General features: G+C 47.2%; 60 protein-coding genes and 2 pseudogenes (1 of these 62 only partly in view). 53 read left to right on the top strand and 9 right to left on the bottom strand.

What is annotated here, in order from left to right:
* Together NSQ39_RS12260 and NSQ39_RS23100 are read left to right on the top strand one after the other, a co-directional pair.
* A pseudogene (locus NSQ39_RS12260) lies at positions 1 to 504 on the top strand (hypothetical protein) (it extends 203 nt beyond the left edge of the window).
* A gap of 114 nt (positions 505 to 618) precedes the next feature.
* Positions 619 to 738: pseudogene (locus NSQ39_RS23100) on the top strand (oxidoreductase); the annotation flags it as partial.
* A 76-nt stretch (positions 739 to 814) separates the two neighbouring features.
* Here the strand turns inward: NSQ39_RS23100 and sigK are convergent.
* Complete coding sequence (gene sigK, locus NSQ39_RS12255) at positions 815 to 1,540, bottom strand: RNA polymerase sporulation sigma factor SigK (protein ID WP_048355457.1); 726 nt, start codon at positions 1,538 to 1,540, stop codon at positions 815 to 817.
* A gap of 276 nt (positions 1,541 to 1,816) precedes the next feature.
* On the opposite strand from sigK, the gene NSQ39_RS12250 reads away from it, so the two are divergent.
* Entirely contained in the window at positions 1,817 to 1,975 is a 159-nt protein-coding gene (locus NSQ39_RS12250) for a hypothetical protein (protein WP_164918163.1), read from the top strand.
* Positions 1,976 to 2,011: 36 nt separating this feature from the next.
* On the opposite strand, the gene NSQ39_RS12245 is transcribed toward NSQ39_RS12250, so the two are convergent.
* Positions 2,012 to 2,491, bottom strand: a complete 480-nt coding sequence (locus tag NSQ39_RS12245) for a DUF1641 domain-containing protein (protein ID WP_175076589.1) — start codon at positions 2,489 to 2,491, stop codon at positions 2,012 to 2,014.
* A gap of 19 nt (positions 2,492 to 2,510) precedes the next feature.
* Positions 2,511 to 5,453: a formate dehydrogenase subunit alpha gene (fdhF, locus tag NSQ39_RS12240; RefSeq protein WP_335497993.1), complete on the bottom strand. Its 2,943-nt coding sequence runs from the start codon at positions 5,451 to 5,453 to the stop codon at positions 2,511 to 2,513.
* Positions 5,454 to 5,760: 307 nt separating this feature from the next.
* Here fdhF and NSQ39_RS12235 point away from each other — a divergent pair, with 307 nt between their 5' ends.
* From NSQ39_RS12235 to NSQ39_RS12220, 4 genes are all read left to right on the top strand, one after another.
* Positions 5,761 to 6,129, top strand: coding sequence for a DUF2294 domain-containing protein (locus NSQ39_RS12235; RefSeq protein WP_175076591.1), 369 nt, complete (start codon positions 5,761 to 5,763; stop codon positions 6,127 to 6,129).
* Between the two features lie 63 nt (positions 6,130 to 6,192).
* The gene (locus tag NSQ39_RS12230; RefSeq protein WP_175076592.1) at positions 6,193 to 6,960 is read left to right on the top strand and encodes a GNAT family N-acetyltransferase; all 768 of its coding nucleotides are present in this window, start codon (positions 6,193 to 6,195) and stop codon (positions 6,958 to 6,960) included.
* Positions 6,961 to 7,086: 126 nt separating this feature from the next.
* Positions 7,087 to 7,818, top strand: a complete 732-nt coding sequence (locus NSQ39_RS12225; protein ID WP_335497996.1) for an SGNH/GDSL hydrolase family protein — start codon at positions 7,087 to 7,089, stop codon at positions 7,816 to 7,818.
* An 82-nt stretch (positions 7,819 to 7,900) separates the two neighbouring features.
* Positions 7,901 to 8,062: a hypothetical protein gene (locus NSQ39_RS12220; RefSeq protein WP_164918162.1), complete on the top strand. Its 162-nt coding sequence runs from the start codon at positions 7,901 to 7,903 to the stop codon at positions 8,060 to 8,062.
* Positions 8,063 to 8,172: 110 nt separating this feature from the next.
* On the opposite strand, the gene NSQ39_RS12215 is transcribed toward NSQ39_RS12220, so the two are convergent.
* Positions 8,173 to 8,313 (bottom strand): sporulation histidine kinase inhibitor Sda, encoded by a 141-nt coding sequence (locus tag NSQ39_RS12215; protein WP_046131754.1) that lies wholly within the window; start codon positions 8,311 to 8,313, stop codon positions 8,173 to 8,175.
* A gap of 366 nt (positions 8,314 to 8,679) precedes the next feature.
* On the opposite strand from NSQ39_RS12215, the gene NSQ39_RS12210 reads away from it, so the two are divergent.
* Genes NSQ39_RS12210 through NSQ39_RS12175 form a run of 8 tightly spaced genes read left to right on the top strand, consistent with a single transcriptional unit; the run spans position 8,680 to position 13,699 of the window.
* A complete protein-coding gene (locus NSQ39_RS12210) occupies positions 8,680 to 9,198 on the top strand; it encodes a YqeG family HAD IIIA-type phosphatase (protein WP_046131755.1) in 519 nt (172 codons plus the stop codon).
* A 3-nt stretch (positions 9,199 to 9,201) separates the two neighbouring features.
* On the top strand, positions 9,202 to 10,302 hold the full coding sequence (gene yqeH / locus NSQ39_RS12205; RefSeq protein ID WP_046131756.1) for a ribosome biogenesis GTPase YqeH: 1,101 nt from the start codon (positions 9,202 to 9,204) through the stop codon (positions 10,300 to 10,302).
* Between the two features lie 16 nt (positions 10,303 to 10,318).
* Complete coding sequence (gene aroE, locus NSQ39_RS12200; protein WP_335498001.1) at positions 10,319 to 11,152, top strand: shikimate dehydrogenase; 834 nt, start codon at positions 10,319 to 10,321, stop codon at positions 11,150 to 11,152.
* A complete protein-coding gene (yhbY, locus tag NSQ39_RS12195) occupies positions 11,146 to 11,436 on the top strand; it encodes a ribosome assembly RNA-binding protein YhbY (RefSeq protein WP_335498003.1) in 291 nt (96 codons plus the stop codon). Before aroE ends, yhbY begins: the two co-directional genes overlap by 7 nt.
* 18 nt (positions 11,437 to 11,454) lie before the next feature.
* Complete coding sequence (locus NSQ39_RS12190; RefSeq protein WP_046131759.1) at positions 11,455 to 12,024, top strand: nicotinate-nucleotide adenylyltransferase; 570 nt, start codon at positions 11,455 to 11,457, stop codon at positions 12,022 to 12,024.
* The gene (yqeK, locus tag NSQ39_RS12185) at positions 12,014 to 12,577 is read left to right on the top strand and encodes a bis(5'-nucleosyl)-tetraphosphatase (symmetrical) YqeK (protein WP_175076594.1); all 564 of its coding nucleotides are present in this window, start codon (positions 12,014 to 12,016) and stop codon (positions 12,575 to 12,577) included. The genes NSQ39_RS12190 and yqeK overlap by 11 nt, the downstream gene beginning before the upstream one ends.
* Positions 12,578 to 12,590: 13 nt before the next feature.
* Positions 12,591 to 12,944: a ribosome silencing factor gene (gene rsfS, locus NSQ39_RS12180; protein WP_335498007.1), complete on the top strand. Its 354-nt coding sequence runs from the start codon at positions 12,591 to 12,593 to the stop codon at positions 12,942 to 12,944.
* Complete coding sequence (locus NSQ39_RS12175; RefSeq protein ID WP_046131762.1) at positions 12,944 to 13,699, top strand: class I SAM-dependent DNA methyltransferase; 756 nt, start codon at positions 12,944 to 12,946, stop codon at positions 13,697 to 13,699. The genes rsfS and NSQ39_RS12175 overlap by 1 nt, the downstream gene beginning before the upstream one ends.
* Before the next feature lie 67 nt (positions 13,700 to 13,766).
* On the opposite strand, the gene comER is transcribed toward NSQ39_RS12175, so the two are convergent.
* Complete coding sequence (gene comER / locus NSQ39_RS12170; protein ID WP_175076596.1) at positions 13,767 to 14,588, bottom strand: late competence protein ComER; 822 nt, start codon at positions 14,586 to 14,588, stop codon at positions 13,767 to 13,769.
* Between the two features lie 84 nt (positions 14,589 to 14,672).
* On the opposite strand from comER, the gene NSQ39_RS12165 reads away from it, so the two are divergent.
* The 3 genes from NSQ39_RS12165 (at position 14,673) to NSQ39_RS12155 (ending at position 18,265) form a co-directional block, all read left to right on the top strand.
* Positions 14,673 to 15,293, top strand: coding sequence for a helix-hairpin-helix domain-containing protein (locus tag NSQ39_RS12165; protein WP_438823808.1), 621 nt, complete (start codon positions 14,673 to 14,675; stop codon positions 15,291 to 15,293).
* A 68-nt stretch (positions 15,294 to 15,361) separates the two neighbouring features.
* The gene (locus tag NSQ39_RS12160; protein WP_175076598.1) at positions 15,362 to 15,931 is read left to right on the top strand and encodes a ComE operon protein 2; all 570 of its coding nucleotides are present in this window, start codon (positions 15,362 to 15,364) and stop codon (positions 15,929 to 15,931) included.
* A gap of 6 nt (positions 15,932 to 15,937) precedes the next feature.
* A complete protein-coding gene (locus NSQ39_RS12155; RefSeq protein ID WP_335498015.1) occupies positions 15,938 to 18,265 on the top strand; it encodes a DNA internalization-related competence protein ComEC/Rec2 in 2,328 nt (775 codons plus the stop codon).
* A gap of 101 nt (positions 18,266 to 18,366) precedes the next feature.
* On the opposite strand, the gene NSQ39_RS12150 is transcribed toward NSQ39_RS12155, so the two are convergent.
* Positions 18,367 to 18,498 (bottom strand): YqzM family protein, encoded by a 132-nt coding sequence (locus tag NSQ39_RS12150; protein ID WP_048355472.1) that lies wholly within the window; start codon positions 18,496 to 18,498, stop codon positions 18,367 to 18,369.
* 229 nt (positions 18,499 to 18,727) lie between these two features.
* Between NSQ39_RS12150 and holA the strand changes: the two genes are divergently transcribed.
* Positions 18,728 to 19,756, top strand: a complete 1,029-nt coding sequence (gene holA / locus NSQ39_RS12145) for a DNA polymerase III subunit delta (protein ID WP_175076604.1) — start codon at positions 18,728 to 18,730, stop codon at positions 19,754 to 19,756.
* A gap of 69 nt (positions 19,757 to 19,825) precedes the next feature.
* Here the strand turns inward: holA and rpsT are convergent, their stop codons facing one another.
* On the bottom strand, positions 19,826 to 20,092 hold the full coding sequence (gene rpsT, locus NSQ39_RS12140; protein ID WP_046131769.1) for a 30S ribosomal protein S20: 267 nt from the start codon (positions 20,090 to 20,092) through the stop codon (positions 19,826 to 19,828).
* Between the two features lie 204 nt (positions 20,093 to 20,296).
* Here rpsT and gpr point away from each other — a divergent pair, with 204 nt between their 5' ends.
* The 13 genes from gpr (at position 20,297) to NSQ39_RS12075 (ending at position 35,927) form a co-directional block, all read left to right on the top strand.
* A complete protein-coding gene (gene gpr, locus NSQ39_RS12135) occupies positions 20,297 to 21,403 on the top strand; it encodes a GPR endopeptidase (RefSeq protein ID WP_175076600.1) in 1,107 nt (368 codons plus the stop codon).
* A 101-nt stretch (positions 21,404 to 21,504) separates the two neighbouring features.
* Entirely contained in the window at positions 21,505 to 22,707 is a 1,203-nt protein-coding gene (gene spoIIP / locus NSQ39_RS12130; RefSeq protein ID WP_175076601.1) for a stage II sporulation protein P, read from the top strand.
* A 15-nt stretch (positions 22,708 to 22,722) separates the two neighbouring features.
* The gene (locus NSQ39_RS12125; RefSeq protein ID WP_046131772.1) at positions 22,723 to 23,046 is read left to right on the top strand and encodes a YqxA family protein; all 324 of its coding nucleotides are present in this window, start codon (positions 22,723 to 22,725) and stop codon (positions 23,044 to 23,046) included.
* A 142-nt stretch (positions 23,047 to 23,188) separates the two neighbouring features.
* Positions 23,189 to 25,027 (top strand): translation elongation factor 4, encoded by a 1,839-nt coding sequence (gene lepA / locus NSQ39_RS12120; RefSeq protein ID WP_046131773.1) that lies wholly within the window; start codon positions 23,189 to 23,191, stop codon positions 25,025 to 25,027.
* 60 nt (positions 25,028 to 25,087) lie between these two features.
* Complete coding sequence (gene hemW, locus NSQ39_RS12115; protein WP_048355477.1) at positions 25,088 to 26,227, top strand: radical SAM family heme chaperone HemW; 1,140 nt, start codon at positions 25,088 to 25,090, stop codon at positions 26,225 to 26,227.
* Positions 26,228 to 26,307: 80 nt separating this feature from the next.
* A complete protein-coding gene (gene hrcA / locus NSQ39_RS12110) occupies positions 26,308 to 27,339 on the top strand; it encodes a heat-inducible transcriptional repressor HrcA (RefSeq protein ID WP_046131775.1) in 1,032 nt (343 codons plus the stop codon).
* 77 nt (positions 27,340 to 27,416) lie between these two features.
* Positions 27,417 to 28,007, top strand: coding sequence for a nucleotide exchange factor GrpE (gene grpE, locus NSQ39_RS12105; protein ID WP_046131776.1), 591 nt, complete (start codon positions 27,417 to 27,419; stop codon positions 28,005 to 28,007).
* Between the two features lie 23 nt (positions 28,008 to 28,030).
* A complete protein-coding gene (dnaK, locus tag NSQ39_RS12100) occupies positions 28,031 to 29,863 on the top strand; it encodes a molecular chaperone DnaK (protein ID WP_046131777.1) in 1,833 nt (610 codons plus the stop codon).
* 174 nt (positions 29,864 to 30,037) lie between these two features.
* Positions 30,038 to 31,165, top strand: a complete 1,128-nt coding sequence (dnaJ, locus tag NSQ39_RS12095) for a molecular chaperone DnaJ (protein WP_046131778.1) — start codon at positions 30,038 to 30,040, stop codon at positions 31,163 to 31,165.
* Between the two features lie 23 nt (positions 31,166 to 31,188).
* Complete coding sequence (gene prmA, locus NSQ39_RS12090; protein WP_046131779.1) at positions 31,189 to 32,124, top strand: 50S ribosomal protein L11 methyltransferase; 936 nt, start codon at positions 31,189 to 31,191, stop codon at positions 32,122 to 32,124.
* 24 nt (positions 32,125 to 32,148) lie between these two features.
* On the top strand, positions 32,149 to 32,916 hold the full coding sequence (locus tag NSQ39_RS12085) for a 16S rRNA (uracil(1498)-N(3))-methyltransferase (RefSeq protein WP_046131780.1): 768 nt from the start codon (positions 32,149 to 32,151) through the stop codon (positions 32,914 to 32,916).
* A gap of 2 nt (positions 32,917 to 32,918) precedes the next feature.
* Complete coding sequence (mtaB, locus tag NSQ39_RS12080) at positions 32,919 to 34,274, top strand: tRNA (N(6)-L-threonylcarbamoyladenosine(37)-C(2))-methylthiotransferase MtaB (protein WP_046131781.1); 1,356 nt, start codon at positions 32,919 to 32,921, stop codon at positions 34,272 to 34,274.
* Between the two features lie 97 nt (positions 34,275 to 34,371).
* Positions 34,372 to 35,927 (top strand): IS3 family transposase gene (locus tag NSQ39_RS12075; protein WP_231947364.1). Its coding sequence is split into 2 segments (ribosomal slippage): positions 34,372 to 35,029 and positions 35,029 to 35,927, totalling 1,557 coding nucleotides; the frame shifts between segments, so codons are not numbered across the junction.
* A 68-nt stretch (positions 35,928 to 35,995) separates the two neighbouring features.
* On the opposite strand, the gene NSQ39_RS12070 is transcribed toward NSQ39_RS12075, so the two are convergent.
* Together NSQ39_RS12070 and NSQ39_RS12065 are read right to left on the bottom strand one after the other, a co-directional pair.
* Positions 35,996 to 36,517, bottom strand: coding sequence for a GNAT family N-acetyltransferase (locus NSQ39_RS12070; protein WP_175076999.1), 522 nt, complete (start codon positions 36,515 to 36,517; stop codon positions 35,996 to 35,998).
* A 36-nt stretch (positions 36,518 to 36,553) separates the two neighbouring features.
* On the bottom strand, positions 36,554 to 37,483 hold the full coding sequence (locus NSQ39_RS12065; protein WP_175077000.1) for a Na/Pi symporter: 930 nt from the start codon (positions 37,481 to 37,483) through the stop codon (positions 36,554 to 36,556).
* A 184-nt stretch (positions 37,484 to 37,667) separates the two neighbouring features.
* On the opposite strand from NSQ39_RS12065, the gene rpsU reads away from it, so the two are divergent.
* The 21 genes from rpsU (at position 37,668) to dnaG (ending at position 56,925) form a co-directional block, all read left to right on the top strand.
* The gene (rpsU, locus tag NSQ39_RS12060) at positions 37,668 to 37,841 is read left to right on the top strand and encodes a 30S ribosomal protein S21 (RefSeq protein WP_003183654.1); all 174 of its coding nucleotides are present in this window, start codon (positions 37,668 to 37,670) and stop codon (positions 37,839 to 37,841) included.
* 14 nt (positions 37,842 to 37,855) lie between these two features.
* The gene (locus tag NSQ39_RS12055) at positions 37,856 to 38,302 is read left to right on the top strand and encodes a GatB/YqeY domain-containing protein (protein ID WP_046130039.1); all 447 of its coding nucleotides are present in this window, start codon (positions 37,856 to 37,858) and stop codon (positions 38,300 to 38,302) included.
* A 139-nt stretch (positions 38,303 to 38,441) separates the two neighbouring features.
* On the top strand, positions 38,442 to 39,761 hold the full coding sequence (locus tag NSQ39_RS12050) for an NfeD family protein (protein WP_216899490.1): 1,320 nt from the start codon (positions 38,442 to 38,444) through the stop codon (positions 39,759 to 39,761).
* A 25-nt stretch (positions 39,762 to 39,786) separates the two neighbouring features.
* The gene (floA, locus tag NSQ39_RS12045) at positions 39,787 to 40,779 is read left to right on the top strand and encodes a flotillin-like protein FloA (RefSeq protein ID WP_046130037.1); all 993 of its coding nucleotides are present in this window, start codon (positions 39,787 to 39,789) and stop codon (positions 40,777 to 40,779) included.
* 41 nt (positions 40,780 to 40,820) lie between these two features.
* Complete coding sequence (locus NSQ39_RS12040; protein WP_046130047.1) at positions 40,821 to 41,258, top strand: hypothetical protein; 438 nt, start codon at positions 40,821 to 40,823, stop codon at positions 41,256 to 41,258.
* 63 nt (positions 41,259 to 41,321) lie between these two features.
* Complete coding sequence (gene yqfC, locus NSQ39_RS12035; protein WP_046130036.1) at positions 41,322 to 41,603, top strand: sporulation protein YqfC; 282 nt, start codon at positions 41,322 to 41,324, stop codon at positions 41,601 to 41,603.
* 16 nt (positions 41,604 to 41,619) lie between these two features.
* Entirely contained in the window at positions 41,620 to 42,816 is a 1,197-nt protein-coding gene (yqfD, locus tag NSQ39_RS12030) for a sporulation protein YqfD (protein WP_175077002.1), read from the top strand.
* Positions 42,813 to 43,772, top strand: coding sequence for a PhoH family protein (locus NSQ39_RS12025; protein WP_046130034.1), 960 nt, complete (start codon positions 42,813 to 42,815; stop codon positions 43,770 to 43,772). Before yqfD ends, NSQ39_RS12025 begins: the two co-directional genes overlap by 4 nt.
* Positions 43,773 to 43,935: 163 nt before the next feature.
* Positions 43,936 to 45,990, top strand: a complete 2,055-nt coding sequence (locus NSQ39_RS12020; protein WP_236809844.1) for an HD family phosphohydrolase — start codon at positions 43,936 to 43,938, stop codon at positions 45,988 to 45,990.
* On the top strand, positions 45,987 to 46,463 hold the full coding sequence (gene ybeY, locus NSQ39_RS12015) for an rRNA maturation RNase YbeY (protein ID WP_048355483.1): 477 nt from the start codon (positions 45,987 to 45,989) through the stop codon (positions 46,461 to 46,463). Before NSQ39_RS12020 ends, ybeY begins: the two co-directional genes overlap by 4 nt.
* Entirely contained in the window at positions 46,441 to 46,821 is a 381-nt protein-coding gene (locus NSQ39_RS12010; protein WP_175077004.1) for a diacylglycerol kinase family protein, read from the top strand. Before ybeY ends, NSQ39_RS12010 begins: the two co-directional genes overlap by 23 nt.
* A gap of 138 nt (positions 46,822 to 46,959) precedes the next feature.
* Positions 46,960 to 47,370: a cytidine deaminase gene (locus NSQ39_RS12005; RefSeq protein WP_046130030.1), complete on the top strand. Its 411-nt coding sequence runs from the start codon at positions 46,960 to 46,962 to the stop codon at positions 47,368 to 47,370.
* Positions 47,351 to 48,256, top strand: coding sequence for a GTPase Era (era, locus tag NSQ39_RS12000; protein WP_175077005.1), 906 nt, complete (start codon positions 47,351 to 47,353; stop codon positions 48,254 to 48,256). The genes NSQ39_RS12005 and era overlap by 20 nt, the downstream gene beginning before the upstream one ends.
* Positions 48,257 to 48,417: 161 nt before the next feature.
* The gene (locus NSQ39_RS11995; protein WP_065894752.1) at positions 48,418 to 48,561 is read left to right on the top strand and encodes a YqzL family protein; all 144 of its coding nucleotides are present in this window, start codon (positions 48,418 to 48,420) and stop codon (positions 48,559 to 48,561) included.
* Positions 48,562 to 48,601: 40 nt separating this feature from the next.
* A complete protein-coding gene (recO, locus tag NSQ39_RS11990; protein ID WP_175077006.1) occupies positions 48,602 to 49,372 on the top strand; it encodes a DNA repair protein RecO in 771 nt (256 codons plus the stop codon).
* 352 nt (positions 49,373 to 49,724) lie between these two features.
* Positions 49,725 to 50,612, top strand: a complete 888-nt coding sequence (gene glyQ / locus NSQ39_RS11985) for a glycine--tRNA ligase subunit alpha (protein WP_175077007.1) — start codon at positions 49,725 to 49,727, stop codon at positions 50,610 to 50,612.
* The gene (gene glyS / locus NSQ39_RS11980; protein WP_175077008.1) at positions 50,605 to 52,644 is read left to right on the top strand and encodes a glycine--tRNA ligase subunit beta; all 2,040 of its coding nucleotides are present in this window, start codon (positions 50,605 to 50,607) and stop codon (positions 52,642 to 52,644) included. The genes glyQ and glyS overlap by 8 nt, the downstream gene beginning before the upstream one ends.
* A gap of 193 nt (positions 52,645 to 52,837) precedes the next feature.
* Positions 52,838 to 53,476, top strand: coding sequence for a helix-turn-helix transcriptional regulator (locus NSQ39_RS11975; RefSeq protein ID WP_046130046.1), 639 nt, complete (start codon positions 52,838 to 52,840; stop codon positions 53,474 to 53,476).
* A 25-nt stretch (positions 53,477 to 53,501) separates the two neighbouring features.
* Entirely contained in the window at positions 53,502 to 54,314 is an 813-nt protein-coding gene (locus tag NSQ39_RS11970) for a pyruvate, water dikinase regulatory protein (RefSeq protein WP_046130025.1), read from the top strand.
* A 263-nt stretch (positions 54,315 to 54,577) separates the two neighbouring features.
* The gene (locus NSQ39_RS11965; RefSeq protein ID WP_046130024.1) at positions 54,578 to 55,069 is read left to right on the top strand and encodes a YaiI/YqxD family protein; all 492 of its coding nucleotides are present in this window, start codon (positions 54,578 to 54,580) and stop codon (positions 55,067 to 55,069) included.
* A gap of 32 nt (positions 55,070 to 55,101) precedes the next feature.
* Positions 55,102 to 56,925: a DNA primase gene (gene dnaG, locus NSQ39_RS11960; protein WP_175077009.1), complete on the top strand. Its 1,824-nt coding sequence runs from the start codon at positions 55,102 to 55,104 to the stop codon at positions 56,923 to 56,925.
* Positions 56,926 to 57,046 lie beyond the last annotated feature (121 nt).

Below are 57,046 nucleotides of genomic sequence, written 5' to 3'. Positions count from 1 at the left end.
TGCTGACGACAAAGGTGAAGCCGTTTTAAAAGATATAAAAAACGTCAACAAAACATATGACATAGGATCATCAATTGAATTAACCGTAAGAGACATGAAGCTGATTTACTTACGTCCGGATTACAACATGATTGATTATTTTCACGTGTTGACACATGATAAAGAGTTTGATGTCGTTAAAGTTTTCGTTGAAATCAAAAACAAGTCTTCTGAGAAAGTGAATTATGCACCAATTGCATTACTGAAAACAAACACAGGTGAAACTTTTGATTGGAAAAGGATATTTACCTTGAGGAGTTAAATGGAGAAATAGAAGGCGGCGCTGCAAAAGCCGGAAACCTAGGTTTTATCGTTAACGCAGCAAGCGGACATGCGCATAACAAGGAAGCAGAAGACAGCAAGAAAACAAAGGATATTAAGTGGATCGAGATCACCACGAGCGACGTTTTTGATAAAAACCACAAGAAAATCAGTGGTTCTCAAAAAATTAAAATTGAGTTTTAATGATGGCCTCCCGTGTATGTAACGGGAGGTTTTTTTGGAGGCTGGGTGGGAAACCGGCTGAGTAAACTTACTCAGGACCGTTGACAAAATAGGTCGTATTATAAATTTGCCTCGATTAAGGGGCTTCCGGGAGGGCTTGGTGAACGGATTGCTTATTTTGCCGCCCGGGAAGGAGCTGGAGTTATTTTGGCTATACGGAGAGAAGAAGAGCGTTTAGCAGAAGATGTAAGGAAGACAGCTGGTATTTTTCAGGCCAAAGATTAGCCATAAAAAGAGGCCAGGTTTATAATCCCGAGCCTCTTCATTGATTTTACTTCCCCTTTGCTTTTTTCCTTTTCTCCTTCTCCGCCCGATAAAACTCATGAAACATCTTCATCAGCGCGCGCTTTTCAATCCGCGACACATAGCTCCGCGAAATCCCAAGCTCCTTCGCGATTTCGCGCTGCGTCTTCTCTTTCTTCAAATCAAGGCCGAAGCGGCCGACGATGACTTCTTTTTCTCTGCCGTCAAGGATGTCGATGTATTTTTTCACTTTTTCAAGCTCCATGTTGAGCTGGATGGTGTCGATGACGTCTTCGTTTTCCGATTTGAGGACATCGATGAGGCTGATTTCGTTCCCTTCTTTGTCCTGTCCGATCGGGTCATGGAGGGAGACGTCTTTTTTCGTTTTCTTCAGGGCGCGAAGATGCATGAGGATTTCGTTTTCTATACAGCGCGCCGCATATGTGGCGAGCTTTGTTCCTTTGCCCGCAGAGTAGCTCTCGATCGCTTTAATCAGCCCGATGGTTCCTATGGAAATCAAATCTTCCGAATCCTCGCCTGTGTTTTCGAATTTTTTGACGATGTGGGCGACCAGGCGAAGGTTGTGCTCAATCAGCATGTTTCTTGCGTGTTCGTCTCCCTGGGCCATTAATTCCAAGTATTTTTTTTCTTCATTGCTTGAGAGCGGTTGTGGAAAGGCATTGTTTTTCACATATGATACTAAAAACACAAGTTCCTTGATGACATACCCGAGCGCTGCAAAAACACCTGTCATTATCGGCACCTCCACAAAATGTATGTAGGCAGAAGCCTATATGTAAATGTATGTGGGAGCAGGGATGTCTGTGTCTGTACGATAAAATTACGAAGTTCTCCGGCGTCTTGCCGATCACGCCGCCCGAAGAGATTATGGGGGAAACTTCATATTATGAGAGCACTTCCAGTATTTGGTCCATTTACAAAAGTTAACATGGACGCGATAATAAAAGCAGGGGGTGAGAGTGCCGGACTTAAAAGGGGTAAACGTTAGAACAGCAGTCTGGCGCAGCATATGAAAAACAAACGTCTGTTCATTCTTTCACTGATCGTGTTGAGCGTCATCGCCATAGGAATCCAGGAAACGCATCCGACTCCAATTGCGACCGGTTTCATGATCATTGTTCTTGTCACGACGGTTTTTCATATTTTTAAAGAAGCACTCGGAAAATAAAATGAACCGGCTCATGCTGTGAGCCGGTTTTTTCGTTTATTCCTTGAGCGCTTTGCCCATTCCTTTTAAAAACTGGAGGCCGAAGCCGACGGCGCGGTTGATGTCAGGGTCGTTGATGGCTTTCAGCAGGGCAAAGATGCTGACTTTTTGATCTTCCTTTAAAAAGTGTTGTCCTTGTTCTATACCTGCTACCAGGCTTTCGATAAGCTTTCCCGTCAATTCGGGATCGGCTTTTGACAGGGCTCCGCCGGCCGCCATTGCGGTGTTGATCAAGTTTACAACCGGTTCGCGGGACAGCTGGCCGAGCGCGATTTTAGCGATGTCTTCTTTTGCCTGCAGCATGCTGTCTGCGGCGTCAAAGACGCCGAGTCCGTTCAGCTCGCCGATGAGTTTCATCGTTTTCGAGAGGGCGTCTTCGTTTTCCGCCACTAGCGATTTTAACTCTTCCAGTTTTTCAAGCTTGATTTGCTCTTCTGTTTTGCGCTCCTTTTGAATTGCGGTAATAGGAGTGGCCATATATGATTTCCTCCTTGCATTAGTCTGTCAGATGGACGTATCCCGGACGCTTCCATTTGCGCTCTACTTCGACCCCGTTCTGCGGGTTGCGTTTTTTGTTGCGCGGGTTCGTTTTCGGGAGCGGCGGCGCCGCGCAGCCTCCGAGGACTTCCATCCGCACTTTCGTCTGCTTATAGGCAGGCGTGTTTGTGCGAGCATCGACTGCCGGGCCGGTTAAAAAGTTAATCGCCGATTCTTTATTTGTCGAGTTCATCGGCAGGTACAGTTCATTCGCCCGCACACGGTCGGTAATGAGAGCGGTCAATTTCACAGCGCCGTAGGGGGATACGAGCCTTACGAGAGATCCGTCACAGATTCCCCGTTCTTTTGCCAGCTCTGGCGAAATCTCAACAAAGACATCCGGCACTTTCGCTTGAATTCCTGCCGATTTATTAGTCAGGTTTCCTTCGTGGAAATGCTCAAGCATCCGCCCGTTGTTGATATGAAGGTCGTACTCCTCAGGGAATTCGGCCGGTTCTGTCCAATCGGCCAGCGCAAAGCGCGCTTTTTTGTCAGGAAAGTTAAAGCCGTCTACATAAAGGAGCGGCGTGCTTTCTCCGGTTAAGCTGCCCCAGAGAAAACTGTTCCAGCCTTCAAGCGCTTCGTACCCCGCTTTGCCGAATAGGGGGGAGAGGCTTGCCATTTCTGAGAAGATGTCTCCCGGATGGTTGTAATTCCAGTCTGCCCCGAGACGGTTTGCGATGGCCTGGATGATCTGCCAGTCGGGCTTTGAGTCCCCGAGTGCAGGGAGCGCCTGATACAGCCTTTGAACGCGGCGCTCCGTATTTGTAAAAGTTCCTTCTTTTTCAAGGGAAGGCGCCGCAGGCAATACAACATCGGCGTACTGAGCCGTTTTCGAAAGGAATATATCTTGAACGACGAGAAAATCGAGCCCTGACAAAATGTCGTGGACGCGGTTGGCGTTAGAATCGACAAGGGCCATATCTTCGCCGACGATATACATTGCTTTCATGTCGCCTTTTTCGATCGAATGAAGCATTTCGATATTATCAAGGCCAGGCGTACTGTCAATTGTTACGCCGTAAGCCTCTTCGAATTTGTTTCGTGCTTTGTCATCGGAAATATGCTGGTATCCCGGAAGCCAGCCCGGCAGCGTCCCCATGTCACAGGCGCCCTGAACATTGTTGTGCCCGCGCAGCGGATAGGCACCGGCACCGGGCCGGCGGTAGTTTCCGGTCGCAAGCAAGAGATTCGAAATCGCCGCCGACGTATCAGAGCCTCCGGTATTTTGGGTCACGCCCATTCCCCACAAGATGCAGGTGCCGTCAGCGTCCCGGATCATTTCTGCAATTTCGATCAGCGTCTGTTGTTGAATGCCTGTGATGCTTTCTGCATATTCAAGGGTATATGTTTCAAGGGATTTTTTATAATCCTCGAAGAAATTCACGTTTTCTTCAATGAACGCCTGATCATGCCAACCCTGGTCGATCATATATTTTGTAACGGCCATCAGCCATACTTGATCCGTTCCCTGGCGCGGTCTGATGAACAGGTCTGAACGTTCGGCCATTTCGTTTTTGCGAAGGTCGGCGACGATCAGCTTTTGACCGTGAAGCTTATGGGCCCGCTTGATGCGGGTTGCGAGTACCGGGTGGCCTTCGGCCGGGTTTGCGCCGACGATGATGACGAGGCCGGCTTTTGCGATATCTTTGATCGTACCTGCATCACCGCCCATTCCGACCGTGCGGAAGAGACCGTCCGTTGCCGGCGATTGGCAGTAGCGGGAGCAGTTGTCAACGTTATTCGTTTCAAAGACTTGCCGCGCCAGCTTTTGCATCAGGTAGTTTTCTTCGTTCGTAATTTTGGAAGAAGAAATAAAGCCGACAGCCCCTTTCCCGTATTGCCGGCGGAGAGAGCCTAAGCGGCTGGCAACGAGATCAAGCGCTTCCTCCCAGGTGGATTCGACGAATGCACCGTTTTTGCGGATTAAAGGTTTTGTAAGCCGCTCTTTGGAATTGACGAAATCCCAGCCGAATTTGCCTTTTACGCAGGTGGAAATAGCATTGACGGGAGCGTCTGAGACCGGCTGGACCTTCAATATTTTCCGGCCTTTCGTCCAAACCTCAAAAGAGCAGCCGACACCGCAAAACGTACAGACGGTTTTTGTCTTTTTAGTCCGTGTTTCCCGCATCGCCGCTTCTACTTCGGAAATGGCGAAAATGCTGCTGTAACCCGGCTCTACGTTTTTTACGAGGTCGATCATCGGCTCCATGACATCCTGTTTGATACCTGTCATAAATCCGGCTTCTCCGAGCATCGATTTTTCCATCAGCGCATTGCACGGGCAAACGGTGACGCATTGACCGCAGCTCACACATGAAGAATCGTTGATCGAAACGCCTTCATCCCAAATGACCCGCGGGCGTTCCCGCTCCCAATCGATGGACAGCGTTTCATTGACCTGGAGATTTTGGCACACTTCCACACACTGTCCGCACGCGATGCACTGATTCGGATCATAGCGGTAAAAAGGATGCGACATATCGACGGCAGTCGCCGGATCCTCCTTCGGCGCATAAGGGTATGTCTGCTCTTCGATGCCCATCATTTCCGCCGTATTATGCAGCTTGCAGTTGCCGTTATTATTATCGCAAACCGTACAGTAAAGCAGATGGTTTGCGAGGATACGATCCATCGCTTCCTTCTGCGCTTTTTTCACCCGCTCAGTCGAAAGGCTGACTGACATACCGTTTTCCGCTTTGAGCGAACAGGCCCGCTTCAATTTTCCGTCCGCTTCGATGAGGCAAGTGTCACAAGTTTGAATGGGATCTACCTCTGGTACGTGGCAAATTTGCGGATGCTCGATCCCGTGTTCATTCAAAATGTCTAAAACCGTGGCACCTTCCTGTCCTTCGTATTCTGTGCCGTCTATTATGATTCTGATCGGCTTTCCATCCATCATTTTTGTCCCTCCATCGTTGTCAAGAAATCAAAAAAGCCATGTACACATATACCGGTTCCCGTCCTGGCAAGCGGCATAAACATACATGGCGGAGTAGTTTACTAGCAATCCTTACTAACAGACCAATCCCAATATGTAAGAAACAGATAGATTTATAACACGTCTCCTATTATAAATCCATCAACATAACTTTTATTATAAAATGATATTTATTATAATTCAATAGAGCAGGAAAATTTTAACCAAGTTAAATGTCTAAGGTAACATCACGATATTTTGTATGGTTTAAAGGGGAAGGGGTCTGACAATGTCTAAAAAAATCCATCAGTTTAATGATATCATCCGAAAGCTGAGGAAAGAGCTGTTTGGAAAGGGGCCTGAACGGATTCATACTGTATTCGTCGACAATATGGCGGTTTCGACGCTTTACGGCAATTTGACCGCAAGCGAGCAATTTATCGCAAGTACGCCTGAAGGCAAAGAAATGGTGCATGCAGCAAGGACGAGCCTGATTCAGGATCATTATTCAAACCGGACGCCGGAAGGCTTGGAAGAGCTGATCGGCGCAAAACTGGAGCATCTGTTTTCAGACATCAAGATCAAGGAGGACATCGCCGTTTCCGTGTTTATTTTTGACCGGAACATCGATGAAGGCGACGGGGCGGCCAACGGATAAAAGGAACGGTGGATTACGGGGATGGAAATTCGCGCAAAAATGTTGCATAAGGGAGGAAAAAAGATGATACAGCTAAAGGCAGAGGATATGAGGCAGGCGGCAAAACCGCTGCTGAATGAAAGCAGCCCGACATTTGCCCACGCAATCGCAGACGGAATAATAGACGGGAAAATGTATGCTGATCATTCCGTTTCCCCGCGCAGCGCGGTTTTTCAAACACCTTCGGGAATTTATCATCTTGCCGGCAGCCCGCCTGAAAGTAAGCGGGACGAATGGCATTATTACCTGAAAGAACAAAGGAACGGCAGGCGTTTTACCGTATTTTCAGATTCGGCGGAATGGGACGCATTTTTGACAGACGGTCTGGATAATACGATTAAACAGATGAAGCGGATCGTATTTTCCTTTGTGAAAGAACCTGGACATTCCGTGAAAGACGCCGGCGCGGCATGCGTTATGTTTTCTGAAGAAGATCTGAACGAGAGCGTCCTTTTCAATGAACAGTATGCTGATGAATATTGGGGAGGAGCAGACAATTTTTTAAAGAAAGGCTTCGGTTTCAAAGCGGTCTGCGGCAATCGGACGGTTAGCGAGTGCGTTTCTATTTTTCGTTCCGACCGCTTTGCCGAGATTGACATCGCCACCGATCCGGATTTTAGGGGGCGGGGATATGCAGCCCTTTGCGCCCGGGCGTTTATTTCTTACTGTAAAGAACACAGGATGAAGCCCCGCTGGGACTGCGATCAACAAAACACGGCATCGATCCGTCTTGCAGAGAAACTGGGTTTTCGGCCGCTGAAAAATTATTCATTGTATGTCCAAAACCGGTAAGCCCGTGCGAATGTTTTTAAGCGGAGAGGACAGGTTAAAAGCAGCAGGTGAATAGAGAGTTTTTCCATTGAAACTGCAGAGCCTCTCCTTTATGATCGTATTATTGGGCTTTTGGAGGTGGAAACGATGAAAAAGTGCTTTGTGATCGCCCTCGCTTTTTTGCTCCTTCTGTCAGGATGCAGGGAAAAGCACACCAAAAAAATCGTCGCATTTGGAGACAGCAATACACGCGGTTCAAATTGGCAGTTTCGTGATTATCCAAAAGCGGAAAAATGGGTCAATTTACTCCAAACGTCAGTGCGCGGAAAATATGACATAGAAAATGCGGGTATCGGCGGAGAAACAACGGAAAATGCAAGGCTCCGATTTCAGCGCGACGTACTCGACAAGCGGCCGTCATACCTTTTGATTATGTTTGGAACGAATGATGCGGCAATACTCGGTAAGGGAGTTCCGCGCGTTTCCAAAAAAAGATTTAAAGAAAATCTCTATTATTTTGTCAAAAAAAGCAGGCAGAGCGGCATAGAACCGGTTTTAATGACGTGCCTACCGCTCGTTGAAGGCAGCGGAAACAACATATTTTATTATGCGAGGTATCGTGCTGCTTCGTTTGATCAATACGGAGGCGCGAGAAAGTGGCATGATTCCTATAATGATGTGACAAGAGAAACGGCCCGAAAGCTGCATGTACCATTGATTGACAATTGGAAAAACATCGTGAACAAGGCGGGCGGAGCCACTGATGAGAACTTGATTAAATCGGGGTTCATCGACCCATCGGGAAATCACTTAACCCCAAAAGGCGCGAGAATTATTTTTGAAGGCATTGACAAAAGCCGGGTCATAAAAACTTCCTGATATACGGTCAAAGGCCTAGCCATTTCTCTTTTTTAGTACATAGGCTGTTACTGTAACTGTCCTAAGGGAGGGATGACATCCTATGACCACTGGATTCCCGTTTCCGGCCGGTCCGTTTCCTTTTCCGGGCTACGCCGGATATACCGGTGCCGCATACGGCTATGCTTTTGTAGTCGTTCTTTTGGTGGTTCTTTTGGTGATCGGCGGTTTTTATTGGCTGAGTCCTTACGGCTTCTTCAAGTAGCACCTCTTTTAAAGAGGTGTTTTTTCGTTAAAACAGTAGTAAGCATATTATTCAAGTGATATAATAGCAACCTAAGTGAAAAAAGCCCAAGAACGCCCGGGAATGCTTAACTACGAGGAGACAGAAAGCAGATGACCGAGCGACCTTCTCTTCATTTCAGTTTCAATCAGCTCGATGAATTCGCGGTTTAAATTCATCTCATTTGCTTTAATGTATGATTCTATTAAAAGTTCATCAGACAGCTTTCTCATACTCGGTACCCATTTAATGGGGAAGACACCTCCTTATATAATTGGAATAACGTGTTTGAGGTCAGCATATCATGTTATGTTATGCGATCTTTGGTTGAAGTACCTATAATCTACCATGAATATTTGGCGAGAACAATCGTTCTGTTATCCACACCAAAAAGTGGATAACTTGTGGGTATCATGTTTATAATTTAATAAAAGGTCGATGAAATAAGAGTGGATACTGTGTGTAATTTTATCCACACCTGTTGAAGAATCCTATTATATGTCGAAAACTTTTCGGGGAGCCGATGTTTTAAGACACTTTTAGATTTGATTCGACACTTTCAGAAAGCAGCAGTATATAGAAAGGAAAGGGTGCGGCTTGTGTTAAAAAAGTTTTTTTTGCCGGATGAATTTGTAAAAAATATTTTTCATATTACCCCTGAAAAACTAAAAGAGCGGAATGTAAAAGGAATTATTACAGATCTTGATAATACCCTAGTGGAATGGGACAGGCCGAGCGCCACGCCGCGTCTGATCGAATGGTTTGAGGAAATGAAGGAGAATGGCATTAAAGTAACAATCGTTTCAAATAATAATGAAAAGCGCGTCAAATTATTTTCTGAACCGCTCAATATTCCGTTTATTTATAAAGCGAAAAAGCCGATGGGCAGAGCTTTTCGAAAAGCCGTTAAAAACATGGGGCTCAAAAAGGAAGACGTTGTCGTCATAGGAGATCAGCTGATGACTGACGTGCTCGGAGGCAACCGCAACGGCTTTCACACGATTTTGGTTGTTCCTGTAGCCGCTTCAGACGGCTTTTTTACGCGTTTTAACCGGCAGATAGAACGCAGAATCCTGAGCTCATTAAAACGGAAAGGCCATATTCAGTGGGAGGAGTAATCAATGGAAAAGGTAGTTTGCATCGGATGCGGAGTCACCATCCAAACCGAAAACGAAAATGAACTAGGCTATGCGCCAGAAGCTTCATTATTAAAGGATGACGTCATCTGCCAGCGCTGTTTCAGGCTGAAAAACTATAACGAAATCCAGGATGTCTCCCTGACGGATGATGACTTTCTAAAAATTTTGCACGGCATCGGGGAAACCGATTCGCTCATTGTGAAAATCGTCGATATTTTTGATTTTAACGGGAGCTGGATTAACGGGTTAAACCGGTTTGTCGGAGGCAACCCGATTCTGTTGATCGGAAACAAGGCGGATATTCTTCCCAAATCGGTCAAACGCGAGCGCCTCGTTCACTGGATGAAGCGCGAAGCGAAAGAGCTCGGTTTGCAGCCTGTTGACGTATTGCTTGTCAGCGCAGGACGCGGGCATGGAATGAAGGAAGCGATCGAAGCGATCGAGCATTACAGGCAAGGCAAAGACGTTTATGTCGTCGGCTGTACGAATGTCGGGAAATCAACGTTTATCAACCGGATCATTAAAGAAGTGTCAGGAGAAGGGGATATCATTACGACGTCCCAGTATCCGGGTACTACGCTTGATACGATTGAAATCCCTCTTGACGACGGGTCATCGATGTACGATACACCGGGTATCATCAACCACCATCAGATGGCACACTATGTCGCAAAGCAAGACCTGAAACTATTGACGCCGAAAAAAGAATTAAAGCCGCGCACTTTTCAGCTGAACGAAGAGCAGACGCTGTTTTTCGGCGGGTTGTCCCGGTTTGACTATGTAGCGGGCGGCAGGTCTTCGTTTGTATGTTATATGCCCAATCAAATAAACATCCATCGAACAAAGCTTGAAAATGCGGATCAGCTTTATGAAAAACACGCGGGTGATATGCTGGCGCCTCCTGCTAAAGAAGACCTTGACTCATTTCCTGAGCTTGTAAAACACACCTTTACGATCAAGGAGCCAAAAACCGACGTGGTGTTCTCCGGTCTGGGCTGGGTGACGGTTCAGGGGGCGAATCAACGGATTGTCGCCCACGCGCCTAAAGGCGTTCACGTGTTTGTGCGAAGATCTTTAATATAAGCTGGGGGAGAGAGCAATGAAACCGATATACGGACTGATTGGAAATCCGGTGGCCCATTCCATGTCGCCCGACATCCATAATGCGGCCTTGAAAGACCTTTCATTAGACGGGTATTACCACGCTTTCCGGGTTGAAAGCGATGATCTGGAAGATGCGGTGAAAGGAATGCGGGCGCTCGGCATTCAAGGATTTAACGTGACGGTTCCCCATAAGGTGGAGATCATGAAATATCTTGACCGCATCGATGAAAGCGCCAAAGTGCTCGGGGCGGTAAACACTGTCAGAAGAGAAAAAGAACAGCTGGTCGGATATAATACGGATGGAGAAGGATTTTTAAAATCGCTGAAGCAATCCCTTGATCAGCCTGTCAGCGAGCTTTCGATCTTGATCATCGGAGCAGGGGGAGCGGCCCGAGCGATCTTTACGACCCTCGCAGCAGAGAAGCCGAAGCGGCTCGATGTGGCGAATCGCACGCCTGAAAAAGCAGAAGCTTTCGTTCGCCTTTATGATGGAACGAAAGCGATGTCCTTATCAGAAGCAGAGGGTGACTTGTCTGTGTACGACGTGCTGATCCAGACCACCTCAGTCGGCATGCACCCGAACGTGGATGATGTTCCGCTTTCATTGGCCCGCGCGAAAGAAACGTGCCTTGTATGCGACATTATTTATAACCCGTTGAAGACCGTTTTATTAAAAGAAGCTGAGGCAAAGGCCTTAAAAACGTTGAACGGCGTCGGCATGTTCATCGGCCAGGCCGCGCTCTCTTTCGAATTGTGGACAGGCCGCGAGCCTGATATGGAAAAAATGAAATCAATCGTTTTACGAAAACTAGGAGGAAAAGAATGTTAACTGGAAAACAAAAACGCCATTTGCGCCGGGAAGCGAATCATCTGACACCGATCTTTCAAGTCGGAAAAGGCGGAGTCAATGAAAATATGATCAAACAAATCAGTGATGCGCTCGAAGCGAGAGAACTGATCAAAGTAAGCGTGCTTCAAAACTGCGAGCAGCCAAAGAATGAGGTGGCGGAGGCTTTGGCAAGCGGCGCCTGCGCCGAACTCGTGCAGACGATCGGAAATATCATCGTGCTGTACAAGGAGTCCAAAGAAAACAAACAAATCGAGCTTCCTTAAGGTTTAAAGGTGGTAAACATGAAGAAAATTGGGGTTTTCGGAGGGACGTTCGATCCTCCGCACAACGGGCATCTGTTAATGGCGAATGAAGTGCTTTACAAAATGGATCTCGACGAAATCTGGTTTATGCCCAATCAAATTCCGCCGCATAAACAGGAAAACTCTTTTTCAGAAAGCCATCACCGCGTTGAAATGCTGAAGATCGCCATTTCGGGAAAAGAGCGTTTTAAATTGGAGACGATTGAGCTCGAAAGGGAAGGGCCTTCGTATACGTTTGATACGATCCGGCTCTTAAAAGAACGGTATCCGGATCATCAGTTTTATTTTATTATCGGTGCGGACATGGTGGAGTACTTGCCGAAGTGGTCGAATATTGACAAGCTGGTGGGAGAGATCCAATTTGTCGGAGTCAAGCGTCCCGGCTTTCAAATTGATACGCCATATCCGCTCGTTTTCGTGGATGTTCCGGAATTTGAGGTTTCATCCTCCTTGCTCAGGGAGCGCATCAAAAACCGTCAGCCGACTGATTACTTGCTTCCTGACGAAGTGAAGGTCTATGTAAAGGAGAATCGTTTATATGAAACGTGATCAAGCCCTTGCCTGTGTAAAAGAACAGCTGACAGAGCAGAGGTATACGCATACGATCGGCGTAATGGAAACGGCGGTAATGCTTGCGGAACGGTTTGGCGCAGATGTGAAAAAGGCCGAAACCGCCGCGATTTTTCATGACTATGCCAAGTTTCGTCCGAAAGAGGAAATGAAACAAATCATTTTAAACGACAACAAATCGCTTGATGTGCTCGATTTTCATCATGAGCTTTGGCACGCGCCGGCAGGAGCAGTACTTGTCAAAACGGAGGTCGGCATTGCGGACGAAGACATTTTGTCGGCGATCAGATACCATACGTCGGGAAGGCCCGGCATGACGCTTTTGGAAAAAGTCATTTATGTCGCGGACTATATTGAACCGGGCCGCTGCTTTCCGGGTGTTGACGAGGTTCGCGTGCTTGCCGAAGAAAACTTGGATCTTGCGCTCATCCAGGCGCTGAAAAATACGATCACCTTTTTAATGACGAAAAACCAAGCCGTTTTTCCGGACACGCTGGCGACATATAATGCGTTAGTAAAAGAAAGACAATAGGAGGAATTAGTGAATGGATCAAGCTTCAATTTTAAAAATTGCCGCTGAAGCCTGCGACGATAAACGAGCGGAAGATATTATCGCAATGAATATGCAGGGGATTTCCCTTGTGGCCGATTATTTCCTGATCTGCCACGGGAACTCAGATAAGCAGGTACAGGCAATTGCCCGGGAAATTAAGGATCGGGCTGAAGAAAATGGAATCGATGTAAAGAAAATGGAAGGGTTTGACGAGGCCAGATGGATCTTAATCGATTTGGGAGATGTCATTGCCCACGTTTTCCATAAAGAAGAAAGAGGCTATTACAACCTTGAAAAACTATGGGGAGATGCTCCTCTTGAAGATCTCTCATTCGGAGCCAATTAATGATTTATCAAGGATTTTCAGGCGTTTATGACAGACTGATGGCTCACGCCCCGTATGATCAGTGGGTCGAATGGATTGAGAAGTCGCTTTCGGCGATGAAAAAGGAGCATATTCGGATTCTTGATCTCGCGTGCGGCACCGGGGAAATTTCCGTTCGCCTTGCTGAGAAAGGATATGATGTCACAGGTGTTGACATCAGCGGGGACATGCTGGCGCAGGCGCAGCAAAAAGCTGCCGGCCGGCAGCTTCCGATCCGTTTTTTTCAGCAGGATATGCGCGATTTATCAGGGCATGAACAAGAATTTGACGCGGTTGTCATTTGCTGTGATTCCTTAAATTACTTAAAAGATGAAAAAGACGTTTTAGACACCTTTAAAAACGTTTTTTCTTTATTGAAGGATGACGGACTTCTTTTATTTGACGTCCATTCCGTCTACAAAATTGACGACGTTTTTCCCGGGAGCACATACGCAGATCAGGATGAAGATGTCAGCGTGATCTGGCAAAGCTATGAGGGAGAAGCCGTTCATTCGGTCATTCACGATTTGACATTTTTCGTGGAAAATGGGGGCGTGTATGACCGTTTTGATGAAACCCATGAACAGCGGACATTTGAAACCGAAGAATACACCCGCTTGTTAAAAACGGCAGGATTTTCCGTACAGCAGATAACCGCCGATTTTTCAGACCGAAAGCCTGATGCGGATACAGAGCGTCATTTTTATACGGCAAAAAAAGCTAAAACCATCGTTTGACATGACGATGGTTTTAAAAATGCCATTTTCCATAGTTGAGTATCTGCGCCACATATGAAACAATGAATCAGACCTGAAATTGCTTTTTGACCAAAGCGATATCCTCTTCATACTTCAAGTGTGTGTTGCGGAACATCTGGCGGAACATGTCTTGAACACCGATTTCCAGCGCCTTGATCCCCTCGCCGGTTACCCCGCCTTTTACACAAACCTTTTTCTGCAGTGTCGGCAGCGTGTACAGCTCTGTTTCGAGAAGTCTCCCCAAGCCGACAAGCATTTCCTTGGACATCAAAATAGCGTCCTCTTTTGACACCGATGTTTCTTCAACGGCTGCCTGGATAAATTCCTGAATTAAGTAGCTCATAAAGGCGGGACCGCAGCTGACGATATCCGAGGCAACACGGGTGATGCCGTTTTCGATTTCCAAAGGAATCGAAATCTTCTCCATCAGTCCTGTGATTTTTTCCTTTGTTGCTGCATTGCAGCTCTTACCGAATGTTAAAAGCGAAACGCCCGATAAAGCCCTGTTGGTGATGCTCGGGATCACCCTTGCAGCCTGACAGGAAACGACCGTTTCCAGCTGTTCGACCTGGACGGGGCTCGTTATCGTGATCACAATCTGATCCGGTGTGAAAACAGGCGCTAAACGCTTTAACAGAGGGTATATATCGTGCGGCTTTACACAAATAAATACGGCCTCGCTTTCGGCAACGGCTTCTTCCGGCCGCTCTCTGACCCGGATGTCTGGAAATCGCTTTTTTATGTTTAACGCTTTGCCGATCGTTCTGTTTGTAATGGTTAAAGATGAGGGAATGACCGCTTCGGATTCAATTAACGCCTCGATAAGTATAGTCCCCATGTTTCCCGTCCCGATAAAGCCGATATTCAATCGTTCTCCCCTCCTTTAAACGTGTATCTTTTAAACGATATGACCGCTCCAGTTAAAATATGTATGGAAGCAGGTGAGTTGTTGATGAACAGGCTGAAGCGCTACAAATGGCCAGCGGCCGGAGGGATACTTGCAGCACTTTTTATCATCGCAGTCGCTGTGATGTCAAACATACGCAGCGAACCAGCCGGGAGCAATGCTGTGCCGGCAGAGGCCGCCGCTTCTTCATCCGGCCGTGCTGCCAAAAAGGAAACGAAAGAAAACGACGAAATTGTGATCGATCTGAAGGGCGCCGTCAAAAAGCCCGGCGTTTATGAGATGAAGGCGGGCGAGAGGGTGCATCATTTGCTGAAAAAGGCGGGAGGTACCGTGAAAAATGCAGAAGAGAAACAAGTCAACCTGGCCGCTGTCCTTCAGGATGGGATGGTGATTTATATTCCGTATGAAGGCGAGGAAGGCGTTCAAACCGGTGCGGGAGGAGGATCATCATCGACAGCGGGGGGCGAAGCAGAAACGGTTAACATTAATACCGCTTCATCGGAAGAGCTTCAGGCGATCCCGGGCGTCGGACCTTCAAAAGCGGAAGCGATCGCAGCATACCGTGACGAGAACGGTCCGTTTCAAACGGTGGAAGACATTACAAACGTTTCAGGCATCGGAGAAAAAACATTTGAAAAAATAAAATCGTCAATATCAGTGAAGTAAATTGACGCCAAAGGACAATCATATGTAAACTTAGGGAAGTCTTACATCGTATTTGGAGGGAATTCAACGTGGAACGCATTTCTTGGGATCAATACTTCATGGCGCAAAGCCATTTGCTCGCGCTTCGCAGCACTTGTACAAGGCTCGCTGTCGGGGCGACGATTGTCAGGGATAAACGAATTATAGCAGGGGGGTACAACGGGTCAATCGCCGGAGGGGTCCACTGTGCAGATGAAGGATGCTACCTTATCGACGGGCATTGTGTCAGGACCATTCACGCGGAAATGAATGCGATCCTTCAATGCGCAAAATTCGGAGTGCCGACAGAAGGCGCTGAAATATATGTAACTCACTTTCCGTGCATCCAGTGCTGTAAATCAATTATTCAATCAGGCATCAAAACCATATATTATGCAAAGGATTATAAGAATCATCCGTACGCAGTTGAGCTTTTTGAACAGGCTTCGGTCAGGGTGGAACAGGTAGAACTTGACGAAATGATTATCGATTTGAAAAATCGGGAGAAATTATCGTTTGTTGCAGATCTGATACAGAAGCTGTCAGAGGCGGGGCTTGAAGAAGCGGAGATCAGAAAAATACATGAACAGGCGAATAAGCTGTTTACGAGCTACGTGTAATGTAACATGGGCACCTACCGCATCCTTCCTTGCGGAGCAATTTCGGCGGCGGCCGGAATTGCTTCTGCTCAAAGCTCCTCTCTTCTCCCCTTAGCCGCCTTTTTATGTCTGTTTTTCATCCTCTGTCTGATTAAAAAACAATTTTTTCTTTTTATCATTTGTACACTTGTTTGCGGTTTTTATTTTGGTTATTTTCTCATCATCGACAGATCGAATACGTCGAGTTACCGGGAAGGCGCGTACCATGCGGCTGTATCGATTCGCGATATTCCCAGAATCGACGGGGACCGTCTCGCTTTCACAGCCGAAACGGCTGAAGGAGAGGCCGTGAAAGCGGGTTACATCATAAAGTCCCTGCAGGAAAAAGCGGCGCTATCAGCGCTCGATCCGGGGAGCACGTGTTTTATGAAAGGCGAATTAAAAATGCCTAAAAAAGAGACTGTACCCGGGACGTTTGACTATAAAGAATATTTGCGCCAGCAGGGCATTCACTGGAATTTTACGGTTCAGTCGATCGAAAACTGCAAGTCCGGCGGCGTCCTGATGCCGTTTTTGCTGAAAATCCGCAAGGCCGGACTTGTTTTTATAGAAAAAAATGTACCAGAATCATCAGCTGGTATTGTGCAGGCGCTGACGTTCGGCGACAGGTTTCTGATCGAGCAGGAAGTGATTGACGGATATCAAACGCTCGGGATCATCCACCTTTTGGCGATTTCCGGGCTTCACATTGGGATTATTTCAGCAGCTTTTTTCTACATTTTGCTGCGGATCGGCATGACGAGAGAATGTGCAAAATGGTCGTTGATCATCATGCTCCCCGTTGCCGCCGTGTTAACAGGAGGGGCACCCTCTGTGCTGAGAGCGGCGTTCATGACAGAAATTTACCTCGTTTCTTCATTGTGCAAGAATCGTCTAAGGGGCGCCCAGGTGATCAGCATCGCCTTTCTCGGACTTTTGTTATACAGCCCTTATATGCTGTTTCAGGCCGGTTTTCAGCTCTCCTTTGCAGCGTCATTCGTCTTTATTCTCTCGAAGAAAATACTAGTAAAGCCTAAACGTCAAGCCGCCCGGCTATTGCTTTCCTCCTTTGCGGCCCAGCTCGGTTCTCTTCCGATTCTTCTCTTTCACTTTCAAGAGTTTTCATTTCTCAGCGTGCTGATGAATCTATTTTTTATACCGTTTTATGTGATGGCTGTTATGCCGCTGTCATTGGCCGGTCTATCGGCATTATGGATTGCGCCCCCGCTTGGGGAACTTGCAATCGGTGCACTCGATGCGCTGCTCCGGTGGAGCCATGTTGTGGTTAAAACTGTTTCTTCCGTTGATTTCTTCACATATTCGGCCGTCCAGCCGGATGTCCTCCAGTTGCTTTTTTACCTTGTTGCAATATGTTTTCTTTTCATCTCCATGGAAAGAGAGGCCTCTATTCAAAGGCTCATCATCCCGGTTTGTCTGCTTGCCTGCGCTTTTTTGTTTCACGCCTCCGCGCCGTATCTCACCCGTGAAGGGGAAGTTACGGTGCTAGATATCGGGCAGGGTGACAGCATATATGTCAGCGCGTCCGGACAAAACGGACGTGTCTTGATCGATACAGGGGGAATCGTTTCTTTCAAAACTGAGGAATGGCGAAAAAGGAAACATGAGTTTTCCTTGGGAGATCGAGTGTTAATGCCGTTCCTCGCTTCAAAAGGGGTGAAAAAACTCGATGCATTAATTTTGACTCATGCTGATCAGGATCATATTGGAGAAGCTGAAGTTTTGATCAGGAAGCATAAAGTGAAACAACTGATTGTGCCGATCGGTTATGCTGCTGAGCCGGCGGATGAAAAGCTCCTCCGCTTCGCTGCGGAAAGGGGCGTGGATGTGAGAACAGCCAAAAGGGGAGACCGTTTGAAGATCGGTGATCTGGTATTTGACGTTCTTTCGCCGGAGACAGCGAACGGAAGCAGCAAAAATAACGGTTCCCTCGTTTTATGGATGAAGGCTGGCGGCTTCAGTTGGCTGTTAACAGGCGACTTGGAACAGCAGGGCGAGCGGGAGATCATCGAAGCCTATCCGGATCTGAAAGCCGATATTCTGAAAGTCGGCCATCATGGCAGCAAAGGATCGACAGGGGAGGAATTGATCAAACAAATCGAGCCGAAAATCGCGCTCATCTCCGCTGGGGAACACAATCGCTACGGCCATCCGCATGAGGAGGTGCTGGAGGTTTTAAAGCGTCATCAGGTCAAGGTGTTCAGGACGGACCGGGACGGGGCGGTTCAGTACCTATTTAAAAGAGGGGACGGAACGTTTTTGCTTCATCCTCCATATGATACAGTATATTCCCCGTAACAGAAAAAAGACTGCGTCTAAGCAGTCGGCAGCTGGCGGAAAGAATTCATTTTTAAGTTTGTGTTAAGCAACATGTGCGACCGGAGTCAATCCGGTTTTGATCATCCGGCCAGATGTATGACAGTAGCGATGATAAACATTACAGCAAAGAATCCAAAACTCACGACAAAACCGACACCCGAGTCTACAAGATCGTTACGTTTGCTTTGTACGTCTTTTTCAAATTCATTCACAATTTACCCCTCCTATTTGTATCCAGTATAATTCAATTCTTTAGAAAAATCTAGAAGCTTCCTGCAACCGTTTTCTACATTTTATGAACATCGTCTTTTATAAACTGACCCGGGGGTTTATAGAAGGCGTTTATTATAAATGAGAGAGCGGATGACTCCGTTTCTCTCTTTACTATTTGCAAAACACGCTTTAGGATAGAAGGGAAGGATGAAAGAGAGGAAAGTACAGATGACGGTATTTGATGTTTGGAGAAGCTTGAAAAAAGGCGATATTCATCCTGTTTATTGTTTGTACGGAAAAGAGACATATCTGCTGCAGGAGACGGTTCAAAGGATTAGACAAGCCGTCGTTGACGAAGAAACAAAAGACTTTAACCTTTCCGTATTTGACCTGGAAGAAGATGCTCTCGATCTTGCTGTTGAGGATGCTGAAACCTTTCCTTTTATGGGGGAGAGGCGTCTCGTCGTTGCCAAAAATCCGACTTTTTTAACGGCTGAAAAAAAGAAAGACAAGCCTGAGCACAACCTTGAGGCTCTTGAAGCTTATATTGCGCAGCCTGCGCCGTATTCCGTATTTGTTTTGCTGGCTCCGTACGAAAAGCTTGATGAACGAAAAAAGCTGACAAAGCTGCTGAAAAAACACGCGGATATGGTCGAGGCAAAGGAGCTGAACGGGCCTGAAACGGCTGACTTTATTAAAGGCCTCGCCAAATCAGAGGGGAAGCAAATCGATTCAGGCGCGGCGGAAGAGCTGGTCATTCTGTGCAATGCGAGCCTGTCGGCCATTGCTCAAGAGGTCAAAAAGCTCAGTACATATATCGGAGACCGTGATGAAATCTTGCTGGACGACGTCAGAAAGCTCGTCGCAAGGGGGCTTGAGCAGAATATTTTCGAATTGATCAACAAGGTCGTCAATCGCAGGCGGACGGAGGCGCTTCAGATTTTTTACGACCTTTTGAAACAGAATGAAGAACCGATTAAAATGATGGCATTGATCGCCAATCAGTTCCGCCTCATATTGCAAACGAAATATTTTTCACAGCAAGGTTACGGACAGAAGCAAATTGCCTCAAACCTGAAAGTCCATCCTTTCAGAATCAAGCTGGCGATCGATCAGGCGAGGCTGTTTTCCGAAACGGAGCTCAAAAGCATCATGGAGCAGCTCGCCGTGATGGATTATGAAATTAAGACAGGAAAAAAGGACAAGCAGCTGCTGCTTGAGCTGTTTTTGCTGAAGCTTTTGCAGCCGAATGAATAAAGCGGCCCTCAACAGGAGGCCGCTTTTTTTAATAGCAAGCAAAAAAGCTTGGCAGGGCCAAGCTTTCTTTTATGCAGAAAGTCCGTTCACTTTTTTCGCTAAGTTTGATTTGTAACGAGCCGCAGTATTTTTGTGGACAAGACCTTTTTTCGCTGCTTTGTCGATTTTCTTCGCTGCAACGGATAAAGCTGCTTTTGCTTTGTCTGCTTCGTTGTTGCTTACAAGTGTTTCAACTTGTTTGATCGCAGTACGCATTGCAGATTTGATCGTCGCATTGTGTGCGCGGCGCTCATTGTTTGTTTTTGTGCGTTTGATCGCTGATTTAATGTTTGGCAATGTGTTTCACCTCCTAAGAAATAACCTCTGTTCCTTTTTCTATAGGTTAGATCTCCACAATAGAACAAATTGTATTCTATCAAACACACCTTTAGATTGCAATATAAATGTAAAGTATTTTTATTTGAAAGGACGCTTCAGGGAATGTTTGCACTTGCGGCAGGGAACACTAACGACAGTTATGTTTTTGGAGGGAATACAAATATGGAGAAGAAAAAGATTGACTTGAGCAAATATACCGTTAGAACCGATTTAGCCGTTGAAGCAAAGGATCTGGCGCAAGAAAGGGAAGCGTCTTCCCGGCAACAACTAAAAGGGTTTAAGGTCAAAGAATATGAGCAGGACGGAATCAAAGTCCAGACGATGGATATTGACGAAGAAGGGGCTAAGCTGTCCGGCAAAAAAGCAGGGCGCTATTTAACCTTGGAAACGCAGGGGATCAGGCAGCAGGATTCGGCTCTTCAAGAAAAGGTCATCAATTTGTTTGCAAAGGAGTTTTCCGCTTTTCTTGACTATTTGGGCATTCAGCAGGACGCGAGCTGTTTAATCGTCGGGCTGGGAAACTGGAATGTAACCCCTGATTCCCTCGGACCGCTTGTGACGGAAAGTCTCCTCGTGACAAGGCATCTATTCAAGCTTCAGCCGGAAAACGTGGAGGAAGGCTACCGCCCGGTCAGCGCGCTTTCGCCGGGTGTGATGGGGCTGACGGGGATTGAGACGAGCGATATTATCCAAGGCGTGATCGACCGTTCTAAGCCCGATTTCGTGATTGCGGTCGATGCTCTTGCCTCAAGGGCGATCGACCGCGTCAATTCAACCATTCAAATTTCCGACAGCGGGATTCATCCCGGATCAGGGGTCGGGAATAAACGGAAGGAATTAAGCAAAGAGACGCTCGGCATCCCGGTCATCGCCATCGGCGTTCCGACCGTTGTCGATGCGGTTACGATTACAAGCGATACGATCGATTATATTTTGAAGCATTTCGGAAGAGAGATGAAAGATGACAGCCCGTCCCGATCGCTTGTGCCTGCAGGAATGACCTTCGGAAAACGAAAGGTTTTGACAGAGGAAGACCTCCCGGATGAACAGCAGCGCAAATCGTTTCTCGGAATCGTCGGAAGTCTTGGAGAAGATGAAAAAAGGCAGCTTATTTACGAAGTGCTTGCACCGCTCGGCCATAATTTGATGGTAACGCCGAAAGAAGTCGATTCGTTCATCGATGACATGGCAAACGTCATTGCAAACGGGCTGAACACCGCGCTGCACGAAAAAGTCTCACAGGACAACAAAGGAATGTACAACCACTAGGCGGCTGAAACAGCCGCCTGATTTTTTTCGCCCAATGGCTTGTTCTACTTCCTCTATCTTGCTCATAGTCTATTTACTAGACAAGCTCTGGAGGGATTGCGATGAAAAAAAGAGGCAGAAATCGTCAGTTTGTGCTGGCCGTAAACGCTGGAACCGCGGTGAAAACAGTCTTCTTGTTTATTGCCGGCCTGCTCTTGGTGTTCATTTTGTCAGGGGTGCTCACATCTCTCCGGCCTGAACTGAGACCGTCTTCGTCATTGTACCGGGTGACGGATGAACTGGCGGGTGAAGCGTTTGGACACATTTTAGGGATGGAAAACCGCTATTTTGCATCAGAGCTGCCTGAGCCGAATAAAAGGATTGAGCTTTCGCCGCTTGTTCTGAAACTGGCGACGAGCATTAATTTGAAAGACCCGCGAAGCTTTCTCGGCCGCGAGCTTCCAGGTTTTTCGCATTTTGATTCAGACATTCTCGTCGCTGGACAAGGGACCGATTATACGAACATGCCTTCTGAATCTGCGCCGCCGACAGAAGTCTTAAAAGAAGAAAGAGAAGCAAATCTTGCAGAGATTGAAGGAAAGAAAGAAGACGATGAAAACAAACAACCTCCCGAGCAGTCAACCGGCGACCGGAAAGTGGTATTTATTTATAACACCCATAATACCGAATCGTATCTGCCATTTTTAAAGGGGGAAACCAATCCCGACATGGCCATTCATTCAAAAGCGAATGTCACGCTTGTCAGCGATATGCTCGCTGATGCTTTAAAATCTCAAGGCGTTGGGGCAAAGGTGGATAAAACGGACATTCAAGCGAATCTGAAAAAGAAAGGCTGGAGCTATCCGCGCTCCTATGATGAGGCAAGGCCTGTCGTTAAAGAAGCGATGGCCCGACACAAGGATCTGCAGTATTTTATCGATATTCACAGGGATGCGCAGCGCAGAAAAGCGACCACCACGACGATAAAAGGAAAAAGCTATGCGCGGATCGCATTTGTCATCGGCAAAAAAAGCTCTAATTTTGAGGCAAATTTAAAGCTGGCAAAAGATCTGCATGAGCGCCTTGAAAAAAAATATCCGGGCTTAAGCCGCGGCGTTATATCAAAAGGCGATCCTGGGGATAATGGCGTATATAACCAGGACTTAAACGAGCATTCGATCTTAATTGAATTCGGAGGCGTCGATAATAATCGGGCGGAGCTTGAACGGGCTGCAGAAGCAACGGCCGACGTGTTCAGCGAGATGTTCTGGGAGGCGGAAAAAGTCGATGCAGGCTCGGGTAAAGACGATAAGAAAAAACAATAGAAACAGGTGATAACGGTGGCTTCTTTTATAGGAAAATGCATATTGGCATCCGCTGTCATGTTTTTCGGCGTTCTCGTCGGCATGCAGCAGGCGAATCACGGGATGCTGGAAATGAAGGGCTATAAAGACCCCGATTTAAAAGGAGCGCTCAGCATTTCTGAAGGAGAAGCGATGGAGGCTTCCGTTCTCGGGCACAAAATCGATTTGGAAGAAAAACAGAAGGAGCTTGAACGATTGGAAGCTTTCAACTTCTTTTCCAAAGCCGGCCGCGCGCTGGCAGACTCGGTCACGAACTCAGCCAGGTCTTTGTATGACTGGATTAAGGACAAAACGGAATAAGTCAGAGAGAACGGGTTCCAGGGGAACTCGTTTTTCTCTTTTTTGCGACTACACCTGAGGATTTCTAAACATTGAATCTTCACACCCCTATTGATATAATCTAAGCTAGCGCATGTTGCGTTTCATAGTAGGAGTGATTAGTGTGACAGACAAAGAAAAACGATTACAAAGACAGTCGAGAATTCGCAATTTCTCTATTATCGCCCATATTGACCACGGGAAATCAACGCTGGCAGACCGTATACTGGAAAAAACGGCGGCAATCACTCAAAGGGAAATGAAAGAGCAGTTGCTCGACTCGATGGATTTGGAACGAGAAAGAGGAATCACCATTAAACTCAACTCCGTTCAGCTGAAATATAAAGCAAAGGACGGAGAGGAATATATTTTTCACCTCATAGACACCCCGGGGCACGTGGACTTTACCTATGAAGTGTCAAGAAGCTTGGCCGCGTGTGAAGGCGCGATTCTCGTCGTTGACGCAGCCCAGGGAATCGAGGCGCAGACGCTCGCAAACGTTTACCTTGCGCTTGACAATGACCTCGAAATCCTGCCGGTCATCAACAAAATCGACCTGCCGAGCGCAGAGCCGGAGCGCGTCCGCCAAGAGGTGGAAGATGTCATCGGCCTCGATGCTTCAGAAGCGGTTCTTGCTTCCGCCAAAGCGGGCATCGGGATCGAAGAGATACTGGAACAGATCGTTGAAAAAGTCCCGGCGCCGGACGGCGATCCTGACGCGCCTTTACAGGCTTTGATCTTCGATTCCCTCTACGATGCCTACAGAGGAGTCGTCGCCTATATCAGGGTTGTCCAGGGAACAGTAAAGGCCGGACAGAAAATTAAGATGATGGCGACCGGGAAGGAATTTGAAGTCACGGAAGTCGGCGTATTTACGCCGAAAGCCGTTCCTGTCGATGAATTGACGGTCGGCGATGTCGGATTCCTGACGGCGGCGATCAAAAACGTGGGAGACACCCGCGTAGGGGATACGATCACGAGCGCGGAAAACCCGGCCGAGGAAGCCCTGCCCGGCTACAGAAAGCTGAATCCGATGGTGTATTGCGGACTGTATCCGATCGACACCGCGAAATACAACGATTTGCGGGAAGCGCTTGAGAAGCTTGAGCTGAACGACTCTTCACTTCAATATGAAGCGGAAACCTCTCAGGCTTTAGGATTCGGCTTCCGCTGCGGATTCTTGGGCATGCTTCACATGGAGATCATCCAGGAGCGGATTGAACGCGAATTTAAGATTGATTTGATTACGACGGCGCCGAGCGTTATTTACGACGTTTACATGACTGACGGCGAAAAGATCATCGTCGACAATCCGTCAAACATGCCTGATCCGCAGAAGATTGAGCGTATTGAGGAGCCGTACGTGAAAGCAACGATGATGGTGCCGAACGACTTTGTCGGTGCGGTCATGGAATTGTGCCAAAATAAGCGCGGCCAGTTCATCGACATGCAGTACCTCGATGCCAACCGGGTCAGCATCATTTACGAAATTCCGCTGGCTGAGATCGTCTATGAATTTTTCGATCAGCTGAAATCGAGCACAAAAGGCTATGCGTCATTTGATTATGAACTGATCGGCTATAAGCCGTCTAAGCTCGTCAAGATGGACATCATGCTGAACGGCGAAAAAATTGATGCACTTTCCTTTATCGTTCACCGCGATTATGCGTATGAGCGCGGAAAGGTAATCGTCGAAAAGCTGAAAGAACTCATTCCGCGCCAGCAATTCGAAGTGCCGGTTCAGGCTGCCATCGGCCAAAAGATCATCGCCCGTTCGACGATCAAGGCGATGCGCAAAAACGTTCTGGCGAAATGTTACGGCGGAGATATTTCCAGAAAGCGCAAACTGCTTGAAAAGCAAAAGGAAGGAAAGCGAAGAATGAAACAGGTCGGCTCTGTCGAAGTTCCGCAGGAAGCCTTTATGGCTGTGCTGAAAATGGACGACAGCAGCCAGAAATCATAGGCCTTTTTCCGCCGCAGCTTAACACACTGCGGCTTCTTTCCGTAAAAGAAGGTGAACATAATGAAATCCGCTTATATCCACATTCCGTTTTGCGAACACATCTGCCATTATTGCGATTTTAATAAATTTTTTATTCAGAGCCAGCCTGTTGACGACTACTTGCGCTATTTGGAAAAGGAAATGTCCAATACAATGGAAGCCATCGAGGCCCCCGAGCTGAAAACGATTTTTATTGGCGGAGGCACTCCGACCTCATTATCGGCCGTTCAGCTTGAACGGTTGCTTGATACAGTCAACTCGGTTTTAAAACCGGGCGAAAACCTCGTTGAATTTGCAGTGGAAGCCAATCCGGACGATCTGTCGTCAGAAAAGCTGAACGTATTGAAGCAAGCCGGTGTAAACAGGCTGAGCTTCGGCGTTCAAACGTTTGAAGATGAGCTGCTGAAGAAAATCGGCAGGGTTCACGAGAAAAAAGATGTGTTCGTTTCCTTTGAAAGGGCGAGGGAGGCCGGATTTGAAAACATCAGCCTTGACCTCATGTTCGGGCTGCCGGGACAGACGATTGACGATCTGGCTGCATCGCTTGAGACCGCACTGTCTCTCGACGCTGAGCATTATTCGGTTTATTCGCTTATTGTGGAGCCGAAAACCGTTTTTTACAATCTGATGAAAAAAGGCCGCCTTCACCTGCCGCAGCAAGAGCAGGAGGCGGAGATGTATGAGCTCGTCATGAAAACGATGGCCGAAGCCGGCATACACCAGTACGAAATCAGCAACTTCGCGAAAAAAGGGTTTGAAAGCAGGCATAACCTCACATATTGGAGCAATGAAGAGTACTTTGGCTTCGGAGCGGGCGCCCACGGCTATATCAATGGCAAACGAACCGTAAACGCGGGCCCTGTCAAGCATTATATCGAGCTTATCGACAAAACCGGTTTTCCTTATAAGGAGAGCCATCCCGTGACAAGAAATGAACAGATTGAAGAAGAGATGTTTCTCGGCCTGCGGAAAACAGCCGGCGTAAGCAAAGAGCGGTTTTTCGAAAAATACGGAACGCCTCTTGACGGCCTTTTCCCGGACGTTTTGCGTTCACTTGAAGAAAAAGGACTGATTTTGAATACGGAAAAAAGCGTTCGTTTGACACACGGCGGAAAGCTGCTGGGAAATGAAGTGTTTCAGGCATTCTTGGGTGAGTTATAATTGACATTTTGATTGGGGTTTGGTAATTTTGATATACAATTAGCACTCGGGTGTCGTGAGTGCTAACAGGGGTGATATGGATGTTAACAAATCGTCAGCTGTTAATCTTGCAGGTTATCATCAACGATTTTATTCGTTCAGCTCAGCCGGTGGGATCAAGAACGCTTTCTAAAAAGGAAGACATCACATTCAGCTCGGCTACGATCAGAAACGAAATGGCTGACTTGGAAGAGCTTGGATTTATCGAAAAAACCCATTCATCTTCAGGCAGGATTCCTTCTGAAAAAGGCTATCGCTATTATGTTGATCATTTGCTTTCTCCTGGAAAGCTGTCAAAGACGGATTTGAAATTAATACATTCCATCTTCAAGGAAAAGATCTTTGAGCTTGAAAAAGCCGTGCAAAAGTCAGCTCAAGTCTTATCAGACCTGACCAATTATACATCGATTGTCCTCGGGCCAAGGCTGAGCGAGAATCATTTGAAACAGATTCAGATCGTGCCGATCCAGCCGAATAAGGCTGTCGCCATTCTCGTGACAAACACGGGACACGTCGAGAATAAAACGATTAATTTTCCGGCGGAGGTCGACCTTTCAGACCTCGAAAAGCTGGTTAACATATTAAACGAACGCCTTGCAGGCGTCCCGATATCAGAGCTTAAAGACAGAATTTTTAAGGAAGTGGTCATCTTCCTGCGTGCGCATATCCGTAACTATGACGATATTTTGCATGCGCTCGCGGCTACGCTTGATTCTTCGGCCCAAACCGACCGCTTGTTTTTCGGCGGCAAGATTAATATGCTGAATCAGCCCGAATTTCACGATATCGACAGGGTGAAATCGCTGTTGTCGCTTATTGAGAAAGAACAGGAAGTTCTGCGGCTTTTCCAATCGACGGAAGCCGGAATCACCATTAAAATCGGCAAAGAAAATGATTACGAAGAAATGGAAAACTGCAGTCTGATTACCGCCACTTATACGCTCGGTTCAAAGCAGATCGGCTCGATCGCGGTCATCGGACCGACGCGCATGGATTATGCCCGTGTCGTCGGATTGCTCCAGCATGTATCATCTGACTTGTCAAAAGCGCTGACGAGTTTGTATGATGGGTAAGGCAGTACTGAAAGCAGGCAGGAGGGAGCTCTCCCTTCTCTACATATGCAAGGTACCTTTAAGGGAGGTGAACACAGATGGCAGAAGAAAAACAAAACCAGGAACAAGAGGAACTGGAAGAATTGAATCAGACGGAAGCAGAAGAAGCTGAAGTTGAAGCAGAACAAGCCGCTTCTGAAGCCGATGAACAGGCTGAAGAAAACCAAACTGAACTGCTTGAAAAACAACTGAAAGAACTTCAAGAACGTCTTGATGAAAAAGAAAATAAACTTTTACGTGTTCAGGCGGATTTCGAAAATTACAAAAGACGTGCCCGCCTTGACCTTGAAGCCGCGGAAAAATACCGTTCACAGCGCATCATCAGCGATTTGCTCCCGGCGCTCGACAACTTTGAACGCGCCCTCGGGATCGATCCTGACAACGAACAGACGAAAAGCCTGCTGCAAGGAATGGAAATGGTGCACCGTCAAATTTTGGATGCACTTCAAAACGAAGGCGTTGAAATCATTCCTTCTGTGGGCGAACAATTCGACCCGAATCTGCATCAGGCCGTGATGCAGGTTGAGGATGAAGCATATGAATCGAATGCAGTCGTTGAGGAGCTGCAAAAAGGCTATAAACTTAAGGACCGGGTGATCCGTCCTTCTATGGTAAAAGTAAATCAATAACTACATAGCAGGAGGTTATTTTCATGAGCAAAGTTATCGGAATTGACTTAGGGACAACGAACTCATGCGTTGCAGTGCTTGAAGGCGGAGAGCCGAAAGTCATCCCTAACCCAGAAGGAGCCCGCACGACTCCGTCAGTTGTAGCATTTAAAAACGGAGAGCGGCAAGTGGGTGAAGTGGCAAAACGCCAGTCCATCACGAACGTGAATACGATCATGTCGATCAAACGCCATATGGGCACAGATTATACAGTTGAAATCGAAGGCAAGAAATACACGCCACAGGAAGTATCTGCGATCATCCTTCAGCATTTAAAATCTTATGCTGAAAGCTATCTTGGTGAAACAGTCTCTAAAGCCGTAATTACCGTTCCTGCATACTTCAACGATGCGGAGCGCCAAGCGACAAAAGACGCCGGTAAAATCGCCGGACTTGAAGTCGAGCGGATCATCAACGAGCCGACTGCGGCTGCGCTTGCTTACGGCTTAGACAAAACGGATGAAGATCAAACGATTCTTGTATACGACCTTGGCGGCGGTACATTCGACGTTTCGATTCTTGAGCTTGGCGACGGCGTATTTGAAGTTCGCGCTACAGCGGGCGACAACCGTCTCGGCGGAGACGACTTCGACCAAGTCATCATCGACCATCTCGTATCAGAATTCAAAAAAGAAAACGGCATCGATCTGTCCAAAGACAAAATGGCGCTTCAGCGCTTGAAAGATGCTGCTGAAAAAGCGAAAAAAGACCTTTCCGGCGTATCTTCAACACAAATTTCCCTGCCGTTTATCACAGCAGGGGATGCAGGTCCGCTTCATCTTGAACTGACCTTGACACGCGCTAAATTTGATGAGCTTTCTTCACACTTGGTAGAACGCACGATGGGCCCTGTCCGTCAGGCGCTTCAAGATGCAGATCTTTCTGCAAGCGAAATTGACAAAGTCATCCTTGTCGGCGGATCTACGCGTATTCCTGCCGTACAGGAAGCAATCAAAAAAGAAACGGGCAAAGAGCCGCATAAAGGCGTAAACCCTGATGAAGTTGTTGCGCTTGGTGCAGCGATCCAAGGCGGCGTCATCACTGGCGATGTAAAAGACGTTGTTCTTCTTGACGTAACGCCATTATCTCTTGGTATCGAAACAATGGGCGGCGTGTTTACCAAACTGATCGACCGCAACACAACAATTCCGACAAGCAAATCACAAGTGTTCTCAACAGCGGCCGACAATCAAACAGCGGTTGACATTCACGTGCTACAAGGTGAGCGCCCAATGGCTGCCGACAACAAAACGCTCGGACGCTTCCAGCTTACAGATATCCCGCCGGCACCGCGCGGTGTTCCGCAAATCGAAGTATCGTTTGATATCGACAAAAACGGTATCGTCAACGTAAGTGCGAAAGATTTAGGAACAGGCAAAGAGCAGAACATCACGATCAAATCTTCCTCAGGTCTTTCTGATGAAGAGATCGAACGCATGGTCAAAGAAGCTGAGGAAAACGCCGAAGCCGATGCGAAGAAAAAAGAGGAAATCGAGATTCGCAACGAAGCAGACCAGCTTGTCTTCACAACCGAAAAAACGCTGAAAGACCTTGAAGGCAAAGCGGATGAAGCACAAGTGAAAAAAGCGAATGAAGCAAAAGACGCGCTAAAAAGCGCAATCGAGAAAAATGACCTTGACGAAATCAAGGCGAAAAAAGAAGAGCTGCAAACGATCGTTCAAGAGCTTTCAGTGAAGCTTTACGAAGAAGCCGCTAAACAAGCGCAATCTCAGGAAGGCGGAGAAGCGAAAAAAGCGGATGACAATGTCGTAGACGCTGAATTTGAAGAAGTGAACGACGACCAGGACAAAAAGTAAGAACAATAGAATCGGCTGTGCGGGTATTGCCTAAGCATGGCACATGACGATAAAAGTCAAAGTCAGGATCTCTTGACTTTGACTTTTTTCTTCCTTAAGGACAAAAGGAATTGAAAAAACATAATTTGAAATGATACAATCTAATTTATGTGAGAAAATCGGGAGTGTGAAGAGATGAGTAAGCGTGATTACTATGAGGTGCTTGGGGTAAGTAAGAGCGCTTCAAAAGATGAGATAAAAAAAGCTTACCGCAAGCTTTCCAAAAAATATCACCCGGATATTAACAAAGAAGCAGGAGCGGCTGATAAATTCAAAGAAGTCAAGGAAGCATACGAAACGCTTTCCGATGATCAAAAACGTTCGCACTACGACCAATTCGGCCATACCGATCCAAATCAGGGATTCGGCGGCGGAGGTTTCGGCGGAGGCGACTTCGGCGGCTTCGGTTTTGACGATATTTTCTCAAGCATATTCGGAGGCGGCACACGGAGAAGAGACCCGAATGCCCCGCGGCAGGGAGCAGACCTGCAATATACGATGACATTGTCCTTTGAAGAAGCTGCTTTCGGAAAAGAGACGACGATCGAAATCCCGCGCGAGGAAACGTGTGAAACATGCCACGGCTCAGGTGCAAAACCGGGAACAAAACCGGAAACTTGCTCACACTGCGGAGGGTCTGGCCAGCTGAACATGGAGCAGTCGACACCTTTCGGCAAAGTCGTCAACCGAAGAGTTTGTCATTATTGCAACGGTACCGGAAAGCAAATTAAGCATAAGTGTTCAACGTGCGGCGGCACAGGAAAAGTGAAAAAACGCAAAAAAATCAATGTCACCATTCCGGCAGGCGTGGATGACGGCCAGCAGCTTCGGGTCGCCGGACAGGGTGAACCAGGCATAAACGGCGGACCGTCTGGTGACTTATTCGTCGTTTTCCGCGTTCGCGAGCACGAATTTTTCGAGCGCGACGGAGATGACATTTACTGCGAGATGCCTTTGACCTTCGCACAGGCTGCGCTCGGGGACGAAATCGAAGTGCCCACTCTTTACGGAAAAGTGAAATTAAAGGTTCCCGCAGGAACGCAAACGGGTACAAAGTTCCGCTTAAAAGGAAAAGGCGTGCAAAATGTCCGCGGATATGGTCAAGGCGATCAGCACATTGTCGTCCGTGTGGTCACGCCGACCAATTTAACGGAAGCCCAGAAAAACATTCTCCGCGAGTTCGCAGAAGTGAGCGGAAATGTGCCGGATGAACAGGAAATGAGTTTTTTTGACAAAGTAAAACGCGCCTTTAAAGGTGATTAATGATTGGATGAGGAGTTGGTAGTATGAAATGGTCCGAAATTTGCATTCACACGACAAATGAAGCGGTGGAGCCCATCTCAAATATTTTGCATGAAGCCGGTGCGAGTGGAGTGGTAATTGAAGATCCGCTTGATTTAACAAAAGAACGTGAGAATGTGTACGGAGAAATCTACCAGCTCGACCCCAATGATTACCCTGATGAAGGGGTCATTATCAAAGCGTATCTCCCGATCAACAGCTTTTTGGGAGAAACCGTAGAAGGAATCAAGGAAACGATTAACAACCTTCTGCTCTATGATATTGACCTTGGAAGAAATAAAATTACCATCAGTGAAGTGAATGAAGAAGAATGGGCGACAGCCTGGAAAAAATATTATCATCCCGTTAAGATTTCCGAGAAATTTACGATTGTTCCGACATGGGAAGAGTATACGCCGGTTCATACGGATGAGCTGATCATCGAGATGGATCCGGGCATGGCATTCGGAACAGGCACGCATCCGACGACGGTCCTTTGCATACAGGCGCTTGAGAGGTATGTAAAAGAAGGAGATTCGGTCGTGGACGTCGGTACGGGAACGGGCATTTTGAGCATCGCTTCCGCCATGCTCCGCGCTGACCGGGTAGAGGCGTACGACCTTGATCCGGTGGCCGTCGAAAGCGCCCGTCTGAATTCCAAGCTCAATAAAGTCAGCGATCGCATCGAGATCAAGCAAAACAACCTGCTCGACGGAGTCGCGGGAGAAAAAGACGTCATCGTCGCCAATATTTTAGCCGAGGTCATACTTCGTTTCACAAAGCAAGCCTACAGCCTGCTGAAACAAGATGGCTACTTTATCACGTCGGGAATCATCCAGCAGAAAAAGCAGGAAGTCAAAGACGCTCTTCTAAAAGAAGGATTCACGATCATTGAAGTGCTGTCAATGGAGGACTGGGTCAGCATCATCGCCAAAAAATAATCGTTAGTAGGTGTCTAAAAGCGTATGCAACGATATTTTATCGAACAAACAAAACAAGAGATCGCAGCATCTTCCGCCATCGTCATCAAAGGAGAGGACGTCCACCATATCGCAAATGTGATGAGAATGTCGCCCGGCGACCATGTCGTGTGCTGTGCAAAGGACGGCCATGAAGCCGAATGCCGAATCGAATCTTTGTCAAAAGAAGAGGTTAATTTAAGCGTTGTGGACTGGACAGGGAAAAATCGCGAGCTCCCGATTCGCGTCCACATCGCAAACGGCCTCCCGAAAGGCGATAAGCTCGAATGGATCATTCAAAAAGGCACAGAGCTCGGCGCCAGCTCGTTTTTGCCTTTTGCAGCGTCGCGGTCAGTCGTCAAGCTCGACGAAAAAAAGGCGAAGAAAAAACGGGAAAGGTGGGCGAAAATCGCCAAGGAAGCTGCGGAACAGTCCCACAGAAACAAAATTCCCGAAGTGGAGCGCGTCCATACGTTTCAAGGCTTGCTTGAAAGCCTTCCAAGCTTCGATAAATGTGTCGTTGCATACGAAGAGTCATCGAAACAAGGAGAAAACAGCGGGTTTCAGTCTGTGATTAAAGATCTGCCGGAAGGTTCTTCCCTGCTAATGGTGTTTGGTCCGGAAGGCGGCTTTTCAGAAGGCGAAATCGAAGCGCTCAAGGAAAAAGGCGCTCTCGCCTGCGGGCTCGGTCCCCGCATTTTAAGGGCGGAAACCGCGCCGCTTTACGCTTTAGCGGCAGTTTCCTATCATACAGAGTTACTAAGAGGTGAATAACAATGGCAACCGTTGCATTTCATACCCTAGGCTGCAAGGTCAACCATTATGAAACTGAAGCGATCTGGCAGCTTTTTAAAGAAGCCGGCTATGAAAGAAAAGAATTTGAAACGAGAGCTGACGTATACGTCATTAATACATGCACTGTCACAAATACAGGCGATAAAAAAAGCCGCCAGGTGATCAGACGGGCGATCCGTCACAATCCCGACGCCGTTATTTGCGTAACCGGCTGCTATGCTCAGACTTCACCTGCGGAAGTCATGGCGATCCCCGGAGTAGACATCGTCGTCGGTACACAGGACCGCGAAAAAATGCTTGGATATATCGAGCAATACAAAGAAGAAAGGCAGCCGATCAACGGCGTCGGCAACATCATGAAAGCCAGGGTGTTTGAAGAGCTTGACGTTCCGGCGTTTACCGACCGGACGCGTGCTTCTTTGAAGATTCAGGAAGGCTGCAACAATTTCTGCACGTTCTGCATCATTCCGTGGGCGCGCGGCCTTCTCCGCTCCCGTGATCCGGAAGAAGTCATCCGCCAGGCGCAGCAGCTTGTCGATGCAGGCTATAAAGAAATCGTCCTGACCGGAATTCATACCGGCGGGTACGGAGAAGATATGAAAGATTACAACTTTGCACAGCTTTTAAGAGAATTGGACAGCCGTGTAAAAGGCCTGAAAAGAATCCGCATCTCATCCATTGAAGCAAGCCAGATTACCGATGAAGTCATCGAAGTGCTCGACAGCTCCGACAAAATCGTCAGACACTTGCACATTCCGCTTCAGTCGGGTTCCAACAGCGTGCTGAAACGAATGAGAAGAAAATATACGATGGAATTTTTCGCAGACCGTTTAACAAAACTTAAAAAAGCACTCCCTGGACTTGCGGTCACATCTGACGTCATCGTCGGTTTTCCGGGGGAAACGGAAGAAGAGTTCATGGAGACGTATAACTTCATTAAAGAACACAAATTTTCAGAGCTCCACGTCTTCCCGTACAGCAAGCGGACGGGTACCCCTGCCGCGCGCATGGACAATCAGGTTGACGAAAACGTGAAAAACGAACGGGTTCACAAATTGATTGCCCTGTCAGACCAGCTCGCAAAAGAATATGCGTCAGACTACGAAGGAGAGGTTCTCGAGATCATTCCTGAGGAGCGGTTTACGGAAACGGGTGAAGACAACTTATATGTCGGCTATACCGACAATTATATGAAAGTTGTATTCGAAGGATCTGAAGACTTGATCGGACAGCTTGTGAAAGTGAAAATCGCAGAAGCGGGCTATCCGTATAATAAAGGACAGTTCGTCCGCATCGTGGACGAAGACGTTCCAGAAAGCATGCGTCTTTCATCTTAAATGTTTGAAAAAGCCGGTTCGCCAACAAGGTTGATATGCTCCCCTAAAGGTAGACAGATGAAATAAAAAAATCTGTTTGCCTTGGGGGAGTTTTTTCATGGCTGGAAAATGGTTTTCAAAAGAAGAAAAATTGAATATTCTATCAGAATGTGATCAGGGCAATAATTCGGTGAAGGAGATCGCAGAAAAATATGGCATTCATGCCGAAACGATTCGTGAATGGAGAACATCGCATGATATGGCGGGTGTGGAGAGTTTGGAACGTTCAAAGCGCCATAAGTTCTATCCCGCAGAATTAAAATACAATGCCGTGAAAGACTTCTTATCCGGACGCTACTCTCAAAGAGAAATCTCGAGAAAATATAAGATTTCCAGTAAATCCGTACTCATGAAGTGGGTTGAGCTTTATAATGGTCATAAAACGTTAAAAGACAGCGGGAGAGGAAGGAATCGTTTGATGACCAAACGGAAGAACGTTTCATTGGAAGAACGGATTGAGATTGCGAAGGATTGTCTAGCTCATGGAAAGGACTACGCCAGATCAATGGAGATTCATCAAGTCTCCTACCAACAGGTGTATCAATGGGTGAAAAAGTATCAAGAAGGCGGAGAAGAGGCCTTAAAAGACAACCGAGGGAAACGCAAAACCGAAGAAGAACTGACACCTGAAGAAAAAATTCAACGGGAAAACAAACGGCTGGAACAGGAAAATGAGCGTTTGCGCGCAGAGAATGCGTTCTTAAAAAAGTTGGAAGAGATCAAAAGGAGGCGGTTCTAAGTCAGGTTCGGTACGAAGATCGATATCTCGCCATTTTAGAGCTGAATCGAAAAGAAGGCTTTTCTGTCCAAATGTTATGTGAGATTGCCGAAGTTTCGCGCCAGGGGTATTACAAATGGAGGAGCCGAGTACCTTCAGCGAGAGAAAAACAGAATGAAAAGATTATCGCCAAAATGGCGCTACTTCACGAACAAATTGGCGGTATCTACGGATACCGCAGAATGACCTTAAACATGAACCGCCGCTTTAAAGAGCGCCTCAATCATAAGCGCATCTATCGGCTGATGAAAATTGCCAAGCTGGAGTGTGTCATTCGGCGGAAGAAAAAACGTTACGGCAAAGCGACGCCTCAACATGTGTCCGAAAATATCCTGAATCGAGAGTTTAAAGCGGACAAACCAAATCAAAAATGGGTGACTGATGTGACAGAGCTAAAATACGGCCATCGGAAAGCGTACCTCAGTGCCATTTTAGATCTTCATGAGGGAATGGTCGTGTCTTATGTGCTGGGGAAATCCAATAATAACGCCCTTGTGTTTAAAACCTTGAACCAAGCGCTTGAGGCAGCCCCAAACGCACGTCCTCTCCTTCACAGCGACAGAGGTTTTCAATACACGTCCCACCAGTTTAGAAGGATGATTGAAAACGCAAATATGACACAGAGTATGTCCCGCGTCGGCCGCTGTATTGATAACGGCCCCATTGAGTCGTTTTGGGGGAAATTAAAATGCGAGAAATACAGACGGAATTCGTACGAGACATTTGAGGCACTTCAAAGCGCAATTGATGAATATATCCACTTTTACAACCACGATCGTCTACAAGAAAAACTAAACGGCCTCAGCCCAGTGGAATACAGGGCTAAAGCCGTCTAGTGTGTTTTAGTTATTTCCACTGTCTACTTGACAGGGTGCAGATCATTGTATCCATTGGCGGAGAGAACCTAGATGTTTCGAATATCTTCCCAGCCGTACACAAGTTCAGAAAGTTTCCTTCCCCCAATCTCGACTTCGACAGCATCTATTTTTTGACCGCCGAGCGCCTCATAAAATTGTCGGGATGCATTTTCTTCCAAGACAAGAACAATCATAGAGCCGATACGCATTCTTTTTAGTTCATCAATGACCGGTTTAAAAAGAGCTCTTCCAATACCCTGTCCTTGATGCTCTTTTAAAATATAAATGGAATATAACTCCCCGTCATACCCGCTGTATTTGCCGCTTCTTTCTGCACCCCCGGATGAAAACCCGACGATTTCCCCGTCGCCGTTTTCTGCGACGTACACACCGCCCTGAGGGATGTTGTTGACCCATAACTGTTCCTGCTTTTCATATGCGAGATTCTGCAAGTATTCGTCCGGAACGATATCGGCATACGTCGTTTTCCAGCTGTCGACATGTACCCGGGCGATTCCTTTAGCATCGGCTGAAACAGCTTTTCTTATTTTCACACGCCTGCTGGACATTTTTTCTCACCGCCTTTTTACTAAACTATATCATCATTAGCGGTTTCGGTTTGGGATCAGAAACATAATAAACGAATGAAAAACATTGGTCAGGGGCAAAAAAAGAACGGCTGTGACAACGTTAAATAACAGGCTGAAATGGGCGATCTGCTGAGCCGGGCTCTCGGACAGGCCTGAAATCAAACCGGTTATGGATGAAAGCGCAGGATAAACGGCCGCCGCCCCGATCAGGTTAAACACAACATGGGCATAAGCCGTTTGCCTGGCGGCAGTGCCGCCTTTAACAGAAGCCATGACGGCCGTGATGCATGTCCCGATGTTAGAGCCGAGCACAACGCTCATCGCCTCGGTCAGTCCGATAACCCCCTGATCCATGAAGCTCATCAGGATGCCGATACAGGCGGAGCTCGAATGGATGATGGCGGTGAGCACCGTCCCGATCATAAAAGCATGGATTGTGGAATGTTCGACAAGATGTACGATATATGCGCCCGATTCGAGGCGCGACAACGGCACGGCAAGGCGGCTGAATCCGTTGATGCAGAAAAAAATCACGCCTAAACCGATCATGCTCATCCCCGCATTTTGAAAAGGGGATTTTCTTGTGATCAAAAGGAGCGCTCCCAGAGCAAAAAGAAAAACAACCAAAAATTCCAGCTTCACAGCTAAAAATTCCGTCGTGAATGTAGAGCCGATGTTCGTCCCTAAAATGAGCGGAATCGAACGTTTAAACGAGAGGGCGCCCACGCTGACAAATCCGATGACAATCACCATGAACGCGGAGCTGCTTTGCAAGATCCCCGTAAATACGATGCTGACGAGAAAAGCTTTTAGAGGGTGATCCGTAAAAAAAAGCAGCCGTTTTTCAATTTCTTCAAATGCCAGCGAAATCAGACCCCGTCTCAGCATGCTCATGCCGGCGAGAAAAAGAACGATCAAAAACACAAACAAGATAAACATCATCATCAGATTTTCGCATTAGCCTCCTTTGTAAATGTATACAGACAAGCCGCCTGAATGATGACTAACAATAAAACAATCTCGTTTGGTTGACCTTACCGAAGGCTTATATTATAATGTCAAAGTACATGTTTCAATGTATGTCTTTTTACAAGCAGTCGATTGGTGTATTCGGAGGGAGGGAAAGAGAATGTCAAAAACGGTCGTTAGAAAAAACGAATCGCTTGAAGATGCTCTTCGTCGCTTCAAACGCAGTGTATCAAAGACAGGTACTTTGCAAGAAGCAAGAAAGCGTGAATTTTATGAAAAACCTAGCGTAAGACGCAAGAAAAAGTCTGAAGCTGCCAGAAAGCGCAAATACTAAAAGAGGGTGGATTTATGAGTCTTCTTGAGCGTCTGAATCAAGATATGAAGCTCTATATGAAAAACCGTGAGAAAGACAAACTGACTGTCGTTCGAATGGTGAAGGCTTCGCTTCAAAACGAAGCAATCAAGCTTAAGAAAGACAGGCTGACCGAAGATGAAGAACTGACTGTTCTTTCTCGTGAATTAAAACAGCGTAAAGACTCCCTCCATGAATTTTCAAACGCTAATCGTTCAGATTTAGTAGATAAAGTTCAAAAAGAGTTAGACATTTTGGAAGCTTATATGCCCGAACAGCTCTCAGAAGACGAGCTGCTCGGCATCGTCAATGAAACGATTGCCGAAGTCGGCGCTTCTTCAAAAGCGGACATGGGCAAAGTGATGAGCGCGATCATGCCGAAGGTGAAAGGAAAAGCCGACGGCAGCCTCGTCAATAAGCTTGTCAGCAAACAACTGTCTTAAAAGAAAGCAAAGACACCTCTCATTTTCTGAAAGGTGTCTTTTTTGGTGTACGATCATAAAATAGATAAGAAATTGAAACCTTTGATACATTTGTAACGTATGTAAATTATGATCATCAGGGAAGGAGGGATCGAAGTCCTTGCTGCTGAATAAATTGCGAATTTTAGTTGCCCTTGCCTGCTGCTTTGTTTTATCCTTATTAATAGGGGTTCATTTGACCGCAAAAGCATCTGGAGACACGGTATACGTAATCCCTATCGAAGAAACGGTGGAAAAGGGACTTTCTAAATTTCTTGAGCGGTCCTTTCAGGAAGCCGAAGATATGAATGCCAAGCATATTATACTTGATATCAATACCCCGGGCGGAGCCGTTGATGCTGCTCTTGAAATGGCCGATACGATACATAACTCCGCCATTCCGGTGACCGCTTATGTCAACAGAAGGGCTCTTTCGGCGGGCGCGTACCTTGCCTTAAATGCTGATGATATCTACATGGCGCCCGGCGGAAAAATGGGGGCAGCAGCGATCATCGACACAAACGGAAATGCAGCGGATAAAAAATCCGAATCTTTGTGGCTGGCGGAAATGGAGGATGCGGCGAAAAAAAACGGCCGTGATCCGAAATACGCGCTCGCGATGGCCGATGCAGACGTCGACGCCAAAGAAGCCGGTGCGCCGAAGGGGAAGCTTTTGACTTTGAGTCCTGACAAGGCGCTCGATGTCGGGTACTCGGAAGGAACCGCCCAAAACCTTGATGACCTATTGAAAAAACTGAACCTGGAAGATGCCAAGGTCCAGTACGGTGAGGTCAGCTTCGCCGAAAAGGTGGCGCGGTTTCTCACTCATCCGATTGTTATTCCGATTCTTTTGTCGATTGGAAGTCTCGGACTGATTGTCGAGCTGTATTCTCCGGGCTTTGGAATACCGGGGTTCATGGGTCTTTCGGCGCTCATGCTCTTTTTCTACGGCCATCTTGTGGCAGGGCTTGCCGGAATGGAAACACTTCTTCTTTTTATCGCCGGAATTGTGTTCATTATCTTAGAACTTTTTCTGCCGGGCGGAATAGCAGGGATTATCGGCGTTATCGCCGTCGTCGCCAGCCTCTTTTTAGCCTCTGGAAGCTTTAAGGTCATGGCCGTCTCCATTTTGATCGCAACTGCTGTTTCGATAGCGGCATCCATTTTATTGACGAAAGTGTTGGGAAAGCGTATGAAATTTTTTAAGAAATTCATCTTAACCGATTCAACGAGTACGGAAAGCGGATATGTCTCAAATGTGACCCGCCACGATTTAATCGGAAAAATCGGCGTCACACAAACACCGCTCAGGCCGGCAGGTACGGTCATCATTGACGATGAACGGCTTGACGTCGTATCGGATGGTTCGTTTACCGAAAAAGACAAAAAAGTCAAAGTGATGAAAGTGGAAGGCTCACGGATCGTCGTGAGAGAAATATAAACCTATAATTTGAAGGAGGAACATTATGGATCCGTCAACTTTATTACTTTTAGCATTAATCGCAGCAGGGGTCATCCTACTGGCCGTTTTCTTTACATTCGTTCCTGTAATGCTGTGGATCTCGGCTTTGGCCGCAGGAGTGAAAATCAGCATCTTCACGCTGATCGGAATGAGGCTTCGCCGCGTTATTCCGAGCCGTGTCGTCAATCCGTTGATCAAGGCGCACAAAGCCGGATTGGATGTTTCCAATAATCAGCTTGAAAGCCACTATCTTGCCGGAGGAAATGTTGACAGGGTTGTCAACGCGCTGATTGCGGCCCACCGGGCGAACATCGAATTGACGTTTGCCAGATGTGCGGCGATTGATTTGGCAGGCCGCGACGTTCTTGAAGCGGTTCAGATGAGCGTTAACCCGAAAGTGATCGAAACGCCGTTTATCGCGGGTGTGGCGATGGACGGAATCGAGGTAAAGGCAAAAGCGAGAATTACGGTGCGCGCGAACATCGACCGCCTTGTCGGGGGAGCCGGCGAGGAAACGATCATCGCCCGCGTAGGCGAAGGGATCGTATCGACGATCGGTTCGTCAGATGACCATAAAAAAGTGCTCGAAAATCCGGATATGATTTCCCAAACCGTACTGAGCAAAGGCCTGGACTCGGGTACTGCATTTGAGATCCTTTCGATCGACATTGCTGATGTGGACATCGGCAAAAACATCGGAGCCATTCTTCAGACCGACCAGGCTGAAGCCGATAAAAACATCGCACAGGCAAAAGCGGAAGAGCGCCGTGCGATGGCCGTTGCCCAGGAACAGGAAATGCGCGCCAAAGTCGAAGAGATGCGCGCCAAAGTGGTTGAGGCCGAAGCGGAAGTGCCGCTTGCCATGTCTGAAGCCCTCCGCAGCGGCAAGATCGGCGTCATGGATTACCTCAATATGAAGAACATCGATGCGGACACGGAGATGCGCGATTCCTTCGGGAAGCTGACGAAAGACCAGTCTGACGAGGATCATAAATAAACAAAGCCCCGAATGAACAGGAGGGAGCTAATTTGCAGGATATACTGGATATCATTGTAGACAATCCGATCATCATGGCCGTTATCCTCGGAGTCATTTCTCTCATTTTCAACAAGTTGGGAAAAAATGATGACAACGAAGAGGCTAAACGCAAAAAAACGCCTGAACGGCCAAAAACGGAAGCACCGAAGAATGCGGAAAAACGGCAGAAGACAACCGGGAAAGCCGCGGCACAGCCGGCTGCAGCGCAAAAAAGCACCGACATGGTGCGCGAGCTTGAGAGAATCAAAACCGATGTCGAGCGGTCGATGCCCGCCGTTGAACGGGCATTGAAAAAGCAAAGCGGCCGTCCGCCGAAACCCGCACAACACGTGATCGAGCTGAATCAAAACACGGTAGTTCAAGGGATCGTGCTCAGCGAGGTACTGGGTCCTCCCCGTTCCCGAAAGCCTCACCACACAATGAGGCGCCGACCTTAAAATTAAAAGTATTAGAACCCCTTTTTCACTCATACATATGAGATGAAAGGGGGTTCTTTTTTTATGGCGCAAAGAAAAAACCGCATCAGAGCGTGGCTGACGAAAACATTGGAAATCCCCCCCGACGTCATGATGGATCTTCCGCGGATTACGATGATCGGAAGACTTCACATATATATCGAGAACCACAGAGGACTCCTGCTTTTCAGCGACCGGGAAGTTCGGCTGATGCTGAAGCAGGGACAGTGCATCATTCAGGGCAAAGACTTCGTCATTAAAACGATTTTGCCTGAGGAGATATTGCTGGAAGGCACGATTGAGCTCGTACGCTATATTGATTCATAAGTCAGGGGGAAGAGGCGTGAAGAATAAATGGCTTTCTTTTTTTTCAGGTAAGATACAGCTTGAAGTCACCGGAATGGGGATCGAGCGTTTATTAAACGAATGTACAAGGCAGGGCATTCCGCTGTTCGATGTGAAAAAAAAGAAAGACTCTGTCTTTCTTTATATTCTGCTTTCTGATGTACATGCCTTTCGGAGGATCATCAGGCGTTTTGACTGCAAATGCCGGTTTACAAGGCGGAAGGGCTTTCCCTTTGTGATTCAGAAATCGAAGCATAACAGCGGGTTTACGCTCGGCATTGCCGCCTTTTTCGTCGTGATGTTCCTCCTCTCCAACATGCTGTGGAAGGTGGACATTTCAGGCGCCAAACCGGAAACCGAGCATCTCATCAGGCAGCAGCTTGATGAAATCGGCGTGAAAAAAGGGCGTTTGCAATTTTTAATGCCGACACGGGAAAAAATCCAGCAGTCTCTCACAAAGGGCGTTGAGAACATTACATGGGTCGGAATCGAACTGAACGGGACAGCCCTCCATATGAAAGTGGTTGAAAAAAATGAACCGGAAAAAGAAAAGTTAAGCGGACCGCACCATATCGTCGCCAAAAAAAGGGCGACCATCGCCAAAATGTTCGTAGAAAAAGGCGAGCCGCTCGTCACGGTCAATGAGCATGTCGACAAGGGGCAAATGCTTGTTTCCGGTTTGATCGGCAGCGAGGAGGAACGGCAAAAAGTCGGGGCAAAGGGGAAAATCTACGGTGAAACGTGGTACAAATCAACGGTGACCGTCCCCCTTGAGACATCATTTGACGTTTTTACGGGTAAAGTAAGGACAAGGCACAAGCTTGCCATCGGGTCAATGTCCATACCGTTTTGGGGCTTTTCGTTTAAAGAAGAAGAGCTTGCCCGCCCGAAAACCGAGATTCAAAAACATCCGCTTCATTTCCTGACATTCAAGCTTCCCCTGTCATATGAAAAGGAAATGACGCGGGAAACAGAACAGGTCAAACGGGTATATACGAAAAAAGAAGCGGTCCGGGAAGGGATCGAAATGGGCAAAAAAGACGTCCGGAAAAAAATCGGCGAAGATGGAGACGTAATCGGTGAAAAAGTTTTGCACGAAACGAGTGAGAATGGTAAAGTTAAATTGATCATCCTTTACCAGGTTATTGAAGACATTGTTCAAACAACACCAATTGTTCAGGAGACTAAAGAATGACAGAACACTTACTTGCGATTAATCAGCAATTGGAAAGTCCGAATGAAGCTCAGGCGCTGTTTGGAAATCAGGATTCGCATCTGAAGATCATGGAGGAAGAGCTGAACATTTCGATTGTGACGCGGGGTGAAACGGTGTATGTTACAGGTGATGAAGAAACCTTTCACATCGTGGACAGTCTGCTCGCTTCGCTCTTGAATCTGATCCGCAAAGGAATTGAAATATCCGAACGGGATGTCTCATATGCGATCAAGATGGCGAAAAAGCACAAGCTTGAGTTTTTTGAAAACATGTATGAAGAAGAAATTACGAAAAATGCCAAAGGTAAGCCGATCAGGGCCAAAACGATCGGCCAAAGGGAATATATCGCCGCCATGAAGCGGCATGATCTCATCTTTGGCATCGGGCCTGCCGGAACGGGCAAAACCTACCTGGCCGTCGTAAAAGCAGTCCATGAATTGAAAAACGGACACATCCAAAAAATCATTCTGACTAGGCCGGCTGTTGAAGCAGGAGAGAGCCTCGGCTTTTTGCCGGGCGACTTGAAAGAAAAAGTCGATCCTTATTTAAGACCCTTGTATGACGCCCTTCACGATGTACTCGGCACGGATCATACGGCAAGGCTCCTTGAAAGGGGAACCATTGAAGTTGCGCCGCTCGCCTACATGAGGGGAAGGACGCTTGATGACGCTTTTGTTATTTTGGACGAAGCGCAAAACACGACGCCTGCACAAATGAAAATGTTTTTGACGAGATTGGGTTTTGGCTCTAAAATGGTCATTACAGGCGACATCACGCAAATCGACTTGCCGAAGGGAGTCACATCGGGTCTTGCCGTCGCAAAAAGCATGCTTTATGATATCGACGGGATTTCCTTCGTTGAGCTGGATCAGACAGATGTGGTCAGACATCCGCTGGTCGCCAAAATTATTGAAGCATACGAAAAGACAAAATAATCGAAATGGCCCGATCGCCCGCTATCGGGTCATTTTTTAGTTCCCTGCCGGAAAAGAGGTGCTTTTTTTGAAGAAGAAAAAAAGGAACGAAAAAGACCGGCTCATCCGCGTAAAAAACGGACGATCCCTTCCCGTCTTGCTCTATGCGGCAATTTCTGCGCTCATGTTTGTGTTGCTCTTTTTCCATGTCAGGCCCCAATCGCTTGATTTGGATCTATTTTCGATAAGCGACAATACGATTTACGCCCCGGCTACGGTAGAAGACCAAAAAGCAACAGCCGTCAAAAAACAAGAAGCCAGGGAAGAAGTTCACGATCAATACACCTTGAAAAAGGAGTATTCCGACAACAGGGTAGATCTCGTTTCATCGATATTTGACACCATCAAGGAAGTAAAAAAGGAGAGCGCCGAAAAGGAGAAAAAAGACAAAGGTGCACCGTCTGAAGAAGAACAGATTAAATCTGCCGAAGACAAACTGACCTCCGATGTAACGGATTTTTTGTCAAGGGATTCGGTTAAAAGCCTTTTGAAGGCAAGCGACGGTGAGCTTTCGATGACCCGGGATTCCGTCATCACCGCTGTCAACGATGTGATGAGCGAAGAAATTTCGGCCGGGAAGCTTGACGAAGCCAAGGAAAAAGTCACGAAAGAACTGAAGGGCAACTCGGTTCCTTCGAAATTGAGAAGTGCCGCCAATGAAATCGGCCGCTTCGCGATTATCCCCAATTATGTCTATGACCCTGAGAAAACGGAGCAGAAGCGTCAGGAGGCGGCGGACAGCATCCAGCCGGTTCAGATTAAACAGGGACAGATCCTCGTCGAGGAAAATCAGCTGATCGACAGGGAAGTGTACCGGAAGCTCCAATTAACCGGATTGTTAAGCGGGGCCAACGTATACAAACCGATCGGCGGACTGCTGCTTTTGATCGGGCTGTTTATCGCCGCTCTCAGTTACTATTTTGAAAAACAGCACGGCAGCCGGCAGCCGAAAAATAAATCGCTGCTGCTGTTTACATTGATTACGGCGGTCGTTTTGATCGTCATGGAGGTCATCAGCCTCTTTCAGGAGCTTGAGTTCAGCCATATCGGATACCTGGTTCCGGTCGCGATGGGCGTCATGCTGATCAAGCTTTTAATTAACGAACGGCTGGCGATTCTTGCAAGCATGATCCTTTCGATCTGCGGAAGCATTATGTTTAACCAGGGCGTCACAGGGACATTCAATTACGGAATCGGAACCTACTTTTTGATTAGTGCGATCGCGGGTATACTGTTTTTAGGAAAGCATCATGCTAGATCGAAGATCCTTCAGGCGGGGCTGTTTGTATCATTTGTGAACATTGTCGTCATGTTTGCCCTGCAATTGATCCAAAATACGGCGCAATCCGGCTGGGAAGTAGGCACGTATCTCGTGATGGGATTGGTTTCCGGTATCGGGTCTTCCGTTCTTGTTCTCGGCTTTATGCCGTTTTTCGAAAGCGGCTTCGGCATATTATCGACGATGAAGCTCATCGAGCTTTCAAACCCGAACCACCCGCTGCTCCGCAAAATTTTGACAGAAACGCCTGGAACGTATCATCACAGCGTCATGGTCGCCAATCTGTCAGAGGCAGCCTGTGAAGCGGTCGGGGCAAACGGCCTCTTGGCAAGGGTCGGCGCTTACTATCATGACATCGGAAAGACGAAGCGGCCCCAATATTTTATAGAAAATCAAATGAATATCGACAATCCGCATGACAAGCTGTCTCCGCAGCTGAGCAAAAACATCATTATTGCGCATGCGACAGACGGAGCGGAGATGCTGAAAAAACACAAGATGCCGAAGGAATTGGTCGATATTGCAGAGCAGCATCACGGCACGTCCCTGCTGAAATTTTTCTACTATAAGGCGAAAGAAAAAGGGGATCAGACCACAGAGGAAGAATTCCGCTATCCGGGCCCAAAACCGCAATCGAGGGAAGCGGCGATCATTTCGATGGCCGACAGCGTGGAAGCCGCCGTGCGGTCGATGCACAATCCGAACCCTGAGCGGATCGAAAAGCTCGTGCGCGGCATCATTTCGGATAAGCTGCAGGACGGGCAGTTCGATGAATGCGATCTGACTCTTAAAGAACTTAACACGATAGCGAAGACGCTTTGTGAAACGTTAAAAGGCATTTTCCATTCCCGGATCGAATATCCGGAGGCTAATCCAAAACAGAAGGTGAAACACTCATGAGTTTAATTCTCGATATCTCAGACGAAACCGGCCGTCTCACAGAGGGACAGCTTGAGGAAATTGAAAAGCTTCTTCAATTTGCGGCGAAAGAAGAAGGCGTCGCCGATCAGGCGGAAGTATCCGTAACGATCGTGACAAACGAGGAAATACAGAAGATCAATAAAGAATACCGCGGAAAAGATTACCCGACCGACGTCATCTCGTTCGCCCTTGAAGAAGACGGAGAGGGAGAGGTCGAGATTATCGGAGCCGAAATGCCGCCAGTCCTCGGCGATATTATCATCAGTATCGATAAAGCAGAGGAGCAGGCCGGGGAATACGGCCATTCGCTGATGAGGGAGCTCGGATTCTTAAGCGTACACGGCTTTCTTCATTTGCTCGGATATGACCATATGACAGATGAAGAAGAAAAAGAGATGTTCACGAAACAGAAGGAACTCTTGAACAAATATGGGCTCACAAGATCCTCTTAAACCGAACGAATGGATCCGGCTGAAAAAAAGCTTTTCACACGCCTTCGCCGGAATTATCAAGACGTTCATGTCCGAGCGCAATTTTAAAATACACACGGGAGCCGCAGTCATCGTGATCGTCTGCGGCTTCGTCTTCAGGCTGTCCGTATTGGAATGGGCCGTTATGTTCATCCTTATCGGCGGAATGCTCGCTTTGGAGCTTATGAACACCGCCGTTGAGCATGCTGTCGATTTGATCACGAAGAAGAGCCATCCGCTGGCGAAAGCCGCAAAAGATGCGGCGGCAGGGGCGGTTTGCGTCTTTGCTGCTGTTTCGTGTATCATTGGATTACTCATCTTTTTGTCAAAGCTGTTTTAACAATCGCTTTTTCCGCCTGACGTAAGAGATTCTTACAAAAAATTTACATTTTTGATTTTGGGCGTGAAAAAGGAGCCATTTTTATGTAAAATAAAAGTGTTAGCGGTACCATAACCGCTATGGGAAGGAATTCATACATTGACTAAACAAGAGCTGATTAGAGAGGCACTAAAAGCAAGGGAATTGGCATACGTTCCGTATTCAAAGTTCAAAGTCGGCGCTGCCCTCCTGACAGAGGACGGCAAGGTGTATAAAGGCTGCAATATCGAAAATGCCGCGTACAGCCTGTGCAATTGTGCCGAGAGGACGGCATTGTTCAAGGCTTATTCTGAAGGGGACAAAGCCTTCAAAATGCTTGCGGTTGCAGCAGACACGCCGCGCCCGGTATCGCCGTGCGGAGCGTGCAGGCAGGTTATAGCCGAACTGTGCTCAAAAAACATGCCCGTCATTTTGACCAATCTTAAAGGCCAAGTTGAAGAAACGACTGTTCAAGAATTACTGCCAGGAGCATTTTCATCGGAGGATTTACATGACAAAGGAAAGCTTTAAATCAGGATTCGTGTCCATAATCGGACGCCCAAATGTAGGGAAATCTACTTTTTTGAATCGCGTGATCGGCCAAAAAATTGCGATCATGAGCGATAAGCCGCAGACGACGAGAAACAAAGTGCAAGGGGTCTTGACGACTGACACCTCGCAAACCATTTTTATCGATACGCCGGGCATTCACAAGCCAAAGCACAAACTGGGCGACTTCATGATGAAGGTTGCACAGAATACCTTGAAAGAAGTCGACATGATTTTGTTCATGATTAATGCGGCGGAAGGCTACGGCAAAGGCGACGAATTTATCATCGAACGCCTGAAAGGGTTAACGACTCCGGTGTTTTTGGTCGTCAATAAAATCGATCAGATTCATCCGGATGACCTGCTTCTGCTCATTGATGAATACAGGGCCAGATACCCGTTTAAAGAGATCATTCCGATTTCCGCCCTTGAGGGAAATAATATTGATACTCTTCTAAAGCAAATCGAACATTATTTGCCGGAAGGTCCGCAGTTTTACCCGAGTGACCAGGTGACGGATCATCCAGAGCGTTTTATCATTTCTGAGCTGATTCGGGAAAAAGTGCTGCATCTGACAAGGGAAGAGATCCCTCACAGCATTGCGGTAACGATCGATTCCATTAAAGAAAGGGAAAAAGGTTCTGTATACGTGAGCGCGACGATCGTCGTTGAACGCGATTCGCAAAAAGGAATTGTCATCGGGAAAAGGGGCAGCCTGCTGAAGGAAGTCGGCAAACGGGCAAGGGCCGACATCGAAGCTTTGCTCGGCTCCTCGGTTTATTTGGAGCTTTGGGTCAAAGTCCAGAAGGATTGGCGTAACAAGATGTCTCAGCTTCGTGATTTTGGATTTAAGGAAGACGAGTATTAAAGGACCGAACTTGACCGGGGTATAGTCGTTACAAAATCTCTCGAAATCAAAGCGATATTAGTAAAAATTGTTTAACATGAAATGGAGGATGCGAGGTCAAGATAAGCTTAAGAATTTGGATGTTGAAAAAGCTAGTTATAAACAGAAAGGTGGGGCTTTTTATGCTGAATTTTACTTGGAATGTATTTTCACAAACAGGAAACGTTGATACGTACCTCCTTTTTAAAGAACTGGAAAAGGAGAACCTGGAAAGACCCGATGTACTTGAAGAAGAGCTAGCGCAACCTGACTTTCCAATTTTGTAATCTTGATTGTATCCCTCCAAATTTTTTGGATGGTGCTCATATGCTGACGAAATGTGAAGGTATCGTCCTTCGTACCAACGATTACGGTGAAACCAATAAAATATTGACAATCATGACAAGGGAACATGGGAAAATCGGCGTGCTGGCCAGGGGGGCTAAAAAGCCGAACAGCCGCTTGTCCGCCATTTCCCAGCCCTTTCTTTATGCTTCGTTTTTGTTTCGGAAATCATCCGGGCTCGGTGCGCTTGAGCAGGGCGAGATGCTCGAAAGCATGCGGAATATCCGGGAGGACCTTTTCTTAACGGCGCATGCCGCTTATATCGTCGAATTGATGGACAAAGGAACAGATGAAAAGAAACCGAACCCGTTTTTATTCGAACTGCTTCTTCAGTCGATGAGAAGGCTGAATGAAGGCACGGATCCGGACATCATCACCAACCTGATCGAAGTCAAAATGCTCGGCGTGATGGGCCTTTATCCGGAGCTTGATGAATGTGTCCACTGCAAAAGCAAAGACGGAACATTCCATTTCTCAATCCGTGACAACGGCTTCATCTGCCATCGCTGTTTCGCGAAAGACCCTTACAGGATCCCGCTGTCACCCGCTTCCGCCAGGCTCTTGAGGCTGCTTTTTTATTTTGATTTGTCAAGGCTCGGGAATGTATCGGTCAAACGGGAAACGAAGGAAGAGCTGAAGAGGGTTATCCAGCTTTACTATGACGAGTACTCGGGGATTTTTCTCAAATCGCGCCGCTTTATGGAGCAGATGGACAATATGAAAAAAATGCTCGGCAACGAAAACAAAAGTTGACAACCTCTTCATCTTTTTATAAGATCATGTCATATAGAGTACGGGCTGTGTGCCCAAATCAGTTTCAATAATGACGCTGCGTTGACGGAAAGAAGTAGTTGCGCCACCTCATGAGAGCGACTCCGGGACGGTGAAAGCCGGGGATGAGAGCGTAATGAAAGGCATTCCTTGAGCAGCTTTTAAAAAAGAGGCTTGCAGGCGATCAGGCTTGCAGCAAATAGGGTGGAACCGCGGGAGAACTCTCGTCCCTATGTTTGTCAAAAAACAAGCATAGGGACGGGAGTTTTTTTCTGCCCAGTTTTCCCTATGCCGCTTGGTGAATTTGAAAAACACGTTTGTGGAGGTGCTTCATTTGAATATTCAAGAAATGATTTTGACGCTGCAAAAGCATTGGTCTAACGAAGGCTGTGTTCTTCTGCAGTCGTATGATGTGGAAAAAGGCGCGGGGACGATGAGCCCTTATACATTTTTACGGAGCCTCGGACCGGAACCGTGGAAGGTTGCGTACGTAGAACCGTCAAGACGTCCTGCTGACGGCAGATACGGCGAGAACCCAAACAGGCTGTATCAGCACCATCAGTTCCAGGTCATCATCAAACCGTCGCCGGACAACATTCAGGAGCTGTATCTGGATTCCTTAAAGGCGCTCGGGATTGATCCGCTGGAACATGACATCAGATTTGTCGAGGACAACTGGGAAAACCCGTCGCTCGGATGTGCAGGTCTTGGCTGGGAAGTATGGCTGGATGGCATGGAAATCACCCAGTTCACCTATTTTCAGCAAGTCGGGGGGCTCGAATGCAAACCGGTTTCAGTTGAAATCACATACGGTATTGAACGGCTTGCCTCATATATTCAAGACAAAGAAAACGTATTCGATTTGGAATGGACCAAAGGCTATACGATAAGAGACTTATTCATGATGGCTGAATACGAGCATTCCGTATATACGTTTGAAACGTCTGACGTAGATATGCTGTTTGACTTGTTTGCCACATATGAAAAAGAAGCGAACCGTCAAATGGATCAAGGGCTCGTCCATCCGGCATATGACTATGTCCTGAAATGCTCGCACACCTTCAATTTGCTAGATGCAAAAGGAGCCATTTCCGTAACAGAACGGACCGGGTATATTGCGCGGGTCAGAAACCTTGCCAGAAAAGTGGCGAAAACGTATTACAACGAACGCGAAAAGCTGGGCTTTCCAATGCTGAAGGAGGAAGAGGCATCCAATGAGTAATAAAGATTTGCTGTTAGAAATCGGATTAGAAGAAATGCCGGCGCGGTTCATGCACGACAGCATGACGCAATTGGGTGAAAAAATCGAAAGCTGGCTGAAAGACAAAAACATCGCGCACGGCAATATCCGGCTTTTTAACTCGCCGAGAAGACTTGCAGTCCTTGTGGAAAACACAGCCGAAAAGCAGGATGATATAAAAGAAGAAGCCAAAGGGCCTGCCAAAAAAATCGCCATTGACGAAAACGGCGAATGGACGAAAGCCGCGATCGGCTTTTCAAGAGGGCAAGGCGCAAGTCCGGAAGATTTATACGTGAAAGACGTAAAAGGGACGGAATACGTATTCGTGCAAAAATTCCAAAAGGGACAGGACACCGTCTCGCTGCTGCCTGAGCTGCACGATTTGGTGACGAGACTGCACTTCCCGAAAAATATGCGCTGGGGCAACGAAGAGCTAAAATACATCCGGCCGATTAAATGGATTGTCGCTTTATTCGGCAGCGAGGTCGTTCCTTTTTCGGTCGCACATGTCGAAAGCGGCCGAATCTCGGAGGGGCACCGTTTCCTCGGAGAAGCGGTCGAGCTGAACGCGCCGAAAGAATACGAGGAGAAGCTGGAAAGCCAATTCGTCATCGCCGATCCACAAAAGCGCAAGCAGCTCATTACAGAGCAGCTTGACAAATTGGCTGCCGAAAAATCGTGGAACATTCCAAGAGACGAAGATTTACTCGATGAAGTCAACCATCTCGTTGAATATCCGACCGTTTTGTTCGGCTCGTTTGAAGAGGATTTTCTGGCGATTCCTGAAGAGGTTCTCGTCACAACGATGAGAGAGCATCAGCGCTATTTCCCTGTCAAAGATGAAACAGGTGCACTGCTTCCGTTCTTTGTAACGGTGCGGAACGGAAACGACCGGGCGCTGGAAAACGTTGCAAAGGGAAACGAAAAGGTGTTAAGGGCGCGCCTTTCAGATGCCGCTTTCTTCTACAAGGAAGACCAAAAATTAGACATTGAGGAAAATGTGAAAAAACTTGAGAAGATCGTCTTCCATGAAGAGCTTGGCTCACTTGGAGACAAGGTGAGACGGTCTGCGGCAATAGCCGGGCGGATCGCACAGGAAATCGGCGCTGACGATGAAACAGCGAAGCTGATCGACCGTGCGGCGCACATTTCCAAATTTGATTTGGTTACGCAGATGGTCTATGAATTCCCTGAACTTCAAGGAATCATGGGCGAAAAATACGCGCGGATGCTCGGCGAAAACGAAGAAGTCGCGCGCGCCGTTAACGAGCATTACATGCCGAGACAGGCCGGCGGCGAGACACCTTCAACTCTTGTCGGCGCCGTCGTTGCATTAGCCGACAAGCTTGACACCGTCGCTTCGTTCTTCAAAATCGGCGTGATTCCGACAGGCTCCCAGGACCCGTACGGCTTGAGAAGGCAGGCGAGCGGAATCGTCCAGATCCTGATTGACCGGAACTGGGGAATTTCGTTTGAAAAGCTGATTTCCTTTACAGAATTGAAAGAAAACAGCGAGCTGCTCGATTTCTTCAAACAGCGGCTTAAATATGTGCTGACCGGGGAAAACATCCGATACGACGTGACAGACGCCGTCCTTGAAAGCACAGAGCTTGAACCGTATTCAGCCCTTAAAAAAGCCGCCGTACTCGAAGCGCAGGCCGCAAAACCGGAATTCAAAGAAACGGCTGAGGCGCTGGCAAGGGTCATTTCGATCAGCAAAAAAAGCGAAGCTGCTGCCATTGACGCATCGCTGTTCGAAAATCCGCAAGAATCCGAGCTGTTTCAGGCATATGAAGAAACGAAACGGAAAATCGCGGACCTTTACGAAGCAAAAGATTATGAAGGAGCCTTTGACGAGCTTTCCAAGCTGAAAGCGCCGATCGAAGCTTACTTCGACCATACGATGGTTCACGCCGACGATGAAAGATTAAAAGAAAACCGCTTAGCGCAAATGGCAAATTTGGCGAAACTGATCCGGAGTTTTGCAAACATCAATGACATCATTGTAAAATAAACGGACAGATGACGGTTGCCGCATATGCGGGCAGCCGTCTTTTTGCCAAAATTTTTTCGTATTTGTCAAAATAATACTGCCTTTTTCATAGAGTTCAAATGTAATTGCTGTTATTTTTGCGCCTTTATGCGTTATAATATGTTATCGACTGTTTATACATATTGAACGAATCGTGAGCTTCAGCTTAAAGGTGGTGAGTACGATCGAACTAAATAAACGTCAGGAGCATATTTTGCAGATTGTCAAGGAGAACGGCCCGATAACCGGGGAGCATATAGCCGAAAAGCTGAATTTGACAAGGGCTACCCTCAGGCCGGATTTGGCGATATTAACGATGTCCGGTTTTTTAGAAGCGCGGCCGAGGGTCGGTTATTTTTATACGGGCAAGACAGGCACCCAGCTTTTGGCTGATAAGCTGAAAAAGCTGCAGGTGAAAGACTTTCAGTCGATTCCGGTGGTGATTCACGAAAATGTTTCCGTCTATGATGCGATCTGTACGATGTTCTTAGAAGACGTAGGAACGCTTTTTGTTGTTGATGATAACGCCATCTTAGTCGGTGTACTTTCACGCAAAGATTTGCTCAGGGCAAGCATCGGCAAACAGGAGCTCCCTTCTATACCCGTCCATATCATTATGACAAGAATGCCTAACATTACGATATGCAGGCGCGAAGATTTCATTTTGGACGTCGCCAAAACGCTCATTGAAAAACAAATTGACGCATTGCCCGTTGTAAAAGATACGGAAAAGGGCTTTGAAGTAGTGGGAAGAATCACGAAGACAAACATGACAAAAATCCTTGTCGGCTTATCTGAAAATGAAATCATGTAGAGTGAAAAACCAATGGGGGGATATCATGAATAATCGGACGATTTATGTTGTATCCGACTCTGTCGGCGAGACCGCCGAGCTGGTTGTTAAGGCGGCGGTCAGTCAATTCAACGGTTCATCTGAGCATACCAATATCAGGCGGATTCCATATGTGGAAGACCGCGGAACGATTAAGGAAGTCATTTCGCTGGCAGAAGCCGACGGCGGCATCATCTGCTTTACGCTCGTTGTGCCGGAAATCCGCGAATTCTTGATTGCTGAAGCTGAAAAAAGAAACGTAGTCTACTACGATATCATCGGCCCGCTGATCGAGAAAATGGAGTCCGTATACGGCTTTAGCGCCAAATATGAACCGGGGCGCGTCCGCCAGCTTGATGAAGATTACTTCAAAAAGGTGGAAGCGATCGAATTTGCCGTGAAGTACGACGACGGCAGGGACCCGCGGGGGATATTAAAAGCGGATATCGTCTTAATCGGCGTATCGAGGACGTCTAAAACCCCATTATCACAATATTTGGCTCACAAGCGCCTGAAGGTGGCAAACGTGCCGATCGTTCCGGAAGTCGATCCTCCGGAAGAGCTCTTTACCGTCGATCCGGCGAAATGCATCGGCTTGAAAATCAGCCCTGATAAGCTGAACCATATCCGGAAAGAGCGCCTAAAATCCCTGGGCCTCAATGACAAAGCGATATATGCCAATATCAACCGCATTAAGGAAGAACTCGAATTCTTTGAAAAAGTCGTGAACCGCATCGGCTGCAACGTCGTGGACGTATCGAATAAAGCGGTAGAAGAAACGGCTAACATTATCCATAACATGATGACAAAAAGGGTCTAAACATAAAAACTCAGGACACCCCATCCTGGGTTTTTGCTTTGGGCGTTTTGGGAAAAGTGAAAATGATAGCATCTTTGACCCATTTGTATTATAATAAAAAATTGTGATAAAATGATTAATTTTAGGTTTAAGCTTAGTACAGAACGAATAAACTATTATGGGTATCGTGTCAAGAATTTCAAGAAAAAACTTTCGACAAATTCTTTATAGATCGATTATTTTGAAACCTGTGTGATTTTGCCCGTATTTATAGCAGGAGTTTGATGGAGGGATGGAGAATTAGTCTTCTTGAAAACAAAAGGACGATTTTTGTCGATGCAGACGCATGCCCGGTAAAAGACGAGGTGCTGAAAGTGGCATCCGATTACGAAGTGGATGTTGTGTTCGTGGCTTCATTCGAACATTATCAAGTCACAAGGGAAGAAGGAGAGAATTGGAAGTACGTCGATCCGCACAAAGAAGCGGCGGATCTGTACATTGCCAATCATGTTCGCGCAGGTGATTTGGTCATTACACAGGATATCGGGCTCGCATCACTCTTGCTTGGCAAAAAGGTCTTTGTGCTGTCAGAGAGAGGATTTCGTTTCGAGGAGAAGTCCATCGATCTCGCGCTTTGCCGCCGTCACATTTCTCAAAAACTGAGAAGGAGCGGACGCTACACAAAAGGCCCGAAAAAGCTTGTCAAAGAAGACAGGGAGCGATTTGTCAGAGAGCTGCAAAAAATCTTGTCGAAAATTGAAGGATTTACGTACTAAGCAGCGAATTATGTACGACGGAGTGTTGGAACATGGGCAATCGTATACCGGATGAAATCGTAGAACAAGTTCAAAAATCGGCTGATATCGTTGAAGTGATTGGAGAGTACGTCCAGTTAAGAAAACAGGGGCGTAATTATTTTGGGCTCTGTCCATTTCACGGCGAGAATACGCCATCTTTTTCCGTTTCAGGAGAAAAACAGATCTTCCACTGTTTTGGATGCGGAGCGGGAGGAAATGTCTTTTCATTTTTAAGACAAATCGAAGGTTATTCATTTAGTGAAGCAGTGACTCATTTGGCGGACAAATATCATATTGATATGCCTGAGCATGTAACAGCCGTTTCCTCATACAGCGCGGGCAATTCAGATGAACAGAAGATGGCGGAAGCTCATGAGCTGTTAAAGAAATTTTATCATCATTTGCTGGTCAATACAAAAGAAGGCCAAAAAGCGCTCGATTATTTGCTCGAGAGAGGCATGACGATGGAAGAGATCGAGCGGTTTGAAATCGGATGCGCTCTTGATTCATGGGATTTCATAACGAAATTTTTGGAGCGAAGAGGCTTTGAAGCCGGCTTGATGGAAAAAGCAGGCCTGATCATCAGGCGTGAAAACGGAGACGGCTATTTTGACCGCTTCCGGAATCGGATTATGTTCCCGATTCATGATCACCACGGAACAACGGTCGCATTTTCGGGACGGACGTTCACCGGAGAGCATCCGAAATATATGAACAGTCCCGAAACCCCGATTTTCCGCAAAAGCAAGCTGCTGTACCATTTTCACCAGGCGCGGCTTCACATTCGGAAAGAAGAAAGGGCCGTCCTTTTTGAAGGCTTTGCCGATGTCATATCAGCCGTCGGTTCAGGCGTGAAAGAAGCGATTGCGACGATGGGAACAGCCCTTACGGAAGAGCATGCAAAGGTCATCAGGCGTAATGTCGGAGAGGTCATCCTTTGCTATGATTCGGATCAGGCCGGATACGAGGCCACGCTGAAAGCGGCCGACATGCTTCAAAAGCGGGGCTGTACCGTCAAGGTTGCGATGATTCCCGACGGCCTGGATCCCGATGACTACATCAAAAAATTCGGCGGCGAAAAATTCAAACAGGATGTAATAGGGTCCAGCGTCACGATCATGACGTTTAAAATGCACTATTTCCGCAAGGGAAAAAATCTGTCTGATGAAGGTGACCGTTTAGCCTACATCAACGATGTATTAAAGGAAGTCAGCCAGCTCAGCGGGCCTCTTGAGCAGGAGATCTATATCAAGCAGCTGGCAAATGAGTTTGCGCTCTCACTCGATTCGCTGAAAGAGCAGCTTTCCGTTTTTGAAAAAGAGTCCGCCGGCAGAAAAAGGGACGGCGGCCGTAACGAATTGCAGGAACGCCGCACTTCAGTCCCGCGGCCTCCGCGAAAAAAAACGGGGCTTCGACCGGCTCATGAAAACGCCGAGCGAATGCTGATCGCCCACATGATTCGCGACCGGGACGTCATCCGAAAGGTTTTGGACCGCGTCGGTTTTGAGTTTAACCTTGATCAGCACAGGGCGATAGCGGCTTATTTGTATGCCATGTATGAAGAAGGAGCCGACATTTCCATCCAGCAGCTCTTTAAAAGAATTGATGATCAGGAGCTGGGCCAGCTTCTTACGGATATTTTAATGCTTCAGATAAACGAGGAGCTCAGCGAAACGGAATTATCTGATTACGTAAAAAAAGTGTTGAATTACCGAAATTGGTCAATGATAAAAGAAAAAGAAGTTGCAAGGACGGAAGCCGAAAGGCAAAAGGATTTTATTAAAGCGGCGACTTTAGCTCAGGAAATTATTAAGTTAAACCGTTCGCTAAAATAAATCGTTATATAATAGGAGAGCATTTGGCAATGAATCCTTACGGAGGAGCAAATGCTTGTCCTAATCACATATTTTGTCAATTTATGATTTGCTTTCCCGTTAAGCTCTAGACAGATATAAG

It is taken from the genome of Bacillus sp. FSL W8-0848 (assembly GCF_038007805.1).
Taxonomy (GTDB): domain Bacteria; phylum Bacillota; class Bacilli; order Bacillales; family Bacillaceae; genus Bacillus; species Bacillus glycinifermentans.
This window is presented reverse-complemented; position numbering and strand designations above follow the sequence as displayed.

Bases quoted from the DNA above. Each gene is read 5' to 3' on its own strand.
- NSQ39_RS12085 (WP_046131780.1), top strand. From the start codon at position 32,149: ATGCAACGATATTTTATCGAACAAACAAAACAAGAGATCGCAGCATCT.
- yhbY (WP_335498003.1), top strand. From the start codon at position 11,146: ATGTTAACTGGAAAACAAAAACGCCATTTGCGCCGGGAAGCGAATCAT.
- hemW (WP_048355477.1), top strand. From the start codon at position 25,088: ATGAAATCCGCTTATATCCACATTCCGTTTTGCGAACACATCTGCCAT.
- NSQ39_RS11995 (WP_065894752.1), top strand. From the start codon at position 48,418: ATGCTGAATTTTACTTGGAATGTATTTTCACAAACAGGAAACGTTGAT.
- NSQ39_RS12165 (WP_438823808.1), top strand. From the start codon at position 14,673: ATGAACAGGCTGAAGCGCTACAAATGGCCAGCGGCCGGAGGGATACTT.
- NSQ39_RS12010 (WP_175077004.1), top strand. From the start codon at position 46,441: ATGGGCTCACAAGATCCTCTTAAACCGAACGAATGGATCCGGCTGAAA.
- NSQ39_RS12155 (WP_335498015.1), top strand. From the start codon at position 15,938: ATGGGCACCTACCGCATCCTTCCTTGCGGAGCAATTTCGGCGGCGGCC.
- NSQ39_RS12025 (WP_046130034.1), top strand. From the start codon at position 42,813: ATGACAGAACACTTACTTGCGATTAATCAGCAATTGGAAAGTCCGAAT.
- mtaB (WP_046131781.1), top strand. From the start codon at position 32,919: ATGGCAACCGTTGCATTTCATACCCTAGGCTGCAAGGTCAACCATTAT.
- glyS (WP_175077008.1), top strand. From the start codon at position 50,605: ATGAGTAATAAAGATTTGCTGTTAGAAATCGGATTAGAAGAAATGCCG.
- NSQ39_RS12230 (WP_175076592.1), top strand. From the start codon at position 6,193: ATGATACAGCTAAAGGCAGAGGATATGAGGCAGGCGGCAAAACCGCTG.
- sigK (WP_048355457.1), bottom strand. From the start codon at position 1,540: ATGACAGGTGTTTTTGCAGCGCTCGGGTATGTCATCAAGGAACTTGTG.
- rpsU (WP_003183654.1), top strand. From the start codon at position 37,668: ATGTCAAAAACGGTCGTTAGAAAAAACGAATCGCTTGAAGATGCTCTT.
- NSQ39_RS12055 (WP_046130039.1), top strand. From the start codon at position 37,856: ATGAGTCTTCTTGAGCGTCTGAATCAAGATATGAAGCTCTATATGAAA.
- grpE (WP_046131776.1), top strand. From the start codon at position 27,417: ATGGCAGAAGAAAAACAAAACCAGGAACAAGAGGAACTGGAAGAATTG.
- NSQ39_RS11970 (WP_046130025.1), top strand. From the start codon at position 53,502: ATGAATAATCGGACGATTTATGTTGTATCCGACTCTGTCGGCGAGACC.
- holA (WP_175076604.1), top strand. From the start codon at position 18,728: ATGACGGTATTTGATGTTTGGAGAAGCTTGAAAAAAGGCGATATTCAT.
- recO (WP_175077006.1), top strand. From the start codon at position 48,602: ATGCTGACGAAATGTGAAGGTATCGTCCTTCGTACCAACGATTACGGT.
- NSQ39_RS12215 (WP_046131754.1), bottom strand. From the start codon at position 8,313: ATGAGAAAGCTGTCTGATGAACTTTTAATAGAATCATACATTAAAGCA.
- prmA (WP_046131779.1), top strand. From the start codon at position 31,189: ATGAAATGGTCCGAAATTTGCATTCACACGACAAATGAAGCGGTGGAG.
- yqfC (WP_046130036.1), top strand. From the start codon at position 41,322: ATGGCGCAAAGAAAAAACCGCATCAGAGCGTGGCTGACGAAAACATTG.
- ybeY (WP_048355483.1), top strand. From the start codon at position 45,987: ATGAGTTTAATTCTCGATATCTCAGACGAAACCGGCCGTCTCACAGAG.
- hrcA (WP_046131775.1), top strand. From the start codon at position 26,308: ATGTTAACAAATCGTCAGCTGTTAATCTTGCAGGTTATCATCAACGAT.
- floA (WP_046130037.1), top strand. From the start codon at position 39,787: ATGGATCCGTCAACTTTATTACTTTTAGCATTAATCGCAGCAGGGGTC.
- yqeK (WP_175076594.1), top strand. From the start codon at position 12,014: ATGAAACGTGATCAAGCCCTTGCCTGTGTAAAAGAACAGCTGACAGAG.
- NSQ39_RS12020 (WP_236809844.1), top strand. From the start codon at position 43,936: ATGTTTGTGTTGCTCTTTTTCCATGTCAGGCCCCAATCGCTTGATTTG.
- yqeH (WP_046131756.1), top strand. From the start codon at position 9,202: ATGGAAAAGGTAGTTTGCATCGGATGCGGAGTCACCATCCAAACCGAA.
- dnaG (WP_175077009.1), top strand. From the start codon at position 55,102: ATGGGCAATCGTATACCGGATGAAATCGTAGAACAAGTTCAAAAATCG.
- NSQ39_RS12220 (WP_164918162.1), top strand. From the start codon at position 7,901: ATGACCACTGGATTCCCGTTTCCGGCCGGTCCGTTTCCTTTTCCGGGC.
- NSQ39_RS11965 (WP_046130024.1), top strand. From the start codon at position 54,578: ATGGAGGGATGGAGAATTAGTCTTCTTGAAAACAAAAGGACGATTTTT.
- fdhF (WP_335497993.1), bottom strand. From the start codon at position 5,453: ATGATGGATGGAAAGCCGATCAGAATCATAATAGACGGCACAGAATAC.
- aroE (WP_335498001.1), top strand. From the start codon at position 10,319: ATGAAACCGATATACGGACTGATTGGAAATCCGGTGGCCCATTCCATG.
- NSQ39_RS12190 (WP_046131759.1), top strand. From the start codon at position 11,455: ATGAAGAAAATTGGGGTTTTCGGAGGGACGTTCGATCCTCCGCACAAC.
- rsfS (WP_335498007.1), top strand. From the start codon at position 12,591: ATGGATCAAGCTTCAATTTTAAAAATTGCCGCTGAAGCCTGCGACGAT.
- NSQ39_RS12235 (WP_175076591.1), top strand. From the start codon at position 5,761: ATGTCTAAAAAAATCCATCAGTTTAATGATATCATCCGAAAGCTGAGG.
- NSQ39_RS12245 (WP_175076589.1), bottom strand. From the start codon at position 2,491: ATGGCCACTCCTATTACCGCAATTCAAAAGGAGCGCAAAACAGAAGAG.
- NSQ39_RS12065 (WP_175077000.1), bottom strand. From the start codon at position 37,483: ATGATGATGTTTATCTTGTTTGTGTTTTTGATCGTTCTTTTTCTCGCC.
- NSQ39_RS12250 (WP_164918163.1), top strand. From the start codon at position 1,817: ATGAAAAACAAACGTCTGTTCATTCTTTCACTGATCGTGTTGAGCGTC.
- NSQ39_RS12175 (WP_046131762.1), top strand. From the start codon at position 12,944: ATGATTTATCAAGGATTTTCAGGCGTTTATGACAGACTGATGGCTCAC.
- dnaK (WP_046131777.1), top strand. From the start codon at position 28,031: ATGAGCAAAGTTATCGGAATTGACTTAGGGACAACGAACTCATGCGTT.
- NSQ39_RS12070 (WP_175076999.1), bottom strand. From the start codon at position 36,517: ATGTCCAGCAGGCGTGTGAAAATAAGAAAAGCTGTTTCAGCCGATGCT.
- spoIIP (WP_175076601.1), top strand. From the start codon at position 21,505: ATGAAAAAAAGAGGCAGAAATCGTCAGTTTGTGCTGGCCGTAAACGCT.
- gpr (WP_175076600.1), top strand. From the start codon at position 20,297: ATGGAGAAGAAAAAGATTGACTTGAGCAAATATACCGTTAGAACCGAT.
- NSQ39_RS12225 (WP_335497996.1), top strand. From the start codon at position 7,087: ATGAAAAAGTGCTTTGTGATCGCCCTCGCTTTTTTGCTCCTTCTGTCA.
- dnaJ (WP_046131778.1), top strand. From the start codon at position 30,038: ATGAGTAAGCGTGATTACTATGAGGTGCTTGGGGTAAGTAAGAGCGCT.
- era (WP_175077005.1), top strand. From the start codon at position 47,351: ATGACAAAGGAAAGCTTTAAATCAGGATTCGTGTCCATAATCGGACGC.